Origin of the sequence: Crystallibacter permensis (assembly GCF_025960875.1) — a bacterium.
GTDB lineage: Bacteria > Actinomycetota > Actinomycetes > Actinomycetales > Micrococcaceae > Crystallibacter > Crystallibacter permensis.
In genome coordinates this window covers 1-56,988 of the sequence record NZ_JAODLR010000014.1, presented here as the reverse complement: position 1 = coordinate 56,988, position 56,988 = coordinate 1, and the positions used below count along the sequence as shown (strand labels likewise).

Sequence of the window (56,988 nt, the reverse complement as noted above, 5' to 3'; positions counted from 1 at the left end):
AATACCAGCGCACGCTCAACCCCGGACTGACCATCCTGATCCCGTTCGTTGACCGGCTCCTGCCCCTGCTGGACCTGCGCGAACAGGTCGTGTCGTTTCCGCCGCAGCCCGTTATTACCGAAGACAACCTCGTTGTCTCCATTGATACGGTCATCTATTTCCAAGTGACCGACCCGCGTGCCGCGACGTACGAGATTGCCAACTACATCCAAGCCGTCGAACAGCTAACCACCACCACGCTGCGAAACGTCGTGGGCGGGCTGAACCTCGAAGAGGCGCTAACTTCCCGGGACCAAATCAACGGCCAGCTGCGCGGTGTGTTGGATGAGGCTACCGGCCGATGGGGCATCCGCGTTTCTCGCGTGGAGCTCAAGGCGATCGATCCTCCTCACTCCATCCAGGATTCCATGGAAAAGCAGATGCGTGCAGACCGGGACCGTCGGGCTGCAATCCTGACAGCTGAAGGCGTCAAGCAGTCGCAGATCCTCACCGCTGAAGGTGAACGCCAGGCGGCCATCCTCAAAGCTGAGGGCGATGCCAAAGCAGCCATTCTCCGTGCCGACGGTGAATCCCAGGCGATCCAGAAAGTCTTCGACGCCATACACAAAGGCAATCCGACCCAGAAACTGCTCGCGTACCAGTACCTTCAGACGTTGCCCAAACTTGCGGACGGATCCTCCAACAAGTTGTGGATCATCCCCAGCGAAGTCGGCGAGGCGCTCAAGGGTATCGGCAGCGTCTTGGGGGCGGCGACGCCGGACGGGGCAAGCCCTGATGGTGCCGACGGCGGTCCGGGCGAAGACGCAGCGAGTCCGACACGAGGCCTGTTGTGAAATGTTCGCCTTTACCCATGTGGCCATTCCGGACTACAATTGGTTGTTTGCCGCGAAGCTGATGCCCGCTGCCGACCGGGAACAGTTGATGGTCCGGAAGCGTTGAAGGTAGTGCGGGTCATGCCGGGACGGTGCATTTCACCGCCCCACCATAAGACAAGAGGGAGAGATCATGAGCGATCGTAGCCTGCGGGGTATGCGTCTCGGAGCGCAGAGCATGGAGACGGAATCCGGTGTCGAGCCGGCGCCGCGTCAACGGGTGGAGTACCGTTGCGAGGATGGCGAGCAGGTCTTTGTTACCTTTGCCGCCGAGGCTGAGATCCCCCCGACCTGGGTTTCCAAGACCGGCAAGGAAGCGTTGCTCGTCAATGGCGAAAAGCCCGACGACAGCAATGAGAAGGCCGTCCGGACCCACTGGGATATGTTGCTGGAACGCCGCTCGGTCGAAGAACTGGAGCAGATTCTCGAGGACCGGTTGAACATTCTGCGTGAACGCCGCGGCGAACGCCGCTCCGCCTAGAACATAGGCGCAGCTGAGGGAGGAGACTGGAAACGGTCTCCTCCCTCAGCCTTTAAGCTCTGCTGGTCAGCTTGTGCCAGCGGGAACGGAGTCCCCATTTCGTGACAAGGATGATCGATTCAAACACGATCCCGCCACTCATCTTCGAGTCCCCGAATTCGCGTTCTACAAAAGTGATCGGAACTTCCCGTACATCGAGTCCGGCCTTGAGCGTTTTCCAGGTTAGGTCTACTTGGAAGCAGTAGCCCACGGATTCGACCGACTCGAGATCGATCTTCTTCAGTGTCTCCGCACGGAAAGCATTGAAGCCACCGGTAATGTCCTTGACCCGGACACCGAGCAGGATCCGCGAGTACAAGCTGCCGCCGAGTGAGAGCAGCTTCCGGTGCAGCGGCCAGTTGACCACCTTGCCTCCCCGGATCCACCGTGAGCCTTTGACCATGTCCGCACCGCGGTCCAAAGCATCCAGCAGACGCTGCAACTCTTCGGGTTGGTGGGAACCGTCGGCATCCATTTCGACCAGAACGTCGTAGCCCGCGTCGAGACCCCAACGGAATCCGGCGATGTAGGCCGCGCCGAGTCCTTCCTTACCCTGCCGGTGCAGCACATGGACTGCGCTGTCTGCGGCAGCAACGGTGTCCGCCGCCGCTCCGGTGCCATCGGGAGAGTTGTCGTCGACTACCAGGACGTCGATGTCGGGCGCTACGGCCCGGAGCCGGTCCAGGGTCCGAGGCAGGGACTCAATCTCGTTGTACGTCGGAATGATGGTCAGGACCCGCACTCAGCTGCCTTTCAATCTCGCTACTGTTGCCGCATATTATGGCGCGGGCATGTCCGCGGGACCGGGCCGAACGCCAACGGTCCAGTATATGTCATCGTTTATATGTCATCGTTCCTTGCTCCAGCCGCGCAGGGCGACGGGCCAGCATGGAAGAGGGTAGGTTCGCGCGCCTTCGGGCCAGGGACCGGATCCGCGAAGCGGACGGAACCTGTTTTCTACTGACGCGCAAACCTACCCGTTGGAAGCACCGGGCATCCAGCCGCCGGGCAGAATCTTCACTCTGCCGCTGGCGTGCATTGTTCTGGCCCGGAGCCCGGCCTGGGTCATCGGCTTATCTCTAAACGACCCATTGAGCTAAAAGCTTACGTGGTCAGAACTGGGTGTCAATGTGGCTTTGACCTGCATGTTTTCCCATTTCTGCAGGTCAGTACGGCAAGTCGGAATGCGCTGGCATGAAGACTATTTTCCGGCTATTCCGTCCGCCCGGTTGGCCGGTACACGCTCAGGAAGCCAGGCGACCGTCTCCGTCGTAGACCGCGTACCCGTCCACTACGGTGCGTGAACAAACGGGCAGGACATCGACGTCCAGCGAGGGCAGCATGGGTGTGCCGGCCCGCGCGTCCGTGCTCCAGGACGAAACTCTGCTGTCGGGCGTCTGGATCGAGAGCTCGGCCACTTCCCACACGGTGAACGTGGCGGGTGTGCCGGGCGCCAACTGGCCCTGCATGGGATTCGGCTCCCGCGCCGCCCGCCAGCCGGCCCGGGTATGGGCAAGGAAAGCAGCCCGTGCCGAGATCCGCTGTTCCGGGTTGTGATGTTCCAGACAAGCTTTTACCGTCGCCCACGGGCTCTGCTCCGTGACCGGTGCGTCCGATCCCAGACAGACAGGAACGCCTGCCGTCTGGAGCGTCCCGATGGCATTCATGCCCAGGGAAGCCTGGGCCCCGAGCCGGGATGCGTACATACCGTCCGTGCCGCCCCAATAGGCGTCGAAGAGCGGCTGCATGCTTGCAGTGACTCCGAATTCCAGCAATCGGTCGACTGCTCCGGACGACATCATCTCGACATGCTCGAACCGGTGCCGGGCCGAGCGGACCGGGGCACTTCCGACCCGATCGGCTGCGATCTGCAGGGCCTCGATGGCCCGGTCGAGCGCTGCGTCACCAATGACATGGAAGCCGCCTTGGATCCCCGCTACGGAACAGAGCTCGATGTGCCGGGCTGCTTGTTCCACGGTGAGGAATAGCTCTCCGGCCTCATCGGGCCGGTCTTGGTAGCCGCCATGCACATAGGCGGTGTGTGAGCCGATGGACCCGTCAATGTTGAGGTCGCCGGCCAGACCCCTGAGCTTGTTTCCGAACAGCTCGAGGATATCTTGCAGCTGCTCCGCCGATTCCGCCAGCTGCCCCCAGTACGGAAGGATCCTGGGGAGCGACCGGTATTCATCGTCCGCCAACGCAATCAATTCCTGCAGGTCCTCGGCCGGAGCAATGTGCGGGGCTCCCATTTCCGCCAGGGCCACATACCCACGCGACGCGGCGTGGTTCAACGCCAGGCGCTGTAGGTCCTTCCGGCGGCCGGCCGAAGGGTTATGCGCGGCTGCGCGGACCAATTGGTGGGCGCGAGTACGCGCCAGCCCGGTGCCGTCCCAGCCTTCCTCAGCCTGCAACCCGAGCCTGGCGGCGAAGGAGGCGGAAACGGCTCCCGAGTGCACGTCAACCCGACTGAGGTATACGTCCTGTCCGCCACCGGCGCGCTCAAGTTCGTCAGCTGAAGGCGGCCGGTCTTCGGGCCAGCGGCTCTCTTCCCAGCCATGCCCGAGCACCGGGGACGCGCCTGAACGCGCAGCGCCGGCAACGGCGTCGAGGAGCTCGGCCAATGAGTTGCAACGGGACAAGTCGAGCGAGGTCAAAGCGAAACCGGTATCCGTGACATGCGCATGGGAATCTACGAACCCCGGGGCCACGAGCCGGCCCTGCAGGTCGATAATCTCCATCTTGCTGTCGGCGATTGACGTTGCTGCCTCTTCGGAGCCGATCCACGCAACCGTACCGCCGTCCACCAACATGGCTGTGGCGTAGGGGTCCGCAGGGCTGTACACGGAACCGTTGCGGTACAGGGAAAGACCGGATGCTGCCGGGCGTTCGGGCAGCTGGGACTCACTCATGAAACTCCAATCAAAGGTAAATCAACAAAATGTTCATCATCACGCCGGAACCAGTCGGCACAGCGTCGACGACGGCGGATTCGGTGGACCAATTGCCCTTCGGGGCGGACGGTTCGCCTATTCCGCGACTGCGGAATAGGCCACCACGCCGCGCCGGACCAGAACGATCGCTTGCCGGCTCAGTGCGGCCATCCGAGGGTCAATTTCGGGGACTTTGACCAATTGGTCAAGTAGATCGATGACCTGTTTTGCCCAACGCACGAAGTCTCCTGCCGCGAGCTCAGTCCCTTGGAGGGCAGCCAGCAGAGACCGTCCTTGCGCCCACTTGTACATGGGCCAGATGAGGCCAAGTTCTGGTTCACCGCTGAGCGGCAGCTTGTGTTGTTCCTCCCTGTCGGTCAGTACCGACCATTCTTTGACCGCAATATCGACCGCGGATTCGAGCGACACGCTCGGCATCTTCGGACGGATTCCGGTCTCCTCCCGTTTGGCTTGGAAAACCAGGCAGGAGACAAAAGCGGCAAACTCGGCGGCGTCCAGGTCTTCGAAAGCACCGTTTTCAATACACAACGCCACGAGCAGGTCGCGGTCGCCGTAAATCCGGCGGAGTCTGTTGCCGGCCGGGCTGATGGTGACTCTGCCGTCCGGAGTGGTTTCGAGGTAGTCGTAGGTGTCCAGCAGGTCGCAGACGCGGTCGAAAGTTTTGGCGATGGTATTGGTACGGCCTTGGATCTGCCCCATTAATTGGTCCGTCTCCCGCCGGAGCTTCCACCAGCGTTCGGACCAGCGGGCATGGTCTTCACGGTCGCTGCAGCCATGGCAGGGGTGGGACCTAAGTTTCCGGCGCAGCTCCGTAATCTGTTGTTCCTGCCGTTCCGAACCCGGCCCTGCAAAGTTCTGACGGTCGCTTCCCCTCCGCGGCGGCCTGTTTTCATGCAGCGCATTGCGCAGTGACGACGCCAGATCACGGCGTTCCTTGGGGCTACGGCTGTTGAACGTCTTCGGCACCCGGATAGTGGACAGGACCTCGACCGGGCCTTCGAGATCCTGGGCCGAAATTCGCCGGATCTGCTTGTCCATCGTCAGGACTGTGGGCCGCGGCTCGAAGCCGGACGCGTCCGGGGTCAGGATCACGGCGTATCCCTCGCTTCGTCCGCCGGGAATATCGATGATGTCGCCCCGTCGCAGGCGTTCGAGAGAAGCGGCTGCGGCGGAACGCAGGTGCCGGGACCGGGACTTTGCCGATTGGGTTTCCACCTCTTTCAGCTCCCGCCGCAACCGCGCGTACTCAGTGAAGTCGCCGAGATGGCACGTCATGGATTTGGCGTACCCGGCCAGAGATTCTTCCCGGCTGCGCACTTGCTTCGCCAGACCAACCACGGACCTGTCCGCTTGGAACTGGGCAAAGGAGGTTTCCAGTATCTCGCGAGCCTTTGGCCGGCCGAACTGGGCGATGAGATTGATCGACATATTGTAGGTCGGGCGGAAGCTGGAATTGAGCGGGTAGGTTCGGCGCGAGGCAAGTCCGGCCACCGCCGCAGGATCCGTCCCCGGCTGCCACAGGACCACCGCGTGGCCCTCGATGTCGATACCCCTGCGGCCGGCCCTGCCGGTCAGCTGGGTGTATTCGCCGGCCGTGATGTTGACGTGGGCTTCGCCATTGAACTTGTCCAGCTTTTCCAGCACGACAGTTCGGGCGGGCATGTTCACGCCCAGAGCCAGCGTTTCGGTGGAGAAGACGGCCTTGACCAAGCCGTCCGCGAACAGCTTCTCCACCACTTCTTTGAAGGTCGGCAGCATGCCGGCATGGTGGGCCGCCAGGCCCCGCACCAACCCCTCGCGCCAGGTCCAGAAACCGAGCACGCCCAGATCTTCCTCCGGTATATCCTGGGCCGCTTCGTCCACCCGCCGGACGATCTCATCGCGCTCAGCCTCGGTGGTCAGCCACAATCCGGCATCCAGGCATTGGCTGACCGCCGCATCACAGCCGTTCCGCGAAAAAATGAAGGTGATCGCCGGGAGCAGGCCTTCCTTATCGAGCCGCGCAATGACCTGCGGACGTGAAGCCCTGCGCACCCGGCTCATGGGCTGCTGGGGCCTCGCCGGTGCGCGTTTCCCCCGGCGTGCTCCAGCCCGGCCCCAGTTGGCCGCCCGGTTGAGCTTCTGCTCGGAGTAGGCCAGCTCCAGCAGCTCGGGGTTCACCTCGAAGCGGTCCGCGGCTCCGGTTCCGGCCGACATTGCCGGTGCCGCCTCATCAAAGGCAACGTCCGAGGCAAAGAGGTCCAGAATATCCGGTCCGACCATCACATGCTGCCACAGCGGCACTGGCCGGTGTTCCGATACCACCACGTCCGTATCCCCGCGCACGGTATCAAGCCAAGCGCCGAACTCCTCTGCATTGGATACGGTGGCCGACAGCGATACCAACTGCACGCTGCTGGGCAGATGGATGATGACCTCTTCCCAGACAGCACCGCGGAAACGGTCGGCCAGGTAGTGGACCTCATCCATCACAACGTAGGCCAGTTCGTCCAGTGTCTGGGAATTCGCGTAGAGCATATTGCGCAGAACTTCAGTGGTCATCACCACCACGTCAGCGTTCGGATTGATGGAAACATCCCCCGTCAGCAGCCCGACGCGTTCGGCACCGTAGACGTGGACCAACTCCGTGTATTTTTGGTTGCTCAGCGCTTTGATGGGGGTGGTGTAGAAGGCCTTCAGGCCTCGCTGCAGTCCCATGTAGACGGCGAACTCGCCGATGACGGTTTTGCCGGCGCCGGTCGGCGCTGCCACCAGCACTCCCCTGCCCCGTTCCAGTGCCTCGCAGGCCTCACGCTGGAAGGGATCCAGTTCGAATCCCAGGGTTTGCGCAAACGCGAAGAGCTTGGTCTTGGAATGGGCTGCCCTGGCTGTTGCCGCCCTGTACCGCTCGGATGGGGAACTCATATTAGAAGCCTAATGGCATTCGCAGCGGAAGAGAGCTTCCACCGGTTCAGGCCTCCGCAGGACCCTCAAGATCAGTCAGCGGTGTTGCCTTGTCTGCAGACGCTTCCACTTCCTCCTCGCGTTCCTTCTTTTTCCGTGCACGCCGCTTGTCGTTGAGAAGGCAAACGCCGACGGCGACAAAGAACAGGGCCAGCAGCGGGCCCGCCAGCAGGAACATGGACATGGCATCCGGACCGGGCGCTGCCATCGCGGCAACCACACACACGACGAAGACGACGATGCGCCAGCTCTTGATGACTTGCCGTCCGCTGACAAGGCCAGCGAAGTTGACCCCGACCAGGACTACGGGCAGTAGGAAAGCCACGCCCAGGGACAGGAACATACGCATGACAAAAGTCAGGTAGTCCGTTGCCAGGATCTGGTTCACACCCCCGACGGGCGTGAACATGGTGAGAACCTTGACGATCTCCGGCAGCACAATCCAGCCAAAGTAGATGCCGAGCAGAAACAACGGCACAGCGGCCACCATGAAACCGAGTGTGTAGCGCCGCTCTTTCTGTTTCAGGCCAGGGGTGATAAACGCCCAGATCTGGTAAATCCAGACCGGTGAACTGACGAGGAATCCTAGAAACAGGGAGACCTGTATCTTCAGGTCGAAGGGAGACCCTACGCTGCCGTAGTTTATTTCCGCACGGCGGCCCTCAACGGACGAAATTTCGATCAGCGGTTGCTGGACCGCGACCATTACCGGGTCGTAAAGGAACCATCCCCCGATGGCGCCGAGAAGAATAGCAATGCCGGATACAATCAGCCGGTTCCGGAATTCCTTGATGTGCTCTTTGAGCGCCATCCGTCCTTCAGGATTGGCCTTGCGGCTTTTACCTCGAGACATTGGCCTTACTGCTGGTTGGGCGGCGGCGTTCCGCCGTTCGCGTTCGGCGCCTGATCCCGGTTGTTCTGGTTTCGGGGCGGATTCACCACGCGGCCTTCAACGGCGTCGTCGTCAGCATCATCCTTGGACGGGTTTTCATCCTTCATCTGCTTGACTTCGGACTTGAAGATCCGCATCGACTGACCCACGCTGCGGGCAAGACCCGGGAGTTTGGGAGCTCCGAAGAGCAGCAGGACAATGATGACGAGAATGATGATTGTCCAAGGGTTATCGAAGAGTCGTCCCATTGGGTGGTTCCTTTCGTTTCGAGTACATCCTACGTTATGAAAGCCTGACGTCCCTGAGTGACTGCCTCTGTCCGGCGGCAGCCCTTCTGGCTACCCGTTTGAGCCGTCTGGCCTCGCGTCGTTCCGCCTTGCCCGAAACATAGTTTTCCCGCGCCTCCGCCGGGTCAAGAAAGACTCCCGGCACAATGGTGCGCGGCTCTGCCGCCTGACCATTATCGGGTACGTCGAAACCAGAGCCGAGCTTGCCCGCCGCCGCCTCGAAATCCTGCAGAGTTGCCTTCAGTTGGCGGAACAGCCGGAAACCCAGGTAACCGACGAAGAGCAACGCGAGGGCACAAAGAGCAACCCAGAGCAGAATCCAGAACCACCATGACATGCTTACGAGTCTAGTCCGTCCAGCTTTGAATTTTCCGAATAGACCTCCAGGGCAGCTGCAAGCCACTCGCGGGCAGCCAGCGCCAGGCTCGCTGGCTTGAGGACGCTAACTTCACCGCCGTGACGGGCCACCAAAGGTGTGATGATCGCCGTCGAACCCAGGCGAAGCTCCGCCACAATGTCGCCGTTGTCCAAGGCGACGCGGCGTTCGGCGTTGTAGTGTTCGGCGAGCTCGGCCAGCCGAGCCGAGATCTTCAAGACCACGAGTTCGTCCGTGTCTCTAGGGGTAAAGAGTGCCTGGGGAAATTGCGAACTGCGCGCCTCGGGCTGCTGGAAGTGCTGTCCGGTCCTGCGCAGCGAGCGGATCCTGTCCGCACGGAACTGCCGGATTGCCTGTTGGCCATGGCACCACGCTTCGGTATACCAGTGGCCATCGACAGCAAACACCTGGACCGGGTCGATGTCCCGAACCGTTATTTCATCCCGGGAAGGGACCAGATATTCAATGGTGAGCGTCTCACCGACAGCCACAGCATCCTGCAGGGCGAGGACTTCCTCCGTCCGGGTGTCGGCGTCAAAGTCCGCAGCAATGGCACGGTGCAGGCCATGGTCGCCGCCGGTCGCATCCAGCAGTTTGCTCAGCGCGCTGCGCAGTGCGGGCCGCTCCCCCACTCCCGGAACGGTTTCGAGCGCCTGCAGGCCCACCACGAGCGAAAGCGCTTCGTCGATACTCAGCCGAACGGGCTGGGCTATCTCGTCGGCATTGCCGATATAGATAGAGCCGTCCTCCCAGTAGGCGTCGATCAGCTGGTCCGGCCCATAACCGGGAGCCCCGCAGACAAAAAGCAGGCTGAGATCCTTGCCCAGCTGATCCGGGCTCACTCCGAACTTCTCTGCGGTCTCGTTCAGAGGTGCACCTGGATGGGCACTCACGTAGGACACCAGATCAAGGAGCCGCGGAAGGCGGTCCAAGGACGAAGATTTTGTCCGCGCCGGCCTCGCTGCGGCGCCGAGATCGTACGACGGCGGTGCGTGGGTCATCGACTCAAGCGCACCGTTGAAACGCCGGATGACGGCGTCTTTCAGCTCGCTCGGATCGACCGCAAGGGCGTTCGCTCCATGCGAGGCAACCTCTTCGGCAAACGTCTCGATGTCGCCGAACGTGCAGGTCACGGTGTCCCAGCCGTTCGGCCCTGCGGCCACAGACGATGCGGTGGTCCGAAGGGAATGTGCATGTCCTTGCCGAAGGAGCAGTGTGGCAGTGCCCTGCTGCTTTTCGGGGACCAACGACTCCAGCGCGGAGCGCATCGTGAACTCTTCTGGAACCAGGTAGCTGCCGGAGAGCTTCCTGACCTTCGAACTTATCCGCGTCAAACGGAAGGTGCGTTCGTCTCCGCGGTCAAGGTCATTACCCATCAAGTACCAGTGGCCGAAGCGGTTGCCCAATCCCCACGGTTCGACCCGCCGTACCGACACTTCGCCGGAATTGGCCGCCCGGTATTCGAAGGACACCGGATACCTGTCCATGACGGCCTTCAGCAACTCGTCGAATGCGGGCTCGGCCGTGCGGATTCGGGGTTCAATTCCGATAAGTGAATCGCCTTCCGCGAGGGCGCCGCGGACGTCCAGCCGGCGTACTGCTCTGGCTGCGGCGGAGCCAAGCGATGCCTGCTGCCAGATACGCGAAGCCAGCGAAAGCACAGCTGATTCCTCCGGGGTGAAGGAGAGCTCGGGGAGACGATAGGTTTCGCGGTCGATGCGGTAGCGCGTAAGACCAGAGTCCAGGTCAAAGAAGGCATCTTCGGTGAAAGTCTGGACCGGAATGCCCATTTCGCGCAGGTCGTCCTTGTCCCGTTCGAACAGCCGGTTAAAGGCCTCCTCGCTCGAAGCCTCCCTATACGGAGGTATCAGCGCGTGTAGCTCTTCTTTGCTGTACCCGCGTCTGCGTTCCAGCAGGGCGATCAGAAGATTAAGCAGGCGTTCGGTTTTGGACGCGGACATAGCCTCAAGGGTACTTCCAGCTTCCCGATGCAAGCGAAGTTAACGACGGCGGGCGGAGTAACGATGAACTAACGTTACTCCGCCCGCCGCTGGGCCTCTGATGCGGTTACCGCACGCCCAGCAGGTCGACTACGAAGATCAGCGACTCACCCGGTGCAATGGCGCCACCTGCGCCCCGTTCGCCGTAGGCAAGCTCCGAGGGGATCTCGAGGCGGCGGCGGCCGCCGACCTTCATACCCAGCAGGCCCTGGTCCCAGCCTTGGATAACCTGGCCCACGCCTACGCGAAAGTCGAGCGGCGCGCCGCGGTTCCAGGAAGCATCGAATTCTTCGCCGGTGGACCAGGCGACACCTACATAGTGCGTGGAGACGGTGTCCCCGGTCTTGGCCTCTGCGCCGGTGCCGACGATGATGTCCTCGATGCCCAGCTCCGTGGGCGCATCCGTGCCCGGGAAATCGATTTCGGGCTTCTTACGATCGTATTCGCGCTGTCCAAACGACATCTGTAGGGTACCTTTCCTAGCGGTTATGGCTGGTTGTTACTTTACTTCGACCAGTTCGACGTAGAAGATCAAGTCTCCCGAAGCGTCCCCTTGCCCTTGGACATATGCTAGTTCCGTAGGAATGGACAGCATAACTTTTGCCCCTTCCTTGAGCCCGGTCAGGCCCTTGGTCCAGCCTTCGATGACCCCGTTGAGCGGGAACTCAGTCGGCTCGCCGCGGGAAAAACTTGAGTCGAACTCCTTACCTTCGGCCCAGTTCCAGCCGGCATAGTTCGCCTTGACTGTGCTCTCGGCGGTGGCTTCCTTGCCATCGCCCTCCTCGATGACCTGAACGATCAAGTCGTCCGGCGCGTCGACGCCCTCCGGAATCTTGACGGACGGAACGCCCTTGTCATCGAACGATATTTCGGGCAGCTTACCGGCTTCTTCCAGTTCGGCCACTTCTGATGCCTCCGCTTTTATGCCCTTGTCTTTGACTCGATCGACAGTAAGGACCAGCAACTGAGGATTCTGCGCCGCAGCACTCGCACCGGTAGATTCCACCGGCTTTTGGTAATAAGCCACATTATCGCCAGGTTTTGAACCCAGTAGAGCGTCGTACAGTGAAGGCTCCAACGACTTCATCTGCTCATTTAGCTCAAAAGTCTGGGCTGTAGGGGAATCATAGGTGCCTCCGGCGGATTCGCCTGTCACGGCATCATATTGGGCAAAATGAAACCGGATCCACTGCCCGTCAACAGCGCCTTCGCCTTCGCCTTCATTCACTACCTGAGCCGCTGATTCAGGCAACTCCAAGGGTGCATCGAACTCGACTTTAGGGGCGGAGCCGGCATCAGTTGCTGTGATCGTCACGTCATCCAGACTGTCCGAGCCGGAGCCTTCGCTGTCGGCACTGCTGCATGCGGTAAGCAACAGCGCAAAGGGCAGCATGGTCGCTAGTATTTTGCGCACATTTCAACTTTCGTGAGGTGCTGTCGGGGGCACGGCAGATCGGATGGACCCGCGTTGGTCATATTCTGACAGAGATAGCTGGACAGTTCCTCAAAGTGAGGCCAGCAGAGCCTCGACCCTGTCATCAACGTTCTTAAAGGGATCCTTGCACAGGATGGTCTGCTGGGAACGGTCATTGAGCTTCAGATGGACCCAGTCCACTGTGAAATCCCGCCCGTGTTCGCGCGCGGCACGGACAAAATCCCCGCGGAGTTTGGCGCGGGTGGTCTGCGGCGGATTGTCGACCGCTGACTTCACCTCGGGTTCCTGCACGACGCGAGCGGCTTCGCCACGCGCCTGAAGCAGGAAAAACAGCCCGCGCCGCCGTGAAATGTCATGGTAGGTCAAGTCCAGTTGCGAAATCCGGGCTGAATCCAGGTCCAGCCCGTGGCGCTGGCTGAAGCGGTCAATGAGCTTCTTCTTAATCGCCCAGTCAATCTCTGTGTCAATTCCCGAATAATCCTGCGCTTCGACCGCGGCCAGAGTACGTTTCCACAGGTCAAGAATCCGTTCCACATGGGGACTGTGCGCGCCGTTGGCACGAACGAACTCCCGGGCTTTGTCCAAGTACTCCTGCTGCATCTGGAGGGCGCTCATTTCTTTCCCATTGGCAAGTTTGAGCGGTTTGGAGCCGGTGAGGTCGTGGGAGATATCACGGATGCTGCGGATTGGATTCTCCAGCCGAAGGTCGCGCATGATCACGCCGGCTTCGATCATCCGCAGCAAAAGATCCACCGAACCGATCTTGAGCATGGTGGTCGTCTCGGACATGTTCGAGTCCCCGTTGATGACGTGCAGCCGGCGGTAGTACTCGGCGTCCGCGTGCGGCTCGTCACGGGTGTTGATGATGGGGCGGGAACGCGTCGTAGCGGAAGAGACGCCTTCCCAGATGTGGTCCGCCCGCTGCGAAAACGCGTAGATCGATCCGTTCTGGGTTTTCAGCACCTTGCCGGCCCCAACCAAGACCTGGCGGGTGACCAGGAACGGTATCAGAATGTCCGCAAGCCGGGAGAACTCGAGTTTCCTCGGGATCAGATAGTTCTCGTGGCTGCCGTAGGAATTTCCGGCGGAATCCGTGTTGTTCTTGAAAAGGTAGACGTTGCCGTCAAAGCCCTCATGCCGTAGTCGGTCCTGCGCCTCATTCATGAGGTCTTCGAGGATCAGTTCTCCAGCGCGGTCCTGAGCGATCAACTGCGCTACGTCGTCGCACTCTGCAGTGGCATATTCCGGATGCGACCCGACGTCCAGATACAGCCGTGAGCCGTTGGTCAGGAAGACATTCGAAGACCGTCCCCATGTCACTACCTTGCGGAAGAGGTAGCGGGCCACTTCCTCCGGCGACAGCGGACGCGAGTCCGGCGCAGAATAGGAGATGCCAAACTCGGTCTCGATGCCGAAGATCCTTCTGTCCATGTCAGTCCCCCAAAATATCCGTCACCTCTGCAATGGACAGCCGCCGGAAAGCCCGGCGGCTGCCGCGGCTGGACATCGGGTCCCGGTCAAGGACCGCTACTTCCAGCATTTCCGGGCCGAGCCGGCGCTGGCCGGAAGCCCCTCCGTTGTCAGGAAGGTGCCCTTCCAAAGCCCCCGCAGCCGCGCGGATGACCCCGGCAAAGTCCTGACCCGCATCCCAATCCGACCGCAGTGTCTCATTCACCGCGTCGATCTCGCCGCCCATGACCACGTAATCCGGTTCGTCCGCGATGGAGCCGTCGAAAGTGAGCCGGTAGAGATGGTCTTCCGCTTGCCGAAGTCCTACCTCGGCCACGGCAAGCTCCACTTCGAAGGGTTTGCTGTCGGCAGTGAACACGGCGCCTAGGCTCTGTGCGTAGACGCTGGCGAGGCCGCGGGCGGTGACATCCTCCCGATCGTAGGAATAGCCCCGTACATCGGCGTACCGAACTCCTGCCTGGCGCAGGCTTTCGAACTCGTTGTATTTGCCAACGGCAGCGAACGCGATCCTGTCGTAAATTTCGCCGATCTTATGCAGCGACGGGGACGGGTTCTCGGCGACCAGGGCGATCCCCTCGCTGCAGCTGAGAACTACAACGGAGCGGCCGCGCGCGATTCCCTTCCGGGCGAAATCCGCCCGGTCCTTCATCAGTTGTTCTGGCGAGACATAGAACTGTTGGGTCATGGTTTATGCCTCCCGTCCGGCCACGGCGCGCGAAGCGATCACGGCTTCGGCGGCGGCGGCAAGTACACGTTCCGGGATGCGTTTGGCTCCGGCCGAATTTACCGCGTAGACCACCGGCCACAGCTGCCGGACCACATCCGGTCCGCCGGTCGCGGAGTCGTCGTCAGCAGCGTCATACAACGATTCCACCGCGACAGACACGGCGCGGTCCTCGTCCATATTGGGCTTCCAGAGCTTTTTCAATGCTCCGCGGGCGAAGACGGACCCGGACCCTACGGAATGGTGTTCGAGTTCCTCATAGCGCCCGCCGGTCACGTCGTAGGAAAAGAGCCGCCCCATATGACGGTCTGTATCGAATCCTGCAAACAGCGGTATCACTGCCAGGCCCTGCATCGCCATCGGCAGGTTGCTGCGGATCATGGCACCCAACCGGTTTGCCTTGCCCTCCAGGCTCAGCAACGTGCCCTCGATCTTCTCGTAGTGCTCCAGCTCCACCTGGAAGAGGCGGGTGACGTCGAGGGCGATACCGGCCGTGCCGGCGATCCCCAGGACTGAGTAATTATCGGCAGGGAAGACCTTTTCGATGTGCCGGCTGGCAATCATATTTCCCATGGTTGCCCGCCGATCGCCGGCCATGATCACGCCGCCGGCGTAGGTCATGGCGACGATCGTCGTGGCATGCGGCGCCAGGTGTTCGGCATTCGACGTGATGCCGGGCGCCGAACCGCGTCCGGGCAGCAGGTCAGGAGCACTGCGGGACAGATACTCGGAGAACGACGCCGTAGCCGCATGGGAAATTTGGGAAAATGTGGAACTATGTCCGCCAGCCGGCAAGTTCATGGGCTACTGTCCGCCCTTCTGGACAAAACCGCGCACAAACTCCTCCGCGTTTTGCTCGAGGACACCGTCGATTTCGTCGAGCAGATCGTCCGTGCCTTCGGTTTCCGCCTGTGCGGCCGCAGCAGGGGCGGGCTCCGGTGTTTCGGGCGCCTCGTCGTACTCTTCTTCCTGAGTGCGGCCTTCTACGTTCTTGCGGTCCTGCGTTGCCATGACTGCCTCCTTGGTCAGATTCGACGGCTATTGAGTTCTTATTCCTTATGTTGCCACGTCAGGGGCGCTTTCCGGCCCGAGCAGCGCCGAAATAAATTCTTCGGCTGAAGCGGCCTGATCGAAGAGCGGCCCGGTGAGCTCGCGCGTGCCTCGCAACGGCTCTCGGGTAGGGATCCGCTGCAGCCGCCGGCGGCTCGGCAGATCGAAGATCACCGAGTCCCAGCTGGCGCCGACCACTTCCTTGGGGAAACGCTCGATGCACTTGCCGCGGAAGTAGGCGCGGGTATCCGACGGCGGCTCATGCACTGCCTCGGCTATTTCGTCATCTGTCAGAAGCCGCTCCATCTTTCCCCGCTGGGCCAGCCGGTAATACAGTCCCTTCTCGGGCCTGACATCGGCATACTGCAGATCGATCAGTCCCAGCCGGGAATCCGACCACTCCAAGCCATCGCGGTCCCGGTAAGCCTGCAGGAGCTTGAGCTTGGCGACCCAGTCCAGCTGGGTGGCCGCCTCCATCGGATCGCGCCGCAGTGTCGACAGCAACGCACCCCACCGCGCCAGGACATCGGCCGTTTGCCCCTGGTCCGTACCGTGTCTGCGGCAGTGCGCCACAGCCGCTTCGAGATAGATTTCCTGCAGGTCAAGACCCGTGACCATGGCGCCGTCCTTGAGCGCAACTTTCTGCTGCAGTGTCGGATCATGGCTGATGGCCTGCAAGGCCTGGACCGGTTCGCTCAGTTGCACGTGCGGCGCCTCGCCGTGCTCAATCATGGAGAGGACCAATGCCGTGGTGCCCAGCCGCAAGTACGTGGAGACCTCGCTCAGGTTCGCATCTCCGATGATGACGTGCAGCCTGCGGTACTTGTCCGCGACGGCGTGTGGCTCATCCCGGGTATTGATGATGGGGCGTCGGATGGTAGTCTCCAGCCCTACTTCCGCCTCGAAGAAGTCGGCCCGCTGGCTGATCTGGAAGCCCCGGTGCCGGCCGGTCATGCCCAGGCCTACCCTGCCCGAGCCGCAAATGACCTGGCGCGAGACGAAGAACGGGATCAGCCCGGTCACTATTTGCCCGAACGGCAGGCTGCGGGGCATCAGGTAGTTTTCGTGCGCGCCGTACGAGACTGCCTTGTTATCAGTGTTGTTCTTGTAGATGTTGACCGGAGCGAAACCGGGCGTCCGCGCGATCTTCTTCAAAGCTTGAAGTACGACGACGTCACCGGCTTTGTCCCACAGCACACCCGCACGGGGATTGGTGACTTCCGGGCTGGAGTACTCCGGATGGGCATGGTCGACATACAGCCTGGCACCGTTGCTGAGCACCATGTTCATCAAGACGCCGGAGCCTGCGGACTCTTCGGAGTAGAAGTCGTTTGAGGGCGGGCGTCCGCCCGACAGGGCTATCTGTTCGGCGTCAAGGACCGGCGGCATGTCGGTTAGCTGCGACGGATCCGCGTTCTCCCGTGCCACTGACCAGCCGCGGGCGTCGTGCAGAGGTTCTTCGTCGGTGTAATCCCAGCGAGTTCCCGCCAGGTTTCCCATACCGCTGCGGACGGTGGCTGCGTAGGCATTGATGATTTGGGAGGAGAGCACGGTGGAATTGGCCAGCGGATCGGTCGGAGCATGGATTCCATACTCCGTTTCCGTTCCCATCACACGGTTCACGCTCACAGATACTGCCCCGTATTCGCTGTCGTCTCGATCGACTTTCCGGCTTCCTGACCGGCCTTGCCCTGGATGATGGTGCGGATGTAGGTGATCCGCTCGCCCTTCTTGCCGGAGATCCTGGCCCAGTCATCCGGGTTGGTGGTGTTGGGCATGTCCTCATGCTCGCGGAACTCATCCACCACGCCACGGAGCAGATGCTCGATCCGCAGGCCCTTCTGCTGGCTGGTCAGGAGGTCCTTGATCGCGTTCTTCTTGGCCCTGTCCACCACGTTCTGGATCACGGCGCCGGAGTTGAAGTCCTTGAAATAAAGCATCTCGGTGTCACCGCTGGCGTAGGTAACTTCCAGATACTCCGTTGACTTCTCCGTGGCGTACATCGCTTCGACAGTGAGCTGGATCATCGCGTCCACCGTCGCCTGCCGGTCATTGCCATGCTCGGCAAGATCCTCCACATGAATGGGAAGATCCGTGGTGATGTACTTGGCGAAGATGTCTGCCGCCGCTTCCGCGTCCGGGCGCTGGATCTTGATCTTCACATCCAGCCGGCCGGGTCGCAGGATGGCCGGGTCAATCATGTCCTCGCGGTTCGAGGCGCCGATGACAATGACGTTTTCGAGCTTCTCGACTCCGTCGATCTCGCTGAGCAGCTGGGGAACAATCGTCGTTTCGACGTCGGACGATACCCCGGTGCCGCGGGTACGGAAAAGCGAGTCCATTTCATCGAAGAAAACCACCACCGGGCTGCCGTCGGAAGCCTTCTCCCGCGCCCGGGCGAAGATCAGCCGGATGTGCCGCTCCGTCTCACCGACGTACTTGTCCAGCAGTTCGGGTCCCTTGATGTTCAGGAAGTAGCTGCGCGTTTCCTCCGTGCCGCTGCGCTCGATGGCCCGTGCTGCGAGCGAGTTGGCCACGGCCTTGGCGATCAGTGTCTTGCCGCAGCCGGGAGGCCCGTAAAGCAGGATGCCTTTGGGTGCCTTGAGGCCATGCTCGCGGTAGAGATCCGGGTGGAGGAAGGGGAGTTCAACGGCGTCGCGGATTTCGTCGATCTGGGGGCCGAGGCCGCCGATGTCCTGGTACGAAATGTCCGGAACTTCTTCCAGAATGAGGTTCTCCACCTCGCTGCGGGGGATCTTTTCGAGCGCGTAACCGCTGCGCGCATCGATGGAGACAGCGTCCCCGACACGGATCTTCACCTTGAGCAGGGTGCCGGAAAGTTTGACCACCCGCTCCTCGTCGGCCCGCCCGACAACCAGGGCACGGTCCGCACCGAGCAGTTCCTTGATGGTGACCAGTTCGCCGGCGCGCTCAAACCCAAGGGCCGCGATGACGGTGAGGGATTCGTTCAGGAGCACTTCCTGGCCCGGACTCAGTTGCGCGAGGTTGATCAGCGGGCTGACGGCGACACGGAGCTTGCGGCCGGACTGGATAATGTCCACGCTTTCCTGCGTGGTCGCCGTGGTGGTCGCACCCGTGCGCGGGTGCTGCCGCCTGTTGACCTGGGTGATGGTGGCAAAGCTGAAGGGGGTCTCGCCGTCGCGCTCCAGAGCGTCCTTGAGGCGGACGATTTCGGCTTTGGCAGACTCCAGCATGGAGACGAGCCGTGCATTGTTCTGCGTGGCCGACGCCAGCTGCTTGTCCAGGTTCCGGATCTTGTCCCTTAGAACATTGATCTGGCGCTGTGCAACAGTCAGCTCGGTTGTCTCTCCAGCCGGTGCCGATTGATTGGTCTGGTTCTGGTCTTCGTTCATCACCGCAACCTGCTCTCTGGAATCGGGTCCCTTGGTAAGACCCTAGCCGTCGATGCCCCGAGTGCAACACTTACTTGAGAAGGAAACGCCGGAGCCTCTCGGGGAATTCCGCTGATAGCAGTATGAACACCTAGTTGTTACTGGTCTGTAACCTGTCCGCCGGCGCCGTCGGGCTGATCGGCGTTTTTGAAGGCGCCGCGCTGCACAGTGGAAGCGGCGTCTTTGGCAGCACGTCTGAGCCTTTTGTCGGACACCGCCCGCTCCCCCAGCGCCTCCGTATCCCACTTCTCATCGTCAGGCGCCCAGGTTTTCAGATCCGCAGCCGAGAATTCCGACTTGGAGGCGCGGCGCTTGGGAGTCAGCCCGGTGACGCCGTCGGCCAGCCGGCGGGCAGTGAGCAGGAAGCCGGTGTGGGCGACCATCCGGTGATCCGGGCGAACTGCCAGCCCTTCCAAATGCCAGCCGCGCACCATCGACTCCCAGCCGTCGGGTTCAGTGAAGCGGCCGTCGGCTCGGATCGCTTCCGCGGTCCGCGACAGCTGCGTAACAGTGGCGACATAGCTGATCCACACTCCGCCCGGAGCCAGCACGGTCGCAACGGCGTCCAGACATTCCCATGGGGCGAGCATGTCCAGCACCACACGATCCACACTGCCCGGGGCCTCCTGCTTGACCACTTCGTCCTGGAAGTCGCCCAGCGAGATCTGCCAGGCTGGGTGCGGCCCACCGAAAATGGTTTCGACATTTCCCCGTGCGATATCGGCGAATTCCTCGCGCCGTTCAAACGAATGCAGGTAGCCATGGTCGCCCACGGCGCGCAACAGCGAGATGCTCAATGCGCCGGAGCCCACACCGGCTTCAACCACCCGGGCGCCCGGAAAAATGTCGGCCATCGTCACAATCTGACCGGCGTCTTTGGGATATACGACGGCGGCGCCACGCGGCATGGACAGGACGAAATCCGAGAGCAGGGGCCGCAGGGCCTGGTACTTGTGGCCGGTGTCATTGCTGACCACGCAGCCTTCCGGCTGGCCGATCAGGACATCGTGCGTCAGGAAGCCCTTATGGGTGTGGAACGCACCGCCGGGGGTCAGCGTAATGGTGTTCATCCGGCCCTTTTCGTCCGTGAGCTGGACGCGCTCTCCGGAACGGAACGGGCCGCGGCGCTGGTCTGCTCCATGCGGTGTGGTCGGTGAACTCATGCTGGTGCTACTTCCGATCGGTGGATACTGATTATCGGCTGGGAACTGCGTGCAGTGCTGGCTACTGGCCTTTGCCGGTGATGGCCCGTACAACAGTTGATTGGCTGAGCAACCCCGTAACCCGCCCGTCTGCGTCAGTGACCGCATACTCGGTTCCGGCAAGCCCGGCGAGGTACTGCACAAGTTCCTGTCCGGCAGCCCATTCAGGTATGTAGGCGCCGGGGGCCAGGGCACGGCTTACGGCGGCCGCCGGTGTGCGGGCAGCTGCAGTTTCCGGAACCTGTTCTAGCGCCTGGCCGTCGACGATCGCTTCGGGCTGGCCGGTAGCGGCTGTCAGGATCACGAATGCCTGCGGTGCCCTCCGTGCAACGGCTTGCACCTGCTCCACATTCGAGCTGGCAGGCATGCTGATGGCGGGCTGTTTCAGAGCGCCTGCACTGACGTGCGGCAGCCGCAGCCGCAACTTGGCGTTGGTAATGGAAGCACTCGCACCCATCCACAGGAATCCGCCCACCAGAACCATGATCACCACGACCTGGAGGTCGGGTTGGCGTCCCATGGCCAGCGGCACGCCGATGACCCCCACCACGATGAGGATGACGATGATGCGTCCTGCCCAGCCTGCGGCCAACGTGCCCTTTTCCTGACTGCCCGTGATGCTCCAGACAGCCGACTCCACCAATCTGCCACCGTCCAGCGGTAAGCCAGGGAGGATGTTGAAGACCGCAACGAGCAGGTTGGCCCAGATAAAGATGTCCGTCAGGACCAAGGCCACGGCACTGGCCTCCATGACGGGCATGAGCAGTGCGCCAAAACCGGCCAACGCGAAATTGGCTGCGGGGCCGGACAAGGCAACTATCAGGGATTTGCCCGGAGTGGCCTTGAAGTTTTCGAACTGGGTATGGCCGCCCCAGAGGTTGAGCACGATCTTCGCGGTCGGCCAGCCGAAGACGCGCGCGCTGAGTGCGTGGGCGAGTTCATGGACGAGGACAGAGAGCAGCAGCAGCACGGCGTAGCCGAAGGCCACCACATAGGATGCGTTGCCGAGTCCCGGGATGGCCCTGCTGACCTGGGGCCCGAAGGCGAAAACGATGAAGACGGCAATGATGAACCAGGAATAGGCCAGCACGATGGGAACGCCGCCGATGCTGCCCAGCGGAATCCCCTCGCGGCGGACCGGCGGTTTGGATTCAGGCGGGGAGTTGCTGGTGTCCGGGCTGTTCCCAGTGTCCGGCGACATGCTCACGCGCCTCTCCCGGCACCCTGGACGTTGACGACATCCTGCCCTAGCAGCACGTCCAGGTCTGCCAAGGACTTGCCTGCCAAGCTTTCCCACCGGTACCGGCCCGGATCATCGGGGACCTCGACGACGTGAGGGATAGCCACGGTCACCAGTCCTGCGGCCTGTGCCGAGGTGGCACCCGGCACTGAGTCTTCAAGCGCTACGACACGTGACTTATCGAGTCCCGGGTCAGTTACTGCCAGCTTGTCGAAGGCACGTTGGTACGGTTCCGGATTGGGCTTGCCATGCTCCACCATGTCACCGGTGATCATGAAGCGGAAGCTGCCCGGAGGCAGCGACTGGACGACCTCTTCGGCGAGGATGGTCTCGGACATAGTCACGAGTGCGGTGGGCACCCCTGCATCGTTCAGCTGCTTCAGCAGTTCCCTGGCCCCCGGCCGCCATGGAATCTCGCGGCGCACCTTGGCGACGACGGCGTCAAGCAGCTGGTCGATGATCTCCCTGACGCTCAGGTCGACGCCTGCCTCCTGCAGGACGGCAGCGGAAACCGGAAGCGCATTGCCGACCAGTCCGCGGCCTAGCTCGTCAGTCCAGACCCCGCCGAATTTGAGGACCAGTTCGGTTTCGGCTTCGATCCAGTACGGTTCGGTGTCCACGAGGGTTCCGTCCATATCCCAGAGAACAGCCTGTACGCGCGTTCGATTTTCAGACAGCGCACCAAGGCGGTCGGGAGAAGCAGACATGCTCCAAGTCTACGGTCCCGCCGGCGCCGGGCATGCCTCGATGCCCTGGCTATGCTCTACGCGAATCACGGTACGGCTCACTGACAACTCCACGGGCTGGGTTTAGGGTGAAGACGTGAGCACTATGGACAGTAATGAGGCTCGGGGTTTGCGGCGCTTGTTCCCGAAGCCGGAGGGCGGAGACGAGCGGCGGCTGACTATCATGCTCGCCGCGTTTGAAGGCTGGAATGATGCCGGCGAGGCGGCAACCGATGCAGTGAAGTACCTCAGCCGGTTGTGGGACGGTGTCAAAGTGGCCAGTATCGACCCCGACCTGTATTACGATTTCCAGTTCACCCGCCCGTTGATCCGGCGCACCGCCTCAGGTGACCGCCGGATTAAATGGCCGACCACCAAGTTGACACGCTGCAGCGTTCCGGATACGGACATAGACATTGTGTTCGTGCACGGTGTCGAACCGTCATATCGCTGGCGGGCATATACCGCCGAGTTGCTCGCCCACGCCACTGAACTCGACGTCGATTGCCTGGTGCTGGTCGGGGCGTTGCTGGCCGATGTTCCGCACAGCCGGCCCATCCCGGTGACCGTTACCAGCGAAGACGACACCGTCCGGGAATCCCTGAATACGGAAGCCAGCCAGTACGAGGGTCCGACCGGGATTGTCGGGGTGCTCGCCGAAGTGGCCTCACTGGCGGGAATCCCCACCCTGTCCCTATGGGCAGCGGTGCCCCATTACGTAGGGCAGTCCCCTTCCCCCAAGGCCGAGCTGGCGATCCTTCAAGGCCTTGAAGATATTCTGCAGGTTCCGCTGGATACCGCCGTGCTGACCGAGGAAGCCGAGGCATGGGAGCGCGGCGTCAACGAACTGGCCACGGAGGATCCGGAAGTCGCCGCTTACGTCCGGCAGCTTGAAGAGGCCAAGGACACTGCGGACCTGCCGGAGGCGACCGGAGAATCCATTGCCCGTGAATTTGAGCGCTACCTGAAAAAGCGCCGGAAGGAGTAGCCGGGCGGCAGCCAAAAAGGCTTCGCCCGGCCGGCTTTAGCCGTGAAGGCTAAAGGACGATGCCGAGCAACGCGTCGAGCACCTTGGCGACGGCGGTCCCGGAGGGGGCTTCGCCTTGGCTGCTGCCGCCGGGCGAGGCCGCGGCCCAGGCGTCCACCGCGGCCAGCGCGGCAGGTGCATCCAGGTCCTCTGCCAAGGTCGCCCGTATCCTGTCAGCCAGGGCCGCGGCGGATTCCTCATCCGAGTTGCCTGCGGCGGCACGCCAGCGCGCAAGCCGCTCAATTCCAGCCTGCAGCAGGTCATCGGTCCAGAACCAGTCGCTGCGGTAATGCTGGCCCAGCAGCACGGTACGGATGGCGGACGGGTCCACACCCTCCGAGCGAAGTTTCGACACGAGCACCAGGTTGCCCTTGGACTTGCTCATTTTTTCGCCGTCCAGGCCCACCATGCCGGCATGGACGAAGTGGCGTGCCAGTTCCGTTCCGGTCAAGGCATATGCATGCCCGGCGCTCATTTCGTGGTGCGGGAAGCTCAGGTCGGAGCCGCCGCCTTGGATGTCGAAGGTTTCCGGCAGGAATTTCCGGGCGATGATGGAACACTCGATGTGCCATCCGGGCCTGCCTTCGCCCAGCGAGCTTCCCGGCCACTTCGGCTCGCCCTCACGGGCCACGCGCCATAGCAGTGCGTCCAAGGGATGCCGCTTGCCGGGCCGTTCAGGATCGCCGCCGCGCTCGGCAAAGAGTGGCAGCATTTCCTCCTCGGTCAGCCGCGAGGTCATGCCGTTGTGCCAGCCTTCACTGGCTGCCGCGACGGAATCGAAGTAGACGTCGCCGTCCGGTTCGTCGCCGGTGCCGGCCACCCGGTATGCCAGCCCCTCGGAGATCAGTCGCTCGATCGCCGGAATGATCCATTCAATGGACTCCACCGCGCCGATGTAGTGGTCCGGCGGCAGCACATTGAGCGCCTCCATGTCTTCGCGGAAGAGGTCGGTCTGGTCCTTGGCCAGCGCTTCCCAGTCCACGCCCATGGCCTTCGCCCGTTCGAGCAGCGGATCGTCAATATCAGTGACGTTCTGCACGTACTGGACTTCCCGGCCGGCATCGCGCCAGTAGCGGTTCAGCAGGTCGAAACTGACGTAGGTGGCGGCATGGCCCATGTGGGTGGCGTCGTAGGGGGTGATACCGCAGACATACATTGAACCGGTGGGAGCGGGATCCAGTTGGACCATCTCCCCCGCGGCCGTATCAAAGAGGGCCAGCGTGTTGCGGCCTCCGGCGATCTGAGGCACTGGGCGCGCATTCCAACCAAACAATGGCTGTTCCTTCCGGTGAGAATCACGGTCCGGCGGGGACCGCCGTCGTACTTATGGCGTTGCTAGGCGTTGATAACGCCGATACCAAGCAGGATGTACAGCAGCAACCCGAGCGCTATCCGGTACCAGACGAAGAGCTTGTAGCTGCGGGTCGAGACGTACTTGAGGAACCATCCGATGATGACGAAACCGACCACGAAGGCCACCAGCGTCGCCAGAGCGGTTTCACCCCCACCATACGGTCCGGGCTCGTTCCAGCTGGTGGCCAACTGGTAGAGCCCGCTGGCAAATACCGCCGGAATCGCCAGCAGGAACGCATATCTGGCGGCCGCCTCACGTGTGTAGCCCATGAGGAGGCCGGCCGTGATGGTTCCGCCAGATCGCGAGACGCCTGGGATGAGCGCCAGCGCCTGGGCGAGACCGTACAGGATGCCGTGCTTATAACTGAGCTTATCCAGAGTCCGGACCTGCTTGCCGATTGTGTCGGCGATGGCCAGGAACAACCCGAAGACGATCAGCATGGTCGCCACGATCCACAGGCTTCGGAAGGACCCTTCGATCTGGTCCTCGAAAAGCAGTCCGAGCACACCGATGGGGACGGAACCGATAATGATCAGCCAGCCCATCCGGGCATCCGGGTCGTTGCGCGGCACCTTCCCCGTCAGGGAGCCGAACCAGGACTTCACGATCTGGACGATGTCTTTCCAGAAATAAACCAGGACGGCGGTTTCCGTGCCCAGCTGCGTGATGGCGGTAAACGCGGCGCCGGGGTCGGAGGCGCCGGGCAGGAGTTCACCCGCAACGCGCAGGTGCGCGCTGGAGGAAATCGGGAGGAATTCGGTCAGGCCCTGGATGAGTCCCAGAAAGGCCGCTTCTAGCCAAGTCACAACTTAGACCTTAAAGCACGACCACCGCTGCGGCAGAACCGGACGCCGTCGCCGTGACAAAGATCCTCCTGCAGTATGACCTGCGTACCACATACGCGACTCATCCGCGGGTCAGTTCCCGCCTGCGGCGCGGCAGGCCGTAGGCTTTTGCCCATGGAGCAGAATCGGTTAGGTCATACTGGGCTGAAAGTACCGCGCCTGTCGTTAGGCACCATGACGTGGGGCCAGGAGACGGACGAAGAGAGCGCGGCAACGATGCTGCGCTCCTATCTGGATGCAGGAGGGACCCTCCTCGACACGGCGGCTGCTTATGCCGAAGGCCGCAGCGAAGCGATCATCGGTACATTTCTGGGTGAACTGGTCCCCCGGCAGGAAGTCACTGTGGTGTCCAAGGCGGGGATGGTCCGCCGCGACGGCGCAAGGGAAGTGGATACCTCCCGGGGCGCAATGCTGCGTTCTCTCGACGCCAGCCTGGCGCGTCTGGGCACGGACTATCTCGACGTATGGCTAGCGCATGTCTGGGACGACAACGCGCCCCTGGAAGAAACGCTTTCTGCCTTGGAGTTCGCCGTCTCTTCCGGCCGTGCACGCTATGTGGGCGTTTCCAATTACTCGGGCTGGCAACTGGCCCGGGCCGTGTCGCTCAGTGCCGTCCCCCTGGTGGCCGTGCAGTCCGAATACTCGTTGCTCCAGCGAACGGCAGAACGGGAAGTCATCCCGGCGGCACGGGCTTTGGGCACCGGAGTCATGGCCTGGTCCCCCCTTGGCCGCGGTGTGCTGACCGGCAAATACCGGAACGGCACACCGGCGGACTCGCGGGGGGCCTCCGAAAACAGGGCGGGCTTTGTGGAGCCGTATCTTTCCGGGAGGCCCGCCAGGATCGCGGAGGCGCTGGCAACCGCGGCCCGGGGCCTGGATGTGCAGCCGCTTGAGCTGGCCCTGGGCTGGACACTGGAACAGCCCGGTATCGACACTGCCGTAATCGGTCCACGGACACCCGGCCAGCTCGAACAGATCCTAAAGGCTGCCCCGAAGAGCATTCCGCCCGAGATCGCTTCTGCGCTCGACGATATCTCGGTACCGTAGTGCCTACACAGTAAGGTAGCGGCGGGAGGGTCTACTTCTCCTCAATTTCCAGATCGTCGTCGAAGGGGTCAGCGACCTCTTCATAGTCGTCATCGCCGTCGTCGTCCTCGTCTTCGGACTCGTCGTAAATGACCAGCGGCGTAACTTCACCGTACGCGTCGTAAAGTGCGTCTTCATAGGCTTCGAAGGTTTCCATTATGGAGGAGAACGCGGCCTCCACCGCAGGATCATCTTCACCGCGCCGGCTGGCGGATGCGGCAAGATGTTCCTCAAGGGCAGCAGTAAACGACTGGAGTGCGACACGCGGATCAATTGCCATGTAGTAGACGTTAGCTGTTGTGGGAAGAATAAGTGAAGAGATTGGAGGGCCAATGAGAGAACAAATTAGCACCGGCTCTATCCAGCGTGAACGCGATCACCTCCGCCAGTATGAATATCTTGTCCTGACGGTCAATAAGGGCGAATCTGTCAAGGAGGCCCGCCGGGCGCTGGCTGAGCATGCCGAATACGGCAAATGGGACTTGATCCGTACCCGCTTCTACATGGGCGGCAGCCGGAAGTACTGGATGCGCCGGAAAGTCCTGCGCGTCGAGGCCACCGTCTGACCTGCTCCTCTGAGGTCCCTCCCTGCCTGTGGGAAGGCTGGTGACGGGGCTTAGTCCTCGGCGGGGCCAAGCCAGGCGATAGCCACCGTGCCGTGCGCTGATTCGTCGTCTGAGGGATGGTAGAGCCCGGCCAGCACATCCCGGTACAGACGCTCCAGCTCGCTGCCGCGGAAGTACCCGCTGCCGCCGGAGACCCTTACGGCGTGCTCGACTGCGCGCTTCGCCGTTTCCGTCGCCCTGACCTTGACGGACGCAAGCTTGGGGAACCACATCGTCCCGTGGTCGACGAGAGTGTCGACGTCCCGGGCGATACTTTCCAGCTGCGGATAGAGCCCGTCCATTTCGATTGCAGCATCGGCAACACGCCAGCGGATGTCCGGATCCTGCGCATAGCTCCTGCCGGTCTTCAGGGACGTCCGCCGGCCTACGTTCTCTACGGCCAGCTCCACCGCCCGTGTCCCGATGCCGGCATAGACCGAGGCCAGCAGGATCTCGAAGCAGCTGAAGATGCCAAAGATCAGCAGGTCCGGATTCGGCCCCACTGGGAGCTTCCGGAAGACCCGTTCGGGCCGGGCGCACACCCCTTCCAGCACCGTCGTATTCGATTGGCTGGCCCGCATGCCCAGCGTGTTCCAGTCGTCCTTGATGCGGAAGCCGGGAGTTTCCCTGTCGATGAAGGCCCAAACCAGTTGTGGCTCGCCGCCGTCGTCGTCGCGCCCGAAAGTACCCAGTTTCGTCCATACGGGCGAGAGGCTGGTGAAAACCTTGGTTCCCGTGAAGGAGTACCCGCCGTCGCCCTGTGGCGTGGCGACCGTGGTGGAGTCAAACAGCACGTGGTCGTTTCCGGCTTCGGATACGCCGAACCCGAAAATCTCACCCCGGCTTGCTTCTTCGAGCACGAAGTCCAGGCTCCGGTCCCCGCGGGCCTGCATCACCTGGGCGACGCCGGTCCAGACCAAGTGCATGTTGACAGCCAACGCCGTGGCCGGCGCGGCACTGGCCAGCCGGAGCTGAGCCAGGGAGGCCTGCCGCAGTCCGTAGCCGAGCCCGCCATCGGCCTCCGGCACAAGCATCTTCAAATAGTCCGCGGCCTGAAGATCAGCGAAGTCCTCGTGGCAGAAGGAGTTGGCCTCGTCATAACCGGCCGCCCGGGAGCGGAACGTGGCGAGCATCGCCTCCGGCAGCAGGTCTTCAACTGTCTTGGTCATCGATCCGTCCCCCGCTAATAAGTGGTCAGCAGCCGATGCAGCACGCGCGTGCCGAACTTTAGGGAGTCCACCGGAACCCGTTCGTCCACGCCATGGAACATACCTGTGAAGTCCAGATCATCGGGCAGTTGCAGGGGTGCGAACCCGTATCCGGTGATCCCGAGCCTAGCCAGCGACTTGTTGTCCGTCCCGCCGGAAAGCGTGTATGGCAGAACCACTGCGTCCGGATCCTCGTGCCTGAGCGAATCCACCATTGCGTCCACGAGGTTTCCGGCGAACGGTACTTCGAGCGCGGAGTCCTGGTGGATGTAGGAGATGTCCACGTCCTCCCCCGCCAGCTCCTGGATCTTGGCCAGCACCAGTTCGTCCTGGCCAGGCAGAGTCCGCGCGTCGATCCGAGCTTCGGCCAGACCAGGTATGACGTTTTCCTTGTACCCGGCCTTCAACACGGTCGGATTGGAAGTGTTTTGAAGCGTGGCGCCGACGAAACGTGCCACTGTGCCCAATTCCTTGAGCAGAATGTCCGGATTGTCCGGATCGAATTCGACGCCGGTGAGTTCCGTTACGCCGTCCAGGAAACGGCGGCTCGTGTCCGTCAGCTCGATGGGCCACTGGTGGGCACCGATCCGGCCCACGGCGCTTGCCAACGTGGTCACCGCGTTGTCCGTGTTGATCTGCGAGCCGTGGCCAGCCCGGCCGCTGACGGCCAAGCGCAGCCATGCGATACCTTTCTCAGCAGTCTGCAGAAGGTAGGCACGTTTCCCGCCGATGTTGGCAGAGAAGCCACCGACTTCCGAAATCGCTTCCGTGGCGCCGTCGAAAAGTTCGGGTCGGTTATCGACCGCCCAACGGGCCCCGTATTTTCCGCCGGCCTCTTCATCGGCGAAGAACGCGAATACGATGTCGCGCTTCGGCTTGGTTCCGGTCCGGGCCATGTCGCGTGCCACGGACAGGATCATGGCGTCCATGTCCTTCATGTCCACCGCGCCACGGCCCCAGATCAAGCCGTCCTTTTCCTCGCCGCTGAACGGGTCGACCTGCCAGTCTTCTTTCTGTGCCGGCACAACATCCAGATGTCCATGGACCACCAGTGCGTCTGCGGAAGGATTTTCTCCCGCCATGCGGGTGACAACTGAAGCGCGTCCCGGAGATGACTCGAAGATCTCCGTGGACAGACCCACTTCCTCCAGCAAGCCGGCCGTGTACTCTGCGGCTGCCCGCTCCCCCGGACCCGCATTGTCACCAAAATTCGAGGTGTCGATCCGGATCAGTTCCTGGCAAATACGGACGACTTCATCTTGCGGGAGGAGGGCAGGCATTTCAGGCTCCTTGCTGACGGGATGATTGGCTCCAGCCTATCGATCTGCTTCAGTGGTGGCAGCCCCATGTCATGGAATCCCACCGGAACGGGGGTATGAAAGTCCCCGATTCAACACTTCGGCCAAAACGTGTTAGAGTTTTTTTCGCTGCTTTCGAAGGAATCGGTTCGCCGAAACTGAACGAAAATACCACCTGCGCGGGTGGCGGAATGGCAGACGCGCTAGCTTGAGGTGCTAGTCCTCTTATTGAGGGTGGGGGTTCAAGTCCCCCTCCGCGCACAGGGAAAAACCCCGGAAACTCAACCGTTTCCGGGGTTTTTTGTTGCCCGTCCCCGAGCGGGACCGGTTTGCGAAACCTTTAACGCAAGATTCGCTCAAGACGCGCGCCCTGCAGTGCCGCCCCTCCCCCGGCAAATAGTGTTGGATTCCGGCGCCGTCCTGCCGTCCCCCGTGGTGGGGCGGCGCCGAAACTACGACGTTCTGGACAAAGTGAGAAGCATGACCGACAGCTTCTCCCCATCATGGAACAAAATATTGACCTCCCTGTGTAGGCGGGACTGATCCTCTCGTATTTTTCCAAGTCAGGACCCATATTCTCCTCTTGACGGCCGCGCCTCACAGATGACAAGGCAGAGCCGTTCCCCCTTCTTCGGGAGGGATGAAGGCATTGCCCCGGGCAGCGCCCCCAACCCCCGGGGCAGTGCTGTCTGTGGAGGTGCATCGTGTTTCCAAGATCAGCCCCGTCATGTTGTCAGTGGAGCCAGTCTGCCGCGCCGAGGGGGTCTAGGCGCTGTCGTTCGGGCTCATCGGGGATTCGGCCACGACGCGTTCGTGTTGGGAGGCGCCGCTAACTCAGGCCTTCAGGAGAGCCGCCGCCTCATCGTAGGCGGTTGTGCCCGAGCTGAGGTAGCGCTCGATGCTGACGGGGCAGTGGCCAAGCCCGCCGCCCTGCCCCCGATGTCGGAAGTTGATGACTTGGCCGGTCCTCCCGCACCCGCAGGTGCCGGTCTCGACGTCGCCCACATCGTCGGTGAGGAGGAAACCGGGGTAGCTGGTGTTGAGGGAATCCAGTACGGCGATGGTGCCGGTGCCCCCCGGAGCGAGTTCTTTGCCGATCTGGCCAGGGTCCCGGATGGAGATGTAGCACCACGGCGGGACGTGCTTGCGATGCAGGTGGCATTCGACAGCGAGCATATTCGACTCGACCATCCCATACATGTCGCGCACGTTCCCCGGGCGCACGCCGAGCAGGTCGTGGCACCGCTCCCGAAAGCCCTCGGCAGGGACAGCCTCGGCAGTGTGCCGCTTCCAACCGCCAAGCGTGATAATCATGCTGTACGGGTCCAAGCGCATATTGATCTTCTCCTGCTCGAGGAACCGGAGGAGCCGATCGATGAGGAACGGCGGACAGACGATGTGCCGGGTCATGTGGCCCTTCCACCGGCGCAGGTGCTCCAGTGCCTCCCTGACGTCGAAGGCCTGGTCGGCAACGAGGTATACGTGGTGGTCGAAGACGCTGTTCAGGATGTTGAAGTCCTTGAGCAGACCCATCTCCGAGGCTTCCGAGTCCGACGGGTTCAAGAAAAGGCCCGCGCCCCCGGACAGGCTGAAGAACTCCCGGTAGGTCCCGATCAGACCCACCAGCGACCGCGTCACTGTCTCGCTGTTGCGGCGGGCGACGGATGGGACACCGCGGGTTCCGCTGGAGCTGGTCTCGGTCTCAACATCGGCCAGGGAGCAGGTGAGTAGCACATGGGCGTCGGGACGCTTAAACATGCCGACCGGCAATAAGGGCAGGTCTTGCAAGTCGTTGATGTCGTTGATCGCGGCGGGATCGACTCCCAGCGCGCCACACTGGGCACGGTAGAAGCCGTTACGGGCCTGGTGGTAGATCGCGGCGTCGCGTAGGACGTCGGTGACCGACTGTGTCCAGTCCTCAGGGGACTGGACGTGTGCTTTGGACACATTCCCCAGCATCTGCGGTAACGAGAGCATTTGTGTCACTCCTCGGTGGGTGCGAATTTATGAATTAGTTTGGGCCGCCGGGTCAGCCGTACCTACGCAGCTCGGAAAAGAAGTCCTCGACCACCCGGAGCTGGCCGCTGCTGGCAAGTTCGTCGTAGACGTACTTGCCCACCGCCAGGTCGAGCACGCCCAGGCCGAACGGCGAGAACACTACGGGGCGATCGTCCGCAGGCGAGACCTTGCCTTCCATGACGTCGGCCAAGGTACCGTCCACGAAGTCCCGGTGGCCGAGCATCTGCTCCACGAGGTGGGCCGACGTCCCGGCTTTCAAGCAGTGGTCGACGTCGTCGAGGATGTTGGTCGACGCCATCAAGATCTCCGGGGCCAGGTCGCGCAGGGACACGTGCAGCACCAGCGGGTTGTGCGCGAACCATGTCGTGTCGTGCACATGCGGCTCGCTAGCCACCGTGGCGAACACGACGAGGTCGCTGCTCCGGATCAGCTGCTCGGGTCCATCGTGCAGGGTCACCCGGGCTCGGGTACCGCTACGTTCAAGATAGCCTTTGAACCCCTCCGCGCTCTCGCCCGAGAGGTCGAACACCCCAATCTCGTCGAAGGACCAGTCGGTCGCATGCAGGAAGGTGTGGATGTAGCGGGCGATGAGCCCCACGCCGAAGAATCCTATGCGTCTGGGACGCCCCCGGCCTCGGCTGAGCCAGTCCGCAGCCGCTGCGGCCGATGCAGCCGTCCTGGAGGCGCTGATAATGGAGCTCTCCATGCACGCGAAGGGGTAGCCCGTTGCCCGGTCGTTGAGGATCAACACCGCCGAGGCGCGCGGTATCCCGGACGCGACGTTTTCCGGGAAGCTGGAGACCCACTTGATGCCGTCGACCTCCACCTGTCCGCCGACGGAGGCGGGCAGGGCGATGATGCGCGAGGAGGGCCGGTCCGGGAAGCGCAGGAAGTAGGACGGGGGGTTCACCGAGTCTCCGGCCGCGTGCGTCCGGTAGGTCTGCTCGACAAGCTCAACGACCTGCTTCTCCTGACCCTGGAGCACCTCCTGCACCTGCGCTCCGGAGATGACCGCGAAGGGGGGAACCGTCTTCGGCTCCGCTGCGGCTGTCCCTGGGGATGTGGCGAATTCTGTCATCGTGCACCGTCCTGGGTGTGGGTATCGAGATCGAATGCATTGCGTGGCTCGGCCATGCCAACGAGGATCTCCCGTGGACCCTCGTACGCCTCGCGGCTGTGGGCCATGCGGACGTTGTCGACGAGCATGAGGTCCCCGGTCTCCCACGGCGTTCGCAGCGTGTGGGCCTCGTAGACCTCGTTCAAGAGGGCGATGATGTCCTCGCCGATCGGCTCGCCGTTGCCGAAGCGGGTGTTGAACGGCAGCCCGTCGGAACCGTAGACGTCCACCAGATACTCCCTGATCTCGGGCGCGATGGTCCATTCGCTCAAGAACGCGACCTGGTTGAACCAGCAGCGCTCGCCGGTTACCGGGTGCCGGACCACGGCAGGGCGGCGTTGCCGGGTGCGGAGCTCCCCGTCGGGCTGCCACTCGAATTCGATCGCGTGGGCCCGGCAGTAGTCCTCGACGGCAGCGCGGTCGGCGACCCCGAACGCCTCTTCGTAGGTGGCTCCGATGTCCTCGTTGTAGCTGCGGGCGAGGAGCCACCCTTCGCTTTCAAACCGCTGGACGATGTCCGCCGGTATGGCGTCGAGCACCGAGCGGGCGTCCGCGATGCCGGTCACGCCACCGACGCCGGGTGCCTGCAGGCAGGCGAAGAGCATCAGGCCGGGGAACTCAAGCGCGTAGCTGACCTCGTGGTGCATGCACATAGGCTGGTTCGCGGGCCAGGTGAGCGACGAGTACACGCCGTCCAAGTAGGGCTGCCGGGTGGCGAAGGCCTCCCGGTCCGGCATAAGGCCGCCCGGGACCAGCCGCTGGTAGACCTCGGCCACCTGGGCGGGATCACTGAGGCCCAGCCCGCGGACCAAGACGGCGCCGTTCTCGTCCACCGCTGCGCGCAGCGCCTCGCGGTTCTCTTCGGCCCACTGCACGGGGTTGTGGGCGTCCTCGACGGCGAGCATCGGTGCCCGGCCGGCTTGGCGTTCCACATCGAACTGGATCCTGGGTGAGGGATACGACATCATAGGTCCTTTCGTTTCACGGGTAGCGGGTTGGAGTGACTTATCGGTCTCCGAGACATGGAGGCAGGCTCTGCCGCGGTTGGCGCTGGCGTGGGCGCGGGCGGTTCGGCAGCGTCCTCCAGAGACGAGGCCTCGAGCAGGATCGCCAGGTCCGCCAGGACGGGCGTCTGCATGATGTCCTTAATCGACACCGCGCGCTTGAGCAGGACGGCGAGCTTCACCGCGGACAGGGACGTGCCGCCCAGGGCAAAGAACGATTCCTGCCCCCCGATCCGACCCACCGGTATGCCGAGGATGCTCGCCCATGCCTCGGCCAGCCGCCGCTCAGTGGCCGTGAGCGTCTCCGTGAGGGTGCCGGCCTCGGGGACTACCTCCCGCGCCATGCGGGTCAAGGCCTTCCGGTCGATCTTCCCGTTGCCGGTCAGGGGCAGGCTCTCCTGCCACCTGTACGTCGACGGAACCATGTAGCCCGGCACCCGCGAAGCCATGTCGCTGTGGATCTCGTCGACCTCAAGAGGGCGGTCGCCAGAGTAGAACGCCACCAGGAACTTGGACTGCCCGCCGCCCTCGCCGACGACGACGGCGCCGTCGCGGACACCGGGAACCCGCAACAGCGCGTTCTCGATGTCGCCGATCTCGATGCGGAACCCGGAGATCTTGACTTGGTTGTCTCGCCGGCCAAGGTACTCCAGCTTGCCGTCCGGTGACCAGCGTCCATAGTCGCCAGCTCGGTAAAGCCGCGCGCCGTCCACGTAGGGGTCGGTGGAGTAGGCCTGTGCAGTGCGCTCCGGGTCATTGATGTAGCCGCGGCCCACGCACACCCCGGAAAAAGCGATCTCGCCCGGCGCTCCGAGCGGCACGAGTCGCTGCCGCTCGTCGAGGATGTGGATCCGGACGTTTGGGATCGGCGAGCCCAGCGGCACGGAGCCGCCAGCGGGCGCTGCGCTCATCACCTCGTGGTTCGTGTCGTCCGAGGTCTCCGTCAGTCCGTAGGCATTGACCAGCTTGACGTTCGGCATTACGTCGAACCAGCGGCGGACCAACTCGCGTTTCAGGGCCTCCCCGGTCGCCGAGACGCAGCGGAGGTGTGGCAGGCTGCGGGGTTTGCCGGCCAGGTATGCGACCACCGCGTCCAGATACGACGGCACGACCTGGAAGACCGCCACCGTGCCCCGTTCCACCGTGTCGACGAACCGCTCGACGTCGAGAATGCGGTCCTGCCCGACGATGAGTGTGCGGCCGCCAACGAGCAGGGCCGAGACCAGTTGCCACAGCGAGATGTCGAAGCACTGCGGAGCGCTCTGGGCGACGACGTCGCCGGGGCGGACTCCCAGGTCCTCGATCTTGGCGTACAGGTGGTTCACCATCCCGTCGTGCTCGCACATCGCGCCCTTCGGCTCGCCCGTGGAGCCCGAGGTGAAGTAGACGTAGGCGAGTTGGTCCGGACGCACCTCCACGCCGAGATCCTCGGCGGCGTGCCCCTCGGCCTCGATGTCCTCGAAGAGGAGCCTGGTGACCGAGGGCATCCCCTCGAGTGCTTCGTCCAGCGAGGCGGTGCTGCCTTCCTCGGTCAGCGCCATCCGGCTCCCGGCCCGGGTAAGTGTTCTGGCGATCCGGTCGGCGGGGAAGTGCGGTTCGATCGGTAAGTACGCGCCTCCGGCCTTGAGGATGCCGATGACCGCGGCCATCCACTCCAGGTCCCGTTTGGCGACGACCGCCACGATGTCCTCCGCCTGCAGGCCATGCGCCAGCAGGGCGCGGGCCAGCCGGTTGGCGCGGGCATTCAACTCTGCGTACGTCCACTCCCGCGTGTCTTGGGTTGCGGCGATGCGTTCGGGGTGAAGCCGGACGCGCTCCTCGAACAGCTGATGGAAGCGTCGTCGGGGCCGGGGCCGCTCGGGTCCGGCCAGCTGCTCGAGCTGGAAGCGGCGCTCGTCCGGATCGACCAGATCGGCATCGGCTGGCTCCGCTTCGGGGTCGGCGACCAGGTGGCGGAGCGCGGCCAGGTGGTAGCCGGCGATCCTGAGGGCGGCACCGTCGTCGAGGACGTCCCGCCGGTACCGCAGCCGGAGCACTTCGCCCCCGGCGATGGTCCGGAGGGTAACTCCGAGGGCGATGCCCTCGGGCAGCTCTGCATCGTCGCCGTCAAGCGCGCCAAACACCACCTCGTACCCCGGAGATGCGGCCTCGTGACGGTCCTCCCCGCGGCGGGCCTGCTCGGTGTCGACAGGCACGGCGCCGGCCCCAACCTGCCGGTGCTGTGCCGCGGAGACCAAGCCCCGCCAGGACAGGTGGCCCAGATCGAGGTTGCATCGCCAGGTCCCCGCCGAGTCCACGCATCCGGTGGCGATCTCCGTCTCGCCGGACAAGGCCTGCAGTACCCGCGCGTGGGCCGCCAGCCAGAGCGAGCCGGGCGTCGTGTGCAAGGCACGGGCCGTCAACTTCACGGAGGTGCGCAGGTCCTTGGGAACCGCCACTTCGACATGCTCCTGTCCGGACTGGGGCTCCAGAGTCCACCTGGGAATCGCCGTTGGGGCGACTGCCGGAAGGGCAGGCCGGCTGGGTGCCGGATCGGGCGAGTGGTCGGCAACGGTGCGGCAGGTCAGCGCAGAGGTGGTGGTCATGATCCGGGCCTTTCCAGTGCGGCGGGGGACGTGGCGGCGGCTTGGGCCTCTTCGGCCGGGTTGCCACCCCACAGGGATCCTGAGGTGAGGATCGTCCCCTTCATTACGAAGGAGTCGGCAGCGACGACGGCACCGTCTTCGACGGTCACGCCGTAGTGGACAAAAGCCCCGACGCCGAGCGTGACGTCGTCGCCAATGAGGTTGTGGTCGGACTTGAACATTCCGTCCTCTTGCGAGTGGGATTGAACCGTGGTGCCGACGTTCAGCGTGCAGCGGGAACCGATCGTCACCAGGGTCTTCTCGATGATTCCGCAGCCGTCGTCGAAGACACGGGCCCCGATCCGCACCCCGAGCAGACGCCAAACCAGCGGCTTGAACGGCGTTCCGTTGAGTAGGGCTGCGTAGCGGCTCTGCAGCGACATCTTCCAGTACCGCTCGTGCCACCAGAAGTAGGGGTTGTAGATGGAGCAGAGCTGAGGCTGAAGCGGCCTCAGTCCCGTGGCGAGGCGCTCGATGCCGATGGGGACCAGTAAGCCAACCAAGAGCATCACGACGAATGCCCCGCTGAGCACAAGGAAACCAAATTGGTCGGACAGCTCGAGGGCGGCGAACATTATCACTAGGGCAAGCGACATGTTGAACCACCGCGTAAGCATCAGGAGGGCCATAGTGTGACGGTTGTGCTTGTTCTTGGCCATGAGGTCCCGGCGGAAGTGGCTCCGGCTGGCATGCTCCTCGGGCAGGGCATCCCGCAGGACCGAGCGGGGAATCTCGAACGCAGGCGATCCGAGCAGGCCCACGTCATGGCGCACCGGTCCGTCGATGGGGACCATCACCTTGGTTGCGAGCAGGCAGTTGTCTCCGGTCTTGGCTCCGGCCGGATAGAGAACGGCGTTGCCAAGGAAATTGTGCGCCCCGATTGACGCCTCACTGACCTTGAACGATGTCGCCGAGTAGTCGGTGTTCATGAAAGACACCCCGTCGGCAATCATCGTCCCGCTGCCGATCGTCGAAAGGAATGGGTTATCGTGCTTGAACATCGTTCCCAAGTTCGAGCCGGTCTGCTGGACCTGCGGCTGCTTGTACCCAATCGCCCGCACGTAGTTGACGACGTACGAGCTGTCGCCAAACAACCCTCCAAGCATAGGGCTGTTGGTCAGTCTCGCCACCGCCCGCGCCGCCGCGTCCCGAAGCCCGAACAGCGGGTACACCCTGTCGGGCTTCACAGCGAGTTGGAGTACCCGCGGCACGGTCGTGATAACGACCAACGCCATGACTGTTCCGCCCAAGATGGCCAGACCGGCATAGGTAATTGCGTCGGCGTAGAAGACCCAGTCAGTGAACGCGAACGGCTGCACCTCCAGCAGCGCCGCTACGCGCGGTTGCGCCAGGACGACCAGCGCGATCGCCAGGCTCACCATGGTGCGGCCGAGCCCAAGGGTGGAAACGAGCTGGGATATGGCGAACCATCCCCGCCGCCACGGCCGGTAGGGCGTAGCCTCGACCCCGCCGTAGTCCACATCGGTGCGCCTGCCCGGCGAACCGTGCCAACGTTCGCCTGCGGGCACGACTTGACCCGTGTACAAAGTGGAGCGGTGGGCCAACTGCGAGCCGTCTCGCATTCCCGTGTCGATGTCCAGGACACTGCCCTCGCCGACGATTACGTCCCGGCCCAGCGTCAGCGCACCCAACTGGATGACGCCACCATGGGCGCGGTAGCCGTTGAGGACCGCGTCCTTGCGGATCACCGTCCCTTCCCCGATGAAAAGCAGGTCGGTGCAGACCGGCAGACGATTGGTCATGATCATCACGTTGCGGCCCACCTTCGCGCCCATGGCCCTCAGGTAGAAGGTCGTCAGCGGCGAACCGGTCATCAGTGAGAGTGGCGAGGTTCGCATCAGGGTCTTGACTAGCCAAAACCGAAAGTAGGCGAGGCTCCAGATGCGGATCTCCCGGGGCCGGAAGCGCCCGATGATAATCCACTTCGCGGCCACCGGCAGGATGCACAGCAGCACGAAAGTCGCCGCGGAGAAAGCGATCGACCGCAGGTAGATTTCCCCGAAGCTCATCCCGTGGCCTAGCCAGTTGTGGTTGCCCGGCCCCGCCTCCGGGAAGATCCACTGGTACCCCACGACCGCGAGCCAGCCGGCGAGGACGCAGTAGCCGACGTAGACGAGCACCTGAAGGGCGCCGCAGGTGACATACTCCCAGGTCTGCGCGTCCATGGGTCGCGGCTTCTCCGGCACGGATGCCAGGGCCGGTGCAGGCTCCTTCCGCGGCTCTTGCTGCGAGGGGCCTTGCAGGGCCACGGCGAGGGCGGAGATATTCGGGTTGCCGTAGATGTCCTTCATGGACACCTTGGGCAGGTCCGGCTGCTTGCGCACCCGCGCGCAGAATTTGGCCATCACCAGCGAGTCGGCGCCCAGGTCCTGGAAAAAGTCGCTGTCCACCGGGACATGGCCAATGCCCAGCACGCCGCCAAGTACCTCGGCCAGCCGGTCCTGCACGGGCAGCGTCGCCGGTTCCGCCGGTGCCAGGGCCGCGGCCAGGGCCGCGATCGTTGAGTGCTGGTAGATGTCCTTGATGGAGACCGCTGGCAGGTCCGGCTGCTTGCGCACGCGGGCGCAGAACTTGGCCATCACCAGCGAGTCCGCGCCGAGGTCTTGGAAAAAGTCGCTGTCCGCCGGGACATGGTCAATGCCCAGCGCGCCGGCCAGCACCTCCGCCAACCGGTCCTGCACCTGCGCCTGCGCCGTTGCCTCTTCCGCAGGCACCAGGGCTGCGGCCAGCGCCGAGATCGTTGGGTGCTGATAGATGTCCTTGATCGATACGGCAGGCAGGTCCGGCTGCTTACGCACGCGGGCGCAGAACTGCGCCATGACCAGCGAGTCAGCGCCGAGGTCGTGGAAGAAGTTGGCGCCCACCGGCACGTGCTCGACGGCCAGTACGCCGGCCAGCACCTCCGCCAACCGGTCCTGCACCTGCGCCGTCGCCGATGCCGCTTCCGCCGGTGCCAAGGCCGCGGCCAGCGCCGAGATCGTTGGGTGCTGATAGATGTCCTTGATCGATACGGCAGGCAGGTCCGGCTGCTTACGCACGCGGGCGCAGAACTGCGCCATGACCAGCGAATCCGCGCCTAATTCAAGGAAGAAGTTGGCGTCCACAGGGACGTCGTCCTTCTTCACCACTGATGCGAGTAGATCCGCCAGGCGGCGCTCCAGGGCAGCGACCGCACCCGTGGCCGGAGTTGCTGGAGAGCCGTTCCCGGCTTGAGCCGCGGGAGTCGGGGGATTCGTCGGAATTATCGGAATCGTGGGACCTGGCGACGTTGACAGCGTGTCCACGGACTTGTTCACTGCGAGAAGCTCCTTAGTGAGGCAGTGGCCACGGAATCTTTCAACGCGGCGGCTGCGGGAAATTGTGTCCCCGACACCGGGTCAGACTGTAGACCGGGGTCTGCCGTCTGACCCGCGTTGGCGAGCGCTTCGGCCCCGAAGTGGTCGAGCACCCAGTCGGGCTGGTAGAGGGTGTCCAGGTATGGGCGGCCCAGGTCGGGCGAGATGGTCACCGCGGTGACGTCCTGGGCTTGGTGGTCGGCGAGCCATGTCATGGCGCCGTGGACCACGGTCCCGGTTGACCCGCCGAGCAGCAACCCGCCGGCGGCCAGGCGGTGGCAGGCGCGCACCGTGTCCAGTTCTTCGACGAACACCACGTCATCGAGCAAGGATTCGTCGAGTTGGGGCGGCCGCACGCTCATGCCGAGGCCGGGGATCAGTCGGGGCGCCGGCGGGCAGCCGAAGGAAACTGATCCGACTGCATCCACCGCAACGATCCGGACGTCGGGGCGGTGCTCACGGAAGTACCGCGCGCAACCCATTAGGGTGCCCGTGGTGCCGGCTCCGACGAACAGCACGTCGAGGTCGGGGAATTCGGCGGCGATTTCGGGGGCGGTCCAGCGGTAGTGCGCGCCCCAGTTCCCGGGGTTGACGTACTGGTTGAGCCAGACATATCGCTCATCGGACGCGCACAGTTCCCGGACGTGGTCGAGCCGGGCCCCAAGGAACCCGTCGACGGGATCCGGTTCGGTGACCAGATCAACCTGTGCCCCGAGCGACTCCATCAGCTGCCGGGTCGTCGGATTGCAGCGCGGATCGACCACGCACACAAAGCGGTATCCCTTGCTGGCCGCGATCATGCTGAGCGCGACGCCGAGGTTGCCCGACGAAGACTCCACAAGCGTGGAGCCGGGCCCGATCTGCCCCTCCCGCTCGGCGCGCTCGACCATTTCGCGCGCGGGCTTGAGTTTGATCGAGCCGGCGAAGTTGAACCCCTCGATCTTCAGGTAGAGGCGGCGGCCAAGCACCCCTTCCAGGTCGACGAATAGGCTCTGCTCGTTGAACAGGTGCGGATCCTTAATAATCGACATGGTCTCCCTCGTTCTCCTGCCGTGAGCTTATTCACAAGGGTCGCCAGGGAATGGCGGGTCGCATCGGTGTGCATCGCTTTTCTCCCCAAAGAACCCCATGAAGCTGCAAGTTTGCAATGTGTTTACAGTGGACGCCCGGCCGCGTTATCGCGCCGTTATCGTGCCGTTATCGCACCTGAGACTGAAAAGCGCCCCGCCTCGCCAATGACACTGCTGTGGGAGGATGTGCCCATGGGGAGGACCGACGCCATTCCGTCTTGGCTTCGTCGAACGGGCATCGAACTGCTCGGCTGGACCCTCATCGCCGTCGGACTCGCCGCACTTGTATTGCCTGGACCGGGGCTTCTTGCCCTCGCCGGCGGATTGGTGGTACTGTCCCTGCGCGATGCCTGGGCCAAGCGCCTGCTGGTGCCGATCAAGGCCGAGGCGCTCAAAATAGCAGAGAAAGAGGTGCGGACGTGGCCGCGCATCGTTGCCAGTGCCTTGGGAGGGCTCGCGGCTATTGCTGCAGGAATCTTGTGGGGTGCTCGGCCCCCGATGCCGGACTGGTGGGCATTCGGTGACCGTTGGTGGCTTCCAGGAAGCTGGATCGTGGGATCGACCTTGATCGTCTCCGGGGTGGTCGCCCTTGCCCTTATGGTGTACAGCTTCCGCAGATTCCGTCGGCCCCGCACCTCCTCCCACCGCAGGGACACATCCCCATAAATCGAAGTGGTCGAGTAACAGAGGGACGGCCGTAATTGCGGCCAGGCTGGGAATGCCGGGAATCGGGCCACACAGCGTAGTTGCCCTGCCCTGAGGCGGGTGCCGGGGCGGGCGGCCTCCCCAAGGACCTGCCCGTGCCCCGCACCGGATGAGCCGAGACGAGCCGCCCGCGAAAGTCCTTGCACTCCCCAGTAGCTGGACTCCGGCTTCAGCTCTCGCCATCTGCTGGTTCTAGAGTGAAGGAGCAAGCTCAATGCCCGCGCACTGTTAGCTCAAGATTTGCTCAAGATGTGCGGGAGTGCCCGTCAGGGGAAGCTTCGGTGGCCACTCTTCGCGGAAAAGCCCCGGCCCGCCCTTGCCGAGGCTCTTCTAGTTCCGCAACTGAAACGCACTGGTGGCCATGCCATACGGCTAGGTCTCCGCTGCGCGCACTAGATGACAGAAACGATCCAGATAATCAGGGCAATGGCCAACAAAATGCCAACGATTGTCCAGACAAGGTTGCTTCCGCGCATGTTGCTTCCTCCGTTCATTAGCTACCGACGACTCCATTGTCACCCCTGGCAACCGTTTCATTCATGAAATCAGCAAAAGCTTTCGACAGGAATCTGTAGCCAGCGCTTGATGACGCCGATTCCGCTCGATCCAGCGGTCCGCGCCGCGGCGACAACTCAAGCCGCGGAAGCGGCATCAGCAATCATGTGCCCGCAACATCCAGCCGGCAGGTCCCGAGTGCCGGGGCGGGCAGCCTCCCCAAAGGCCTGCCAGTGCCCCGCACCGGATGAGCTGAGACGAGCTGGCCTTGAAGATCCGTGTACTCCCCAGTATTCGGACTCCGGCTTCAGCTCTCGCCATCTGCTGCTTCAAGGATGGCCGAGTAATCTCAACGCCGCGCCCTGCTTTAGCTCAAGATTGGCTCAAGATCCGCGGGCTGCACCACACTCCGTCCAAGGTGGACACAAAGAACGACGGCGGGAGGCCGCCGTCGTTCTTTGTCGTCGCATGTTAGATTCCGGCGCCCCGGTTCCTGCCGTCATCCTCGATGTCTTCACGCACGCGGTCAGACTTCGCGGCAATCTCTTCCGGGGTGAGGGCCGCGCCGGTGTCGACGACCGGCTCTGTCACAACCGGCGCAGTCTCCACCACAGGCGTTGCCGGGACCGGTTCCACTACGGGCGTGACTGTCGCGTCTTTGTCATCACGGTCCTTCTTGGCGGCAGCCACGCCGGCTGCGGCCGCGGCTGCCACACCGACCCCGGCGGCAGCAACCTTGCCTGACACGCCGGCCTTTCCGCTGTCGCCGCGGGATGCTGCAGCGTCCTCGACGCCAGGAGTCCCTGCTGCGGCGCCTTCATTGATTGAGCCGCGCCAGGCACCAGTGGCGTAGCCCTCAGCCTCGATGAACTCCTTGAATTTTTGCAGGTCCGCTTCTGCCTGCTTCTCCACGACGTTGAGCTTATCGCCCACTTTCTCCAGGATGCCCTCGGGCTCGTATTCGAGCGTCATTCGAACGGATGTCTGGCCGCCACCCACGTCCTCGAAGGACACCGCACCGGCGTTCGTGGCGCCCTCGGTCGCCGCCCAGGCGATCTTCTGGTCCGGCACCTGCTCAACAATCCTCGCCTCCCACTGCCGGCGGACTCCGCCGATCTCGGCAATCCACTCCAGTCGGTTATCGCCGAGCTGCTTTACGCTCTTGACGCCGCCCATGAAGTGGGGAAATTCCTCGAACTGGGTCCACTGGTTATAAACCGTGCTCACCGGCACGTTTACCATGATTTGCTTCTCGACCTTCGTGCTCATTGCGTCTCCTTTTGTTGGAAAAGACCGTAGAGGCCTGCGATTGGTCAGCATGCTTACCATATCGTTTCTGTCTCTTCTGGGCTAGTGCGCAAGCACGTTTCAGATTCTGTCAGTGCGGTATGCCACGGTAAGAGTCGATAGAATTCGTCGGATCTACTGGAACGATAAACCGAACCTTCGGCGGCGGAACCAGTTATTGAAAGGAACCTGTTCATCATGCTGGGAGCCCATCACGCCGCCAGTGGAGCCGCTGCTTGGATAGCGCTCACGACCCAGTTCGAAGTTTCCCTCGGTCCCTTGGCGGAACCGCTGGGTTTCGGCGGCCATTCGATACTGCTGGGCATGGGCCTGCTGGATGTGGGACCCATCGGCATCATCTCCGGGGCGCTGGTCACCGCCGGGGCTGCCCTGGTTCCGGACGCGGACCATCACCGGGCCACCATTGCCCATTCGCTTCCGCCTGTATCCAATGCTGTTTGCGCCGGCGTGGGCACTCTGGCCGGCGGCCACCGCAAGGGAACCCATTCCATCATCGGGATGTGCGTCTTCATCCTGATCGCTTGGATGGCGGGCTTGGTGACATGGGAGACGGCGCGGTTTGGCACCATCTACCCGGCTGCCGGCGTCCTGTGCATCCTGCTGGTCGCCTTCGCCGCCAAAGCCCTCAGGTTCATACCTGACCGGTTGAAGAAGACCCCTTGGGCGGTCGGAATCTTCGTGGCAGGATTCATCACCTTTTTCGCGCCCGAACAACAGAACTGGTTTCCGCTGGCCATGGGCATCGGGGTCGTCATGCACATCCTCGGTGACATGGCGACAACAGGCGGAGTGAACTTGGCCTGGCCGCTGCGGATCAAACCGCCCAAGGCCTGGCGGCGAATTCCCGTTTTACGCTGGATCTGGCGTCCCAACGGATACTTTGCCTTACCGATTCTTGGGAATGCAGGTTCCTGGCGGGAGTGGCTGCTGCTGATTCCGGTCAGCCTCTACGTCGTGCTGGTTCTCGCCGGAGCTACCGCCGACCTCGGGCAGGTAGGCATGTCCACCTTTGTCGCTTCGCGTTAGTCCGTGTGCAGGAGTCGCTGAACTGGGTGCGGTCCGGCAACATCGTGGTGGAACTCGCGGTCCGCGCAGACCGCTATGCCATCCGCACCCACGACCTCGACTCCCCCCGGCTACACCGGATTCAAGGGTGTGCGCATTTTTGATTTCGATCCTGGTGAAGTCGGTTTCGAGCTCGGCGGCGCCAACCACCGGCTCGTTGCGGAGCCGGGCACCCTTGGCGGCCTGACACTGAACTTCCACGATCTCACCAACGGCACCAGTACCTACGATTGGCGGAAGGCCACCACCGCGAAGCCGCGTCCGGACGTCAGCGTCATCATAGATTTCAACCGCGCAATCAACTATCCCAGCGCCTTACCCCGTACGGCACCTGCCCGCGGCCCATCCGCGGCAACCAGATCGACGCGCTCGTCGAGGCCGGCGAAAAACTGCCCCGGCGTTAGCAGGCCCCGCTGTGGTTGGCACTGGCCAGCCGATGCTGTGATCATGAACCTATGAACCCGGAGCAGCCTACGCGCAATTCCGTCCAGCGCGCCCTGTCCTGGGCGAAGGCTGGGCTGGCAGCTCCGCGGCTAATGCTGGCCATCAAGGCGGCCATCGCCGTCGGAATCGCTTGGTTTGTGGCCGGGTACATGCCGGGCGTGGTCGACGACTATCCGTACTACGCGCCGCTCGGGGCGCTGGTCAGTATGTACCCCACTTTGATGGGCTCGGCCAAGGCCGGGTTCCAGACCCTTCTTGGATTGCTGATCGGGATCCTGTTGGCAGGCGTCATTGTGTTGTTCGCGGAACCGAACCTCATCACCATTTCGCTGGTGGTCGGCGTTGCCGTCCTGGTCTCGGGGCTTCGCTGGCTCGGCCATGGCAAAGACTACGTTCCGATGGCGGCACTTTTTGTCCTGATCATCGGCGGGCAGGATATCGAGTCCTATTCCATTGGTTATGCGGTCCAGATGGCGGTCGGCGTGGGATGCGGGCTGCTGGTCAACGCCGTGATCCTGCCACCGCTGAATTTTAACGCGGCGATTTTGAAGTTGTCCCGCTTCCGGTCCATGCTGGCACGTCATCTGGAAGGCATGGCTGACGCGCTGACCGAGGAATGGCCACCGGAGCCGGACAAGTGGACGCGCTACAATGACGAGCTCTCCACCGCCGGGCATGATGTGAGGGAGGCGGTTTACCATGCGGATGAGAGCCGCAAAGGCAACCCACGGGCCAAACTGCATCGGCGCAATCTTTCCCAGGACTACCGCGACCTTCGGGCCTTGGAATCGGTGTCGTTCCACGTTAAAGACATCACTGACATCCTCGCCGGTGTCAGTGATGGCGGCACGGAGCCGTTGTCGAACGATCTGCCCACCGAGCTGCTGGAGCCGGTCAGTGTAGCGCTCCGGGGCGCAGCCGAAATTCTGAAGGCCTGGGAATCCGGATCGGAGATCCAGGCCCGGTGGGAGGAAGCGGAACAGGCCTTGAGCGCATTGTTCGATCAAGTCGATGCACACGGCGAGGCCGGAGCGGCGGCCCTTAGCCCGGCCTCCAGCGTGGCAACCGCGGTACGGCGGATTCTTGACACCCTGCAACCTTGCATCAAGCAGGATGTGGAGGCAGCGTAGCTATCCTCAGGAGAAGTTCGATTTCTCCTGGTCGACATAGGTCCGGAGCAGCTTCCGGGCGCGGCCCGCAGAATCGGCGCTCTCCTGTCCCAACGCCTCGAGCATGGTGCCGGCCTTCTGCTCTCCGGCGGGGAAAGGCGGAAGCAGCGGGGTCTCCGGATCCGTGACGACTTCGATCAAGTACGGCCGGTCTGCTGCCAGTGCGGCATCCCAGGCGGCGCCTATCCGCTCCGGATCATCGACCCGCTCGCCATCAAACCCCAGTAGTTTTGCATAGCCGGCGTAGTCGAAGTCCGGCAGAGCCTGGCTGGCTTCGTAGCGGGGCTCCCCCTCCATCTCGCGCTGTTCCCAGGTCACCTCGGCCAGCTCCCGGTTATTCAACACGCAGATAACAAAGCGCGGGTCCTCCCAGGTCCGCCACAATCTGCTGACGGTTATAAGCTCGGCGATACCCATCATTTGCATGGCGCCGTCACCTGAGACGATCAGCACCGGGTTCCCCGGCCGATCCAGTTTGGCGGCGATGCCGTACGGCACCGAACAACCCATGCTGGCCAAGGTGCTGGATAAATGGGCAGGCACGCCGAGCGGCAGCCTCAGCTGCCTGGCGTACCAGTAGACCGAGCTGCCAACATCGACGGCGAGCCGGCCGTCTGCGGGAAACCTGCTGTTCAGCTCAAATAGCACCCGCTCCGGATTGACCGGATCTGCCTTGGTCATGGCCCGCTCGGCGGAAAGCTCGTGCCAGTGCGAGACCCACCGCTCCACCTGGCCCCGCCACGGCAGATCCCGCTTGTCTTCCAGCAGGGGCAGCAGCGCTTGCAGGGTCCGGGACGCATCCCCGGGCAACGGCACCTCCACCGGGTACCGATTGCCGATGGCGCCGGAGTCCGTGTCGATCTGTACGGCGCGTGCCGCCCCCGGCGGTGGGTAGAACTCGGTCCACGGGTCATTGGAACCAATGATCAGCAGGGTGTCGCACCCGCCGAGCACTTGGCCGCTGGCGCTGGTACCCAACTGCCCCATGGTGCCGGCAACATTCGGCAGCGACTCGTCCACGTATGGTTTGCCCAGCAGGCTCGTGGTGATGCCCGCCCCGAGACGTTCGGCCACCGCGGCAACCTCGTTCCAGGCGTGCCGGGCGCCCTGCCCTACGAGCAGCGCCACTTTGCTGCCGGCATTGAGCACCTCCGCTGCCGCCTTGAGGTCGTCGTCCACGGGTAGGCTGGCGGACTGCTCCCAGCGCGGGGCCGTCGCAATAATGCCGTGCTCGTGCTCCAGTTGTGGTGCCGGCATCTTCTGCACGTCATGGGGAACAATAACGACGGCGGGGGCCCTGTTTGCGAGCGCGGCTTTGAAAGCCCGGTCAAGCACCATCGGCAGCGCTTCCGGTGTGTTGACCTGCTGGCGGAACGCCGAGGCCACGTCCTTCGTCAGGTCCATCAGATCGACTTCCTGCATGTAGCCGGAGCCGAGCACGCTGCGCGACTGCTGCCCGATAATGGCCACCACGGGAACGCTGTCCAGCTTCGCGTCGTAGAGGCCGTTGAGCAGGTGGACCGCCCCTGGTCCCTGCGTTGAGGTCACCACGCCCACGCCGCCGCTGTATTTCGCGTGGCCCACCGCCATGAAGGCCGCGTTTTCCTCATGACGGGCCTGGACGAATTCCACGGTTCCGGCCCGCCGGAGCGCGCCCATGAAACTGTTGATGCCGTCGCCGCTGTAACCGAAGACGCGCGGTACCGCCCACGCCTCGAGCCGTTCGACGATGGCATCGGCAACGAGACGCTGCGGCATCCGTTTCCTCCTGAGGCCTAGTAGGAGATGAACTCGACGAGTTCCCCGACCCTGTCCTCGGGGTAGTTGCGGGCAACGTCTGCCTGGCTGAGCATGCCCACGAGGTCGTGGCCGTCGATCACGGGCAGCCGCCGGACCTGGTGCTCCTGCATCGTCTTGATGGCCTCTTCGATGCTGTCGTCCGCGCCAATGGTTACCGGCTTGCCTTCACCCAGTTCCCCCGCCTTCACACTCCGGGGATCGCCGCCCTTGGCCAGGCACTTCACCACAATGTCCCGGTCGGTCACAACGCCCTTGAGCCGGTTGTCTTCACCGCAGATCGGCAGCGAACCCACGTCCAGGTCCAGCATCTTCTTGGCGGCCTGTTCCAAAGTTTCATTCTCGCCAATGCACTCGGCACCGCCTGTCATGATTTCGCGTGCTGTCAGCATCCGTATCAACTCCCGATCGTAGGCTTTACTAAGGATACTTACTGTCTATCACTGACCGCAGAGGATTTGAACCCCCTCCCGGACCTCAACCCTCCTGAGCGGATCCGGCCAGCCACGCGGTCGTATCCGGGGGCAGTTGACCTGCCGCCAGCTTCGAACTGCTGATGAGAACCTTCCCCGGCGGCAGGGCCAGCGGTTCACGGCCAAAGTTCGTGATCGACTGCCATTGGCCGGGGCGCCTGAAATGCAGCGTCGCTTCGCCGGTCCCGTCGATCCACTCCAAGTCCTCATAGCTCTGCAGTTGCCCCCGCAGCTTCAGCGCATGCCGGTAGAACTCCAGCGTGGATCCCGCAATGCCGTCCTGCGCTTCGACGGAGAACCCGCCGAACCAGGCCGGCTGCGGCAAGTGGGCTCCGTTGGTCCCGAACCCGAAGGATTCCCCCTCCTGAGTCCACGGCAGCGGGACACGACAACCATCGCGGCCCTTGCGCTGATGTCCGGTTCGGTGCCAAATGGGATCCTGCAAGGTGGCCGCCGGCAGATCCGGCACCTCGAACAGGCCCAGTTCCTCGCCTTGGTACAGATAGGCCGATCCCGGCAGGGCAAGCATCAGGAGGGTCGCGGCACGGGCACGGCGGAGTCCTGTAATCTGATCCACCTCAGGTTCGGAGCCGTCGGCCATGAGCCATGGGCCATAGTCCAGGCCTGCCGGCAACCCATAGCGTGACGGATGGCGTACGACGTCGTGGTTTGAGAAAACCCAGGTTGAGGACGCGCCTGATTCTTCCGCCTGGGACAAGTTGTTAGTGATGATGGAGCGGAACTGTCCCACGTCCCAGTCCGCGCGCAGCAGATCGAAGTTGAAGGCCTGTCCCAGTCCTTCCGGGCTCGCGTACGCCATCCGGCGCGACGCGGGAACCCAGGCCTCCGCGACCGCGGTGCGGGGCGGATCATACTCGTTGAAGACCTTGCGCCATTCAGCATAGATGTCGTGGACCTCGTCCCGGTCGAAGAGCGGATCCTTGCCGTCCACCGGGGTGAGTTCGTCCGCCACGCTCGGCTTGCTGCGCAGCGGTTCGCTCATGTCCTTGGCAAGCGCATGGGCCACGTCCACGCGGAAGCCATCGACCCCACGGTCCGACCAGAACCGGAGCGTTTTCAGGAAGTCTGCGCGGATTTCCGGATTCTCCCAGTTCCAGTCCGGCTGTTCCTTGGCGAAGAGATGCAGATACCACTGGCCGGGCTCGCCGGACTGTTCGGTGATCCGGGTCCAGGCGCTGCCGCCGAAGTGGGAAACCCAGTCCGAGGGCGGCTTTCCGCCGTCGGCACCGAGACCATCGCGGAAGATATACCGTTCCCGTTCGGGTGATCCCTTCCCGGCAGCCAGCGCCTGCTGGAACCATTCGTGCTGATCGGAGGAATGGTTGGGCACGATGTCCGCGATGAGCTTGATCTGCGCGGCGTGCAGCGCCGCAACCATGTCATCAAAGTCCTCCAACGTGCCCAGACGTGGGTCCACATCGCGGTAATCGGCCACGTCATAGCCGCCGTCCGCCAGGGGCGACGGGTAGAACGGGCTGAGCCACACGGCGTCGATGCCCAGCGCCGCCAGATAGGGAATTTTGGCGGTGATGCCACGGATATCGCCCAGTCCGTCGCCATCTGCATCGGCGAAGCTTCGCGGGTAGATCTGGTAAACGGCTGCCTGCCGCCACCAGTTAGCATCCGGTGCGGGCTTGAACTGGTCAAAAGTGTCGGTCACGGTCGGTTCATTCCTCTCCTGCCGCGAAACGGCGGTATCGGCTACGCGTATGGTCACTCCGTCCGGCTCCGTGCCATTGCCCCTCTGTCTAGCACCGCGATTAGGCCTTGTCGAGGTGCCTCAGGATCGTCTGGCCGAATTTGCTGACAAATCAGCAACTGCCTTACTAAAATGGAATGCTCTAGTCAATTAGTTTCTGCGGGGGCCTGCAGGAAGGACACACGATGAAAGATCCGATACCCGGCGGCTCCCTTCAATATGTATTGCTGCCCCAGAAGTTCGGCCGGCACCAGACCGCGGTCACGGAATTCACCGTGCTGTGCGTAGAGATCTGGAGCACCGGCATCGTGGTCAACCTGCAACTGCCGCCCGTCAATGGTTCGCAGCCTCCCCAGCCGAGGATTGCCGTTCAGGACCACTTCGGCACCGAGTATTCGCTGGAAAGCAGCGCAAGCATCGGTTCCCGCCACCTGCAGGTCTTTACGCCGTCCGTTCCCGCCGGAACCAGAAGCCTGACTATTACGTCAAGGGACGACGACGGCGCCCGCTTTGTGGTGGCGCTGGCCGTTCCCGCAGGCAACTTCCGCGGCGGCCGGCTCAAAGTAGGCCACATTCACCTGGCCGGGTTGCCCGAGCTGCCGTCGCCCGAACAGGGACAACGGGACATGCAGCAGGGGCCCGATCTGTCGGAGCATAGGGAAGCCGGCTGAAACCGCGGCCGGTGCGCCCGAGTCTTCCAGCGTCCCTACTTCGGGCAGCCGCCGGCCGGACAGTCGGCGGACTGCCCGGCCGCAGGGTTCTGGCCGCAGGGCGCCGGCATCAGCCGGTCAGGAGTGGCCCAGATTCTCCTCGGGATCGGTGCCGGTGGCGGGTCCGTCCGCGAGCGCACCGCCTTCGCCTGCCCATTCTCCGCCCGGACGGTCATCCATCGCCGGGTCGGATGAGACATCCCGCCTTGTTTCCGGCCGCCCTGCCGCCGCAGCAGCTCCGACGTCAGCGGCGCCGGAGCCTGCTGCTCCGGTCCGCACGGAAGAAGCACCGGCGTCGCTGTTCCACGCATTCCCAGTCGAAGCGCGGCGTCCCGCGCGCGAGCCCGTTGACGAACCGCTCCGCACCGGATCCCTTTGGCCTGCGTTCCGGGAAATATTGCTGGCCCACAACTCCTGCGCGGCGTCCCTCAGCTGCTCGTAACTGCCACGGCCCGCACGTGACCCGAGGACGAACCCTGCGGCGAGCCCGGCTCCAAAAATGAGTTTGTTTTTCATCGCCTGCTACTCCTCATGGCCTTGGTCCGAGCTCATCTGATCCTCTGCGGGAGGAGTTTCCCCGGGCGGGACTCCCCCGCCGGGTTCCAGACCGGTGATGTTCTCCGTCTCCGGATCGGGGTTGACCCTGTCCGCTTTGTCCTGCGAAGACCTACCCTCTTTCACCGGCGGCTCCACATTCGGAACGCTGCTTTCCTGCTCTTCCATACTGCTCATGATCCTGCCCTTCGTCGTCCTAAACCAGGTCTCTGGGGATCGCACGCTGCCAGTTCTCGGAGTAGACACGGGGATTCCCGCGCTGGGTATCGAGCTCATAGGCATCGAGCTGCGCGCTGATGTGGAAGTCCGTCGGTGTTGACGTCAACACCGTCCGGGTCACTATTTCCACCCTCCAGTCATCGCGCTCGAAGCGGCGGACCGTCCGGGTTTCGCCGCGTACGGAATTTACCTCGTTCCAGCGGAAGCTGTACCACTCGTTGGTGCTGCGCCGGACTATGGTGTCCGTTTCGTCGATCCGGAAGCTGCCTTGGTCGTTGGCCACCTCCAGGGTCGACACATTTGTGACCAGATCGCGGGAAACACGCCAGTGGTGCTCGCCGGGCGTCAACGGGGTGATTTCAAGGTCCGGCGCCGCTTCGGGCTCGCCGAATTCCCGGAGGGCGGCATCCTCCGGCCGCGGGGGGCGGACCGGCAGGGTGAGGGTGCTTGCGCCGGTCGTCAGCGTCACCATGGCTGCCTCCGGCGACGGCCAGGCCAAGGGCCAGTAGGACGTGGACACCGAGAGCCGGAGCCGGTGGCCCGCTGGGATGGTCTGCGCGATCCCGTTCAACAGGATTTCCACCTGGTACTTGCGGCCCGGTTCCAACGGCTGCGGGTTTTCGCTGCCGTCCCGGTGGGCGAGGTTGAGCAGACCGTAGGTGAACCGCGTGGCTTCGCCGTTCGGCGCCACATCGGACAGGCGGACCGCAAGCATCGCGACAGGCTTGTCTGCGGAGACTTCAAAGGTGACCGAGGGCAGCCCGAAGATCTCCATCGTTTCCGGCAGCGGATCGGTCTCGTAAACGAGTGCTCCGCCGTCTTCCTCGCGCTGGTCGAACGGAAGATCGGGGGTGGCGGCGTACGAGGCCCATTTACCGGCGAACATACCCACGCTCAAGGGTGATTGCAGCGTGACTTCGTGGCCCGGTTCGTCCTCGGCGTCACCTTGCTCGATACCATGGCGGCCCAGACGGTAGCGGCGATTTTCAATGGCCGGCGAGGGCCAGCTGTCCTCGGCGACCCAGCGGCCGGGACGATCTGCGTAGGACGGCTCCGGAGAGATGCTGTCCTGCATCCAGGCGCGCACCATCGGCTCTTCCATCAGGCCGGTGTCCTTGCCCTTGAGCCAATGGTCCCACCACCGCACGACTTCCTGGAGGAATCCGATGGCCGGGCCGGGAATACCGATGTGGGGATATTTGTGTCCCCACGGACCGATCAGGCCCTTGCGCGGCACATCCAGGTTCTCCATCAAGCGGAAGATGGCGTTGGTGTAGCCGTCGGCCCAACCGCCGACCGCCATCACCGGGACCTGGACATCGCCGTAGTCTTCGCAGACCGAGGCAGGTTTCCAATAATCGTCGCGGCGCTGGTGTTCGAGCCAGGTTTCAAGCCAGAGCCCGCTGCCGGCGAGGCGTTCGTGCCACATGTCGCGCCAGCGGTCCCCCACGATGGCCGGATCCGGCGGCAGCGAGTTGAAGGCGAACATGACGGTCGCCTCCGACAGGTTGTCTGCCAGCAGGCAGCCGCCCATGTAGTGCATGTTGTCCACGTACAGGTCATCGGTAGCGGAGGCACTGATGATCGCTTTCAACGCCGGTGGTCTGCGGGCGGCAATCTGCAGGCTGTTGAAACCACCCCAGGAGATGCCCATCATGCCTACGTTTCCGTCGCACCACTGCTGTTCTGCGAGCCAGGCAATGACGTCCTCAGCGTCCTCATGTTCCTGTGGCCGGTATTCATCCACTATGACGCCGTCGGAGTCGCCGCTGCCTCGCATATCCACGCGGACCGCGACGTAACCGTGCCCCGCAATGTAGGGGTGGTTCATGGCGTCCCGGCCGCGCGTACTGTCCCGTTTACGGTAAGGAAGGTATTCCAGCACGGCCGGAACGGGAAGCTCCTCGGCGTCAACCGGCAGCCAGATCCGGGCTGCTAACTGGGCGCCGTCGCGCATGGGAATGAAGGTGTTTTCGATGACCCGTACTTCGTGGGGAAACTCGGTGATGGTCTTCATGCGGCTCCCTCCTGGCCGGTGGCCTGATCTACGGGTGCAAACTCAAACGGCAACTCGGACAGGATGGCGTTGTACCGTTCCACCAGCTGCTCCCGGTTGTCGGCGCCGATGTAAAGCTTGCCCAGGATGTAGCGGTAGCTGTCTTGGCCGGGCAGGTCCGAGAGCTTCTCCCCTTCCTTGACTTGCAGGGTCACGGTTGTTTCCGGGTAGCGTTCCCGGATGGCGGCCTTATCTTCGGCGCTGGGTACGCGCGTCACGATGGCATCCTCGTCGTGGAAGATCATGCATTGTGACGCGACGGCGAAGTTGCCCTTGCGACGCGGCATCTTCGGTTCGTGGCCCAGCGCAATGTCGATAGCTACTTCGTGGTTAGAGACGCCGTCCACCTTCGCGAAGAGGTCGCTGTGGGACTGTGAGATACGGGTGTTGATTTCCACGAGCCACAGCTTGTCCTCGGCTTCGTCCCACATGAATTCGGCGTTGAAGCAACCGTCGTCAAAACCGACATGGTGCATGTAGCGCTCGGTGAGGTCGATCATGCGCTGCTGTACGCTTTCCGGGACGCTGTTGGCCGGGTAATCGAGCCGTTCAAAGCTCGTCCCTGCTTCATCCTTGTGCATGTCGAAAACACCATGGACCTTAAACTTTCCGCCGAACATCGTTCCTTCAGGGGCGGCCTGGATGCCGGAAATGAACCCCTCGGCCAGGCAGGTGTTTCCGTCCGCGTTCTTCAGTTCCGGCGGCAGGTCCACCATGGCGAGTACGTCGTTGAAAGCGTCGCCAATCTGTTCGATTTGGTCGCGGATTTCCTGGACAGCTTCCCTGAATTGGTCCTCGTTCTGGATTTCGAAGCCGAGGTTCGAGGAGTGGGATTTCACCGGTTTGACCCAGAATGGGTAATCGATGTCGATCTTCGACAGTGCATCGTCGTCGAACGGGTCGAAAGAGGCGAACTGCGGAACGCATTCGGGTATCGAGGCTTTTTGCTCGAGCCTGCTCCAGTACTTGTGCTCGCATTTGAGCAGGCTCTCCAACGAGGGTGCAGGCAGTCCGTGTTCCTTCGCCAGCAACGGCCCAATCACGCTGGCCGGGAAGTCCCAGTGCGTCACGATGGCATCTACCGGCCCATCGAATTCCTGCAATTCACGGCGCGCTTGGGCTAGGAGGCCTTCGAAATCGATATCGGGAGTGTTTACTACACTCTCGTAGTCGAGCAGGTTGCGGAATACGTAGTTTTCGGCGCCGTTGACAGTTTCCAGTTCCCCCCGCTGAACATCAGTCAGTGCAAGTACGAATACATTCTTGGCTGTCATTGTGCCGTCCCTTCTCCGTTGGCAGGCGAGTTGCCCGCCGCGATCTGTAATGCCCCCAACGTTTGCTCAACCGGCTTGCGCCGGCCGCTGGTATTTCGCGAGGAGGTTGATGACTTCGGCGTCATCCACCTGATCGAAATGGTCATAGGCTTGGCCGACGGCGACCAGATCCTGCGGGTTCCAGGGGCACACCACTTCATCGGCGATCCTGCCAACATCCTTGCAGGTGCCGCTGAGACCGACGGGAACAGCCGCGACGATGCGCGCCGGCGATAGCTCGCGCAGCACGGTGATCGCCGCCCGCATGGTGGCACCGGTAGCCAGTCCGTCATCCACCACAATGAGGGTCCGCCCGGCGACGTCCAGCGGCGGCCTGTCTGCGCGGTAAACGCGCTCCCTGCGGTCCAGTTCCGCTCGTTCCTTTGCCGCAACCTGGTCGAAGGCGCCCGAGTCACCGAAGCGCTTGGCGAATTTCGCCAGGACGTCCTCATTGCGCACGGTGTCGATGGAACCGGCCACCGATGCCATGGCGCCCATGGCCACCTCCTGATGACCTGGCACGCCGATCTTGCGGACCAGGACTACATCCAGCGGAGCCTCCAGGGTTTCGGCGATGACCGCAGCTACGGGGACGCCGCCCCGCGGCAGGCCGAGTACCAAAACATCCCGGCGTCCGCCATAGGAGCCCAGTTCCGCGGCCAGCGTCCTGCCGGCGTCCTGCCTGTCGGCATAGCGCTCCCTGCGGTTCCGGTTGGTAGTCATTGCACTTCCCATCCCTGGCAATCGGTTCCGTAATCCATGCCGGCGGTTGTTCAGTTCGTGGCGTTTCCTCCACCGTATGACCGATACCCGGAGGTGACAAGGAGCCTTGGCAAGGTGTGACAGGGGCCATCGACTGCGTGCCGGGGCGGGCGCCAGCACGAGGTCGCGAACAACGATGTCGTCTGTGAGGACGGGAGCTGATCGGCTCCAAGCCATTGTTTTCCGGACCTGGCTCCTCTAAGAATGAACTATGCCGGTCACCATGAGGTCCCTTGAAACCGCCGTTCCCGAAACCATTCTGGTCCAGTCCCAGGTGCGCGACGTATTCGCCGCCCAGCCCGGCCTGACACGCCTGGGCCAGAGGCTGGTGGGTACGTCTTTTGACTATTCCGGTATCGAGACGCGCTATACGGCGGTAGAAGAACTGACTTTGGAGCGCCGCACCGACAGTCCGGTCTTCTTCGATCCGGAGAAGCGGCTCATCCTGAGTCCCAGTACGAAGGTCCGCAACGACAAGTTCGCGGATGCGGCCACTCCGCTTTTCATCGAGGCGGCGACCAAAGCGCTGGCCTCCTGTCCGGAGATCTCCGCCGCCGACGTGACCCATGTAATAACGGTTTCCTGCACGGGATTCTTCAATCCCGGACCCGACTACAAGGTAGTGCGGGCTCTCGGGCTTAGCCCAGCCGTTCAGCGGTACCATCTGGGCTTCATGGGCTGCTACGCAGCTTTTCCCGCCCTGCGAGCCGCGAAATCTTTCTGCGAGGCCGATCCGGACGCAGTTGTCCTCGTGGTGACCGCGGAACTGTGCACGCTGCACGTACGCACTTCCAATGACCCGGATGCCATCATGGGTTCGTCCCTGTTCGCCGACGGCGCCGCCGCGGCGATTGTCACCGCCCGGGACCTGCCGTCGTCGTCCCCTGGTATTGTGCTCGATCATTTCGAGACGGTGCTGACCCCTGTCGGCGAGGAATCCATGGCCTGGAATATTGGCGATGAGGGCTTCGAAATGGTGCTGGGCACCTATGTACCGCACATCATCGACGAGCATATCGTCGGTGCACTGGAACCCCTGCTGGCCCGCGATGCCGCCGTGCATGGCCGACCCTATGAGGAGATTGAGCATTGGGCCATCCACCCCGGGGGACGCAGCATCCTGGACAAGGTTGAAGCAAAACTGCAGCTGCGCGAAGACCAGCTGGTCCCGGCCCGGGAGACCTTGCGCGACTACGGCAATATGTCCAGCGCTACCGTGATGTTCGTGCTCAAGCACATCATGGACGCGCCGTTCGCCGGAGACGACGAACGGATCTGTTCCATGGCCTTCGGCCCGGGGCTCACCGTGGAAACCGGTTTGTTCACCAAGAGCGGCGCACCGACGCTCACGACGTCGCGGGCAGCGGCCAGCGAACCGGCCACTGTCTAGGAATGCGCTGAATAATTTTGGGGGGGTTTAAGGCGCGCCTGCTGGAATATTTTCCTGCCTCGTTAAGACTGGATTCATGCAAGGAGTTGAAGAG

General features: G+C 63.1%; 49 protein-coding genes and 1 tRNA gene (1 of these 50 only partly in view). 12 read left to right on the top strand and 38 right to left on the bottom strand.

The features are described from left to right. On the top strand, positions 1–833 hold the 3' portion of the coding sequence (locus tag B0G38_RS15590; RefSeq protein ID WP_264670250.1) for an SPFH domain-containing protein. It extends 124 nt beyond the left edge of the window; the window shows 833 of its 957 coding nt (coding positions 125–957); its start codon lies beyond the left edge, outside the window; its stop codon occupies positions 831–833. Between the two features lie 172 nt (positions 834–1,005). Beyond that, the gene (locus B0G38_RS15585) at positions 1,006–1,353 is read left to right on the top strand and encodes an RNA polymerase-binding protein RbpA (protein ID WP_074702362.1); all 348 of its coding nucleotides are present in this window, start codon (positions 1,006–1,008) and stop codon (positions 1,351–1,353) included. 52 nt (positions 1,354–1,405) lie between these two features. Here B0G38_RS15585 and B0G38_RS15580 read toward each other — a convergent pair whose 3' ends face one another. The 18 genes from B0G38_RS15580 to B0G38_RS15495 all read right to left on the bottom strand — a co-directional run bounded on the left by B0G38_RS15580 (position 1,406) and on the right by B0G38_RS15495 (position 22,082). Beyond that, complete coding sequence (locus B0G38_RS15580) at positions 1,406–2,134, bottom strand: polyprenol monophosphomannose synthase (RefSeq protein ID WP_264670249.1); 729 nt, start codon at positions 2,132–2,134, stop codon at positions 1,406–1,408. Between the two features lie 502 nt (positions 2,135–2,636). Continuing rightward, positions 2,637–4,301 carry an amidohydrolase gene (locus B0G38_RS15575; protein WP_264670248.1) on the bottom strand — a complete coding sequence of 555 codons (1,665 nt, stop codon included), beginning with the start codon at positions 4,299–4,301 and terminating at the stop codon, positions 2,637–2,639. Positions 4,302–4,418: 117 nt separating this feature from the next. Next, a complete protein-coding gene (locus B0G38_RS15570) occupies positions 4,419–7,247 on the bottom strand; it encodes a DEAD/DEAH box helicase (protein WP_264670247.1) in 2,829 nt (942 codons plus the stop codon). A gap of 46 nt (positions 7,248–7,293) precedes the next feature. Then, entirely contained in the window at positions 7,294–8,097 is an 804-nt protein-coding gene (gene tatC, locus B0G38_RS15565; protein WP_264670246.1) for a twin-arginine translocase subunit TatC, read from the bottom strand. A 47-nt stretch (positions 8,098–8,144) separates the two neighbouring features. Beyond that, positions 8,145–8,426 (bottom strand): Sec-independent protein translocase subunit TatA, encoded by a 282-nt coding sequence (gene tatA, locus B0G38_RS15560; protein ID WP_264670245.1) that lies wholly within the window; start codon positions 8,424–8,426, stop codon positions 8,145–8,147. 34 nt (positions 8,427–8,460) lie between these two features. Then, entirely contained in the window at positions 8,461–8,802 is a 342-nt protein-coding gene (locus B0G38_RS15555) for a hypothetical protein (protein ID WP_264670244.1), read from the bottom strand. Between the two features lie 2 nt (positions 8,803–8,804). Continuing rightward, positions 8,805–10,802, bottom strand: a complete 1,998-nt coding sequence (locus B0G38_RS15550) for a helix-turn-helix transcriptional regulator (RefSeq protein WP_264670243.1) — start codon at positions 10,800–10,802, stop codon at positions 8,805–8,807. Positions 10,803–10,908: 106 nt separating this feature from the next. Next, the gene (locus B0G38_RS15545; RefSeq protein WP_169998483.1) at positions 10,909–11,304 is read right to left on the bottom strand and encodes an FKBP-type peptidyl-prolyl cis-trans isomerase; all 396 of its coding nucleotides are present in this window, start codon (positions 11,302–11,304) and stop codon (positions 10,909–10,911) included. A gap of 36 nt (positions 11,305–11,340) precedes the next feature. Next, a complete protein-coding gene (locus B0G38_RS15540; protein ID WP_264670242.1) occupies positions 11,341–12,255 on the bottom strand; it encodes an FKBP-type peptidyl-prolyl cis-trans isomerase in 915 nt (304 codons plus the stop codon). A 90-nt stretch (positions 12,256–12,345) separates the two neighbouring features. After that, positions 12,346–13,707: a Pup--protein ligase gene (gene pafA, locus B0G38_RS15535; RefSeq protein WP_264670241.1), complete on the bottom strand. Its 1,362-nt coding sequence runs from the start codon at positions 13,705–13,707 to the stop codon at positions 12,346–12,348. A gap of 1 nt (position 13,708) precedes the next feature. Next, on the bottom strand, positions 13,709–14,431 hold the full coding sequence (gene prcA, locus B0G38_RS15530) for a proteasome subunit alpha (protein WP_264670240.1): 723 nt from the start codon (positions 14,429–14,431) through the stop codon (positions 13,709–13,711). A gap of 3 nt (positions 14,432–14,434) precedes the next feature. Next, a complete protein-coding gene (gene prcB, locus B0G38_RS15525) occupies positions 14,435–15,271 on the bottom strand; it encodes a proteasome subunit beta (RefSeq protein ID WP_264670239.1) in 837 nt (278 codons plus the stop codon). 3 nt (positions 15,272–15,274) lie between these two features. Further along, complete coding sequence (locus tag B0G38_RS15520) at positions 15,275–15,481, bottom strand: ubiquitin-like protein Pup (RefSeq protein ID WP_169998474.1); 207 nt, start codon at positions 15,479–15,481, stop codon at positions 15,275–15,277. Between the two features lie 45 nt (positions 15,482–15,526). Beyond that, positions 15,527–17,131, bottom strand: coding sequence for a depupylase/deamidase Dop (dop, locus tag B0G38_RS15515; RefSeq protein WP_264670296.1), 1,605 nt, complete (start codon positions 17,129–17,131; stop codon positions 15,527–15,529). 14 nt (positions 17,132–17,145) lie between these two features. Continuing rightward, a complete protein-coding gene (gene arc / locus B0G38_RS15510) occupies positions 17,146–18,894 on the bottom strand; it encodes a proteasome ATPase (RefSeq protein ID WP_264670238.1) in 1,749 nt (582 codons plus the stop codon). Between the two features lie 137 nt (positions 18,895–19,031). After that, positions 19,032–20,096 (bottom strand): tRNA (adenine-N1)-methyltransferase, encoded by a 1,065-nt coding sequence (locus tag B0G38_RS15505; protein ID WP_264670237.1) that lies wholly within the window; start codon positions 20,094–20,096, stop codon positions 19,032–19,034. Positions 20,097–20,157: 61 nt separating this feature from the next. Then, complete coding sequence (locus B0G38_RS15500; RefSeq protein ID WP_264670295.1) at positions 20,158–21,336, bottom strand: site-2 protease family protein; 1,179 nt, start codon at positions 21,334–21,336, stop codon at positions 20,158–20,160. Positions 21,337–21,338: 2 nt separating this feature from the next. Continuing rightward, positions 21,339–22,082 (bottom strand): HAD family hydrolase, encoded by a 744-nt coding sequence (locus tag B0G38_RS15495; RefSeq protein WP_264670236.1) that lies wholly within the window; start codon positions 22,080–22,082, stop codon positions 21,339–21,341. Positions 22,083–22,206: 124 nt separating this feature from the next. Between B0G38_RS15495 and B0G38_RS15490 the strand changes: the two genes are divergently transcribed. Then, complete coding sequence (locus B0G38_RS15490) at positions 22,207–23,088, top strand: PAC2 family protein (RefSeq protein WP_074702381.1); 882 nt, start codon at positions 22,207–22,209, stop codon at positions 23,086–23,088. A 49-nt stretch (positions 23,089–23,137) separates the two neighbouring features. Here the strand turns inward: B0G38_RS15490 and mshC are convergent, their stop codons facing one another. Next, entirely contained in the window at positions 23,138–24,400 is a 1,263-nt protein-coding gene (mshC, locus tag B0G38_RS15485) for a cysteine--1-D-myo-inosityl 2-amino-2-deoxy-alpha-D-glucopyranoside ligase (protein ID WP_264670235.1), read from the bottom strand. A gap of 62 nt (positions 24,401–24,462) precedes the next feature. After that, a complete protein-coding gene (locus B0G38_RS15480; protein ID WP_169998467.1) occupies positions 24,463–25,287 on the bottom strand; it encodes an undecaprenyl-diphosphate phosphatase in 825 nt (274 codons plus the stop codon). A gap of 153 nt (positions 25,288–25,440) precedes the next feature. On the opposite strand from B0G38_RS15480, the gene B0G38_RS15475 reads away from it, so the two are divergent. Beyond that, complete coding sequence (locus B0G38_RS15475; protein ID WP_264670234.1) at positions 25,441–26,373, top strand: aldo/keto reductase; 933 nt, start codon at positions 25,441–25,443, stop codon at positions 26,371–26,373. 31 nt (positions 26,374–26,404) lie between these two features. On the opposite strand, the gene B0G38_RS15470 is transcribed toward B0G38_RS15475, so the two are convergent. Further along, on the bottom strand, positions 26,405–26,692 hold the full coding sequence (locus tag B0G38_RS15470; RefSeq protein ID WP_169998464.1) for a hypothetical protein: 288 nt from the start codon (positions 26,690–26,692) through the stop codon (positions 26,405–26,407). 52 nt (positions 26,693–26,744) lie between these two features. On the opposite strand from B0G38_RS15470, the gene B0G38_RS15465 reads away from it, so the two are divergent. Beyond that, a complete protein-coding gene (locus B0G38_RS15465) occupies positions 26,745–26,978 on the top strand; it encodes a DUF5703 family protein (protein ID WP_074702386.1) in 234 nt (77 codons plus the stop codon). Between the two features lie 50 nt (positions 26,979–27,028). On the opposite strand, the gene B0G38_RS15460 is transcribed toward B0G38_RS15465, so the two are convergent. Together B0G38_RS15460 and B0G38_RS15455 are read right to left on the bottom strand one after the other, a co-directional pair. Further along, a complete protein-coding gene (locus B0G38_RS15460; RefSeq protein WP_264670233.1) occupies positions 27,029–28,186 on the bottom strand; it encodes an acyl-CoA dehydrogenase family protein in 1,158 nt (385 codons plus the stop codon). A gap of 14 nt (positions 28,187–28,200) precedes the next feature. Next, entirely contained in the window at positions 28,201–29,505 is a 1,305-nt protein-coding gene (locus tag B0G38_RS15455) for a M20/M25/M40 family metallo-hydrolase (RefSeq protein ID WP_264670232.1), read from the bottom strand. A 195-nt stretch (positions 29,506–29,700) separates the two neighbouring features. Between B0G38_RS15455 and B0G38_RS15450 the strand changes: the two genes are divergently transcribed. Next, a tRNA-Leu gene (locus tag B0G38_RS15450) sits at positions 29,701–29,784 on the top strand. Positions 29,785–30,357: 573 nt separating this feature from the next. On the opposite strand, the gene B0G38_RS15445 is transcribed toward B0G38_RS15450, so the two are convergent. From B0G38_RS15445 to sbnA, 6 genes are read right to left on the bottom strand one after another with little or no spacing between them, the layout of a single operon-like run. Further along, positions 30,358–31,500 carry a LuxE/PaaK family acyltransferase gene (locus B0G38_RS15445; protein ID WP_264670231.1) on the bottom strand — a complete coding sequence of 381 codons (1,143 nt, stop codon included), beginning with the start codon at positions 31,498–31,500 and terminating at the stop codon, positions 30,358–30,360. Between the two features lie 52 nt (positions 31,501–31,552). Next, positions 31,553–32,620: a 2,3-diaminopropionate biosynthesis protein SbnB gene (sbnB, locus tag B0G38_RS15440; RefSeq protein ID WP_264670230.1), complete on the bottom strand. Its 1,068-nt coding sequence runs from the start codon at positions 32,618–32,620 to the stop codon at positions 31,553–31,555. Further along, positions 32,617–33,627 (bottom strand): TauD/TfdA family dioxygenase, encoded by a 1,011-nt coding sequence (locus B0G38_RS15435; RefSeq protein ID WP_264670229.1) that lies wholly within the window; start codon positions 33,625–33,627, stop codon positions 32,617–32,619. Before B0G38_RS15435 ends, sbnB begins: the two co-directional genes overlap by 4 nt. Beyond that, positions 33,624–36,248: a non-ribosomal peptide synthetase gene (locus B0G38_RS15430; protein ID WP_264670228.1), complete on the bottom strand. Its 2,625-nt coding sequence runs from the start codon at positions 36,246–36,248 to the stop codon at positions 33,624–33,626. The genes B0G38_RS15435 and B0G38_RS15430 overlap by 4 nt, the downstream gene beginning before the upstream one ends. Further along, positions 36,245–39,604 carry a Pls/PosA family non-ribosomal peptide synthetase gene (locus B0G38_RS15425; RefSeq protein ID WP_264670227.1) on the bottom strand — a complete coding sequence of 1,120 codons (3,360 nt, stop codon included), beginning with the start codon at positions 39,602–39,604 and terminating at the stop codon, positions 36,245–36,247. The genes B0G38_RS15430 and B0G38_RS15425 overlap by 4 nt, the downstream gene beginning before the upstream one ends. After that, on the bottom strand, positions 39,601–40,674 hold the full coding sequence (sbnA, locus tag B0G38_RS15420) for a 2,3-diaminopropionate biosynthesis protein SbnA (RefSeq protein ID WP_264670226.1): 1,074 nt from the start codon (positions 40,672–40,674) through the stop codon (positions 39,601–39,603). Before sbnA ends, B0G38_RS15425 begins: the two co-directional genes overlap by 4 nt. Positions 40,675–40,905: 231 nt before the next feature. On the opposite strand from sbnA, the gene B0G38_RS15415 reads away from it, so the two are divergent. Beyond that, on the top strand, positions 40,906–41,379 hold the full coding sequence (locus B0G38_RS15415; protein WP_264670225.1) for a PGPGW domain-containing protein: 474 nt from the start codon (positions 40,906–40,908) through the stop codon (positions 41,377–41,379). A 1,005-nt stretch (positions 41,380–42,384) separates the two neighbouring features. Here the strand turns inward: B0G38_RS15415 and B0G38_RS15410 are convergent. Further along, complete coding sequence (locus B0G38_RS15410; protein ID WP_264670224.1) at positions 42,385–43,182, bottom strand: SRPBCC family protein; 798 nt, start codon at positions 43,180–43,182, stop codon at positions 42,385–42,387. A gap of 216 nt (positions 43,183–43,398) precedes the next feature. Here B0G38_RS15410 and B0G38_RS15405 point away from each other — a divergent pair, with 216 nt between their 5' ends. The 3 genes from B0G38_RS15405 (at position 43,399) to B0G38_RS15395 (ending at position 45,860) form a co-directional block, all read left to right on the top strand. Then, the gene (locus B0G38_RS15405; RefSeq protein WP_264670223.1) at positions 43,399–44,247 is read left to right on the top strand and encodes a metal-dependent hydrolase; all 849 of its coding nucleotides are present in this window, start codon (positions 43,399–43,401) and stop codon (positions 44,245–44,247) included. A 75-nt stretch (positions 44,248–44,322) separates the two neighbouring features. Beyond that, positions 44,323–44,745 carry a DUF1684 domain-containing protein gene (locus tag B0G38_RS15400; RefSeq protein ID WP_264670222.1) on the top strand — a complete coding sequence of 141 codons (423 nt, stop codon included), beginning with the start codon at positions 44,323–44,325 and terminating at the stop codon, positions 44,743–44,745. After that, the gene (locus B0G38_RS15395) at positions 44,742–45,860 is read left to right on the top strand and encodes an FUSC family protein (protein ID WP_319801256.1); all 1,119 of its coding nucleotides are present in this window, start codon (positions 44,742–44,744) and stop codon (positions 45,858–45,860) included. Before B0G38_RS15400 ends, B0G38_RS15395 begins: the two co-directional genes overlap by 4 nt. Positions 45,861–45,866: 6 nt before the next feature. On the opposite strand, the gene B0G38_RS15390 is transcribed toward B0G38_RS15395, so the two are convergent. The 3 genes from B0G38_RS15390 to B0G38_RS15380 all read right to left on the bottom strand — a co-directional run bounded on the left by B0G38_RS15390 (position 45,867) and on the right by B0G38_RS15380 (position 49,850). After that, positions 45,867–47,657 (bottom strand): thiamine pyrophosphate-requiring protein, encoded by a 1,791-nt coding sequence (locus B0G38_RS15390; RefSeq protein ID WP_264670221.1) that lies wholly within the window; start codon positions 47,655–47,657, stop codon positions 45,867–45,869. 17 nt (positions 47,658–47,674) lie between these two features. Next, positions 47,675–48,088 carry a CBS domain-containing protein gene (locus B0G38_RS15385; protein WP_169998302.1) on the bottom strand — a complete coding sequence of 138 codons (414 nt, stop codon included), beginning with the start codon at positions 48,086–48,088 and terminating at the stop codon, positions 47,675–47,677. Between the two features lie 85 nt (positions 48,089–48,173). Continuing rightward, positions 48,174–49,850 (bottom strand): glycoside hydrolase family 13 protein, encoded by a 1,677-nt coding sequence (locus tag B0G38_RS15380; protein ID WP_264670220.1) that lies wholly within the window; start codon positions 49,848–49,850, stop codon positions 48,174–48,176. A 224-nt stretch (positions 49,851–50,074) separates the two neighbouring features. On the opposite strand from B0G38_RS15380, the gene B0G38_RS15375 reads away from it, so the two are divergent. Next, positions 50,075–50,560: a hypothetical protein gene (locus tag B0G38_RS15375; RefSeq protein WP_264670219.1), complete on the top strand. Its 486-nt coding sequence runs from the start codon at positions 50,075–50,077 to the stop codon at positions 50,558–50,560. Positions 50,561–50,677: 117 nt separating this feature from the next. Here B0G38_RS15375 and B0G38_RS15370 read toward each other — a convergent pair whose 3' ends face one another. The 5 genes from B0G38_RS15370 to B0G38_RS15350 all read right to left on the bottom strand — a co-directional run bounded on the left by B0G38_RS15370 (position 50,678) and on the right by B0G38_RS15350 (position 55,465). Continuing rightward, positions 50,678–51,115 (bottom strand): hypothetical protein, encoded by a 438-nt coding sequence (locus B0G38_RS15370; protein WP_264670218.1) that lies wholly within the window; start codon positions 51,113–51,115, stop codon positions 50,678–50,680. Positions 51,116–51,121: 6 nt separating this feature from the next. Beyond that, a complete protein-coding gene (locus B0G38_RS15365) occupies positions 51,122–51,331 on the bottom strand; it encodes a DUF6480 family protein (RefSeq protein WP_413542079.1) in 210 nt (69 codons plus the stop codon). 19 nt (positions 51,332–51,350) lie between these two features. After that, a complete protein-coding gene (locus tag B0G38_RS15360) occupies positions 51,351–53,390 on the bottom strand; it encodes a CocE/NonD family hydrolase (protein WP_264670217.1) in 2,040 nt (679 codons plus the stop codon). Next, positions 53,387–54,703 carry an ATP-grasp domain-containing protein gene (locus tag B0G38_RS15355; protein ID WP_264670216.1) on the bottom strand — a complete coding sequence of 439 codons (1,317 nt, stop codon included), beginning with the start codon at positions 54,701–54,703 and terminating at the stop codon, positions 53,387–53,389. The genes B0G38_RS15360 and B0G38_RS15355 overlap by 4 nt, the downstream gene beginning before the upstream one ends. Before the next feature lie 66 nt (positions 54,704–54,769). Beyond that, the gene (locus B0G38_RS15350; RefSeq protein ID WP_264670215.1) at positions 54,770–55,465 is read right to left on the bottom strand and encodes a phosphoribosyltransferase; all 696 of its coding nucleotides are present in this window, start codon (positions 55,463–55,465) and stop codon (positions 54,770–54,772) included. A gap of 250 nt (positions 55,466–55,715) precedes the next feature. On the opposite strand from B0G38_RS15350, the gene B0G38_RS15345 reads away from it, so the two are divergent. Beyond that, positions 55,716–56,894, top strand: a complete 1,179-nt coding sequence (locus tag B0G38_RS15345; RefSeq protein WP_264670214.1) for a type III polyketide synthase — start codon at positions 55,716–55,718, stop codon at positions 56,892–56,894. The last annotated feature ends 94 nt before the right edge of the window (positions 56,895–56,988 follow it).

Coding starts and splice junctions, on each gene's coding strand:
- B0G38_RS15585 (WP_074702362.1), top strand. CDS start 1,006: ATGAGCGATCGTAGCCTGCGGGGTATGCGTCTCGGAGCGCAGAGCATG.
- B0G38_RS15575 (WP_264670248.1), bottom strand. CDS start 4,301: ATGAGTGAGTCCCAGCTGCCCGAACGCCCGGCAGCATCCGGTCTTTCC.
- B0G38_RS15570 (WP_264670247.1), bottom strand. CDS start 7,247: ATGAGTTCCCCATCCGAGCGGTACAGGGCGGCAACAGCCAGGGCAGCC.
- tatC (WP_264670246.1), bottom strand. CDS start 8,097: ATGGCGCTCAAAGAGCACATCAAGGAATTCCGGAACCGGCTGATTGTA.
- tatA (WP_264670245.1), bottom strand. CDS start 8,426: ATGGGACGACTCTTCGATAACCCTTGGACAATCATCATTCTCGTCATC.
- B0G38_RS15555 (WP_264670244.1), bottom strand. CDS start 8,802: ATGTCATGGTGGTTCTGGATTCTGCTCTGGGTTGCTCTTTGTGCCCTC.
- B0G38_RS15550 (WP_264670243.1), bottom strand. CDS start 10,802: ATGTCCGCGTCCAAAACCGAACGCCTGCTTAATCTTCTGATCGCCCTG.
- B0G38_RS15545 (WP_169998483.1), bottom strand. CDS start 11,304: ATGTCGTTTGGACAGCGCGAATACGATCGTAAGAAGCCCGAAATCGAT.
- pafA (WP_264670241.1), bottom strand. CDS start 13,707: ATGGACAGAAGGATCTTCGGCATCGAGACCGAGTTTGGCATCTCCTAT.
- prcA (WP_264670240.1), bottom strand. CDS start 14,431: ATGACCCAACAGTTCTATGTCTCGCCAGAACAACTGATGAAGGACCGG.
- prcB (WP_264670239.1), bottom strand. CDS start 15,271: ATGAACTTGCCGGCTGGCGGACATAGTTCCACATTTTCCCAAATTTCC.
- B0G38_RS15520 (WP_169998474.1), bottom strand. CDS start 15,481: ATGGCAACGCAGGACCGCAAGAACGTAGAAGGCCGCACTCAGGAAGAA.
- dop (WP_264670296.1), bottom strand. CDS start 17,131: ATGGGAACGGAAACGGAGTATGGAATCCATGCTCCGACCGATCCGCTG.
- arc (WP_264670238.1), bottom strand. CDS start 18,894: ATGAACGAAGACCAGAACCAGACCAATCAATCGGCACCGGCTGGAGAG.
- B0G38_RS15505 (WP_264670237.1), bottom strand. CDS start 20,096: ATGAGTTCACCGACCACACCGCATGGAGCAGACCAGCGCCGCGGCCCG.
- B0G38_RS15500 (WP_264670295.1), bottom strand. CDS start 21,336: ATGTCGCCGGACACTGGGAACAGCCCGGACACCAGCAACTCCCCGCCT.
- B0G38_RS15495 (WP_264670236.1), bottom strand. CDS start 22,082: ATGTCTGCTTCTCCCGACCGCCTTGGTGCGCTGTCTGAAAATCGAACG.
- B0G38_RS15490 (WP_074702381.1), top strand. CDS start 22,207: ATGGACAGTAATGAGGCTCGGGGTTTGCGGCGCTTGTTCCCGAAGCCG.
- B0G38_RS15475 (WP_264670234.1), top strand. CDS start 25,441: ATGGAGCAGAATCGGTTAGGTCATACTGGGCTGAAAGTACCGCGCCTG.
- B0G38_RS15470 (WP_169998464.1), bottom strand. CDS start 26,692: ATGGCAATTGATCCGCGTGTCGCACTCCAGTCGTTTACTGCTGCCCTT.
- B0G38_RS15465 (WP_074702386.1), top strand. CDS start 26,745: ATGAGAGAACAAATTAGCACCGGCTCTATCCAGCGTGAACGCGATCAC.
- B0G38_RS15460 (WP_264670233.1), bottom strand. CDS start 28,186: ATGACCAAGACAGTTGAAGACCTGCTGCCGGAGGCGATGCTCGCCACG.
- B0G38_RS15455 (WP_264670232.1), bottom strand. CDS start 29,505: ATGCCTGCCCTCCTCCCGCAAGATGAAGTCGTCCGTATTTGCCAGGAA.
- B0G38_RS15445 (WP_264670231.1), bottom strand. CDS start 31,500: ATGCTCTCGTTACCGCAGATGCTGGGGAATGTGTCCAAAGCACACGTC.
- sbnB (WP_264670230.1), bottom strand. CDS start 32,620: ATGACAGAATTCGCCACATCCCCAGGGACAGCCGCAGCGGAGCCGAAG.
- B0G38_RS15435 (WP_264670229.1), bottom strand. CDS start 33,627: ATGATGTCGTATCCCTCACCCAGGATCCAGTTCGATGTGGAACGCCAA.
- B0G38_RS15430 (WP_264670228.1), bottom strand. CDS start 36,248: ATGACCACCACCTCTGCGCTGACCTGCCGCACCGTTGCCGACCACTCG.
- sbnA (WP_264670226.1), bottom strand. CDS start 40,674: ATGTCGATTATTAAGGATCCGCACCTGTTCAACGAGCAGAGCCTATTC.
- B0G38_RS15415 (WP_264670225.1), top strand. CDS start 40,906: ATGGGGAGGACCGACGCCATTCCGTCTTGGCTTCGTCGAACGGGCATC.
- B0G38_RS15410 (WP_264670224.1), bottom strand. CDS start 43,182: ATGAGCACGAAGGTCGAGAAGCAAATCATGGTAAACGTGCCGGTGAGC.
- B0G38_RS15405 (WP_264670223.1), top strand. CDS start 43,399: ATGCTGGGAGCCCATCACGCCGCCAGTGGAGCCGCTGCTTGGATAGCG.
- B0G38_RS15400 (WP_264670222.1), top strand. CDS start 44,323: ATGCCATCCGCACCCACGACCTCGACTCCCCCCGGCTACACCGGATTC.
- B0G38_RS15395 (WP_319801256.1), top strand. CDS start 44,742: ATGAACCCGGAGCAGCCTACGCGCAATTCCGTCCAGCGCGCCCTGTCC.
- B0G38_RS15390 (WP_264670221.1), bottom strand. CDS start 47,657: ATGCCGCAGCGTCTCGTTGCCGATGCCATCGTCGAACGGCTCGAGGCG.
- B0G38_RS15385 (WP_169998302.1), bottom strand. CDS start 48,088: ATGCTGACAGCACGCGAAATCATGACAGGCGGTGCCGAGTGCATTGGC.
- B0G38_RS15375 (WP_264670219.1), top strand. CDS start 50,075: ATGAAAGATCCGATACCCGGCGGCTCCCTTCAATATGTATTGCTGCCC.
- B0G38_RS15370 (WP_264670218.1), bottom strand. CDS start 51,115: ATGAAAAACAAACTCATTTTTGGAGCCGGGCTCGCCGCAGGGTTCGTC.
- B0G38_RS15365 (WP_413542079.1), bottom strand. CDS start 51,331: ATGAGCAGTATGGAAGAGCAGGAAAGCAGCGTTCCGAATGTGGAGCCG.
- B0G38_RS15360 (WP_264670217.1), bottom strand. CDS start 53,390: ATGAAGACCATCACCGAGTTTCCCCACGAAGTACGGGTCATCGAAAAC.
- B0G38_RS15355 (WP_264670216.1), bottom strand. CDS start 54,703: ATGACAGCCAAGAATGTATTCGTACTTGCACTGACTGATGTTCAGCGG.
- B0G38_RS15350 (WP_264670215.1), bottom strand. CDS start 55,465: ATGACTACCAACCGGAACCGCAGGGAGCGCTATGCCGACAGGCAGGAC.
- B0G38_RS15345 (WP_264670214.1), top strand. CDS start 55,716: ATGCCGGTCACCATGAGGTCCCTTGAAACCGCCGTTCCCGAAACCATT.